The organism is Rhodococcus sp. UYP9 (genome assembly GCF_040547235.1).
Taxonomy (GTDB): domain Bacteria; phylum Actinomycetota; class Actinomycetes; order Mycobacteriales; family Mycobacteriaceae; genus Rhodococcoides.
In genome coordinates, this window is sequence record NZ_JBEPPH010000009.1 from 56,637 (window position 1) to 113,949 (window position 57,313).

The following is a 57,313-nucleotide window of genomic DNA, read 5'->3' on the forward strand; positions in this document are numbered from 1 at the left end:
CGTGTCGAGGACGGTGACGTGGCCATGGTGCGCGCAGGCGTGCGATCGCGCTTTCGGCTTGCCGACGAAGACGCGACTGTCTGGGTGTCCTCACCGGCCGGTACGTGGGCTGTCACATCCGTCGAAGAGACCAGTGTTCGTGGTGAAGACAGCCACTCCGGAGATGCCGACATGACCAGCCCGATGCCGGGAACCGTTATTGCCGTAGGAGTATCGAGCGGCGACGCCGTGGAAGCAGGCTCGACGATCGTCGTCGTCGAGGCAATGAAAATGGAACATGCAATGACAACCCCGATCGATGGAACGGTGGAACTTCTCGTCGTAGTGGGAGAGCAGGTTCGTGTCGACCAACTTCTCGCCCGCGTGACCCCGAGAACCGAAGTGGAAGAAGGAAAGTCATGACCGATCATCTCGCCACCGGAAATCTACCCGACGAGTACCAGCAGCTGATCGAGAGTGTCGCCGACTTCGCCACGTCGGTGGTGGCGCCGGTATCGGCAAAACACGATGCCGAGCACTCGTTTCCGTACGAGGTCGTTGCCGGCATGGCCGAGATGGGCTTGTTCGGCCTGCCGTTCCCGGAGGAATACGGCGGAATGGGCGGCGACTACTTTGCGCTCTGTCTTGCCCTCGAGGAGTTGGGGAAGGTGGATCAAAGTGTCGCCATCACGCTCGAGGCGGGAGTCTCCCTCGGCGCGATGCCGATCTACCGCTTCGGTAACGACGAGCAGAAGCAGGAGTGGTTGCCCACCTTGACGAGCGGACGCTCCCTTGCCGCCTTCGGGCTGACCGAGCCAGGGGCAGGCAGTGACGCAGGGGGAACCCGGACCACCGCCACCCTCGTCGGCGGTGAATGGATAATCAACGGCAGCAAGCAGTTCATCACGAACTCGGGCACCGACATCACCGAACTGGTCACCGTCACCGCAGTAACCGGGGTCGACGAACTGACCGGTAAGAAACAGATTTCCTCGATCCTGGTCCCGACGTCGACTCCGGGCTTCGTAGCGGAGAAGGCCTACGACAAGGTGGGCTGGAACGCGTCGGACACACATCCGTTGTCCTTCACCGACGTCCGGGTTCCGTACGAAAATCTGCTGGGCCAACAGGGCCGCGGATACGCCAACTTTCTGCACATTCTCGACGAGGGACGCATAGCCATCGCCGCACTCTCGGTAGGCGTTGCGCAAGGGTGTGTGGACGAAAGTGTCAAGTACTCCAAGGAACGAGAAGCCTTCGGTGGACCGATCGGACGAAATCAGGCCATTGCATTCAAGATTGCTCGAATGGAAGTGCGAGCACATACAGCCCGCACAGCGTATTACGACGCGGCCGCGCTGATGTTGTCGGGAAAGCCATTCAAGAAGCAGGCCTCGATCGCGAAATTGGTCGCCTCCGAAGCAGCAATGGACAATGCGCGCGACGCAACGCAGATTCACGGGGGATACGGGTTCATGAACGAATACACCGTTGCCCGGCATTATCGGGACAGTAAGATTCTCGAGATCGGCGAAGGGACCACCGAAGTGCAGTTGATGCTCATCGCGCGAGGGCTCGGGTTATGACTTCGGACAAGCGTGTCCGTCAGCGCGGACTGTGGTTCGAGGAGATGGAGCTCGGCACCGTCTACGAACACCGGCCCGGCCGAACGGTCACCGAGGCCGACAACACCTTCTTCACGGCGCAAACGATGAATACCCAGGCGTTGCATCTCGACGCAGCCTTCAGTGAGGGCACTGCGTTCGGCGCACGCCTGGTCAACTCGATGTTCACCCTGTCGACAGTCGTCGGCCTCTCGGTAGCGCAATTGACGCAGGGCACGATCGTGGCCAACCTCGGTTTTTCCGAGGTGACGTTTCCGAAGCCGATGTTTCACGGGGACACGCTGTATGCGGAGACGCTCATCGTCGACAAGCGCGAATCGAAATCTCGCCCTGGGGAGGGCATCGTCACCTTCGCTCACACCGGACGCAACCAACACGGCGACGTCGTTGCGACGGCGGTCCGTAAGACTCTCGTCCGGCTCCGGCCTGCAGAGGACGCGTCGTGACGTGGGTGCCGCCTGGGCCTGGATGGTTGTTTTGTCCGGCGGATCGACCGGAACGCTACGAGAAGGCTGCACAGCGGGCCGACGTCGTCATCCTCGACCTGGAGGACGCGGTCGCTGCCGGGGACAAGCCGAAAGCCAGGCAGTCGTTGCTGGCCGCCCCACTCGACCCAGCGTTCACCGTCGTCCGAGTCAACGCGCACGGCACTTCCGACTTCGACCTGGACATGGCGGCACTCGCCCGGACGTCGTATCGCAGAGTAATGCTGCCCAAGTGTGAAAGTTCGGCTCAGATCGAGGCGGCCGCGCCGTACGAGGTGATCGCCCTCGTCGAATCACCGTTCGGTGCAGTCGCTGTGTTCGACAGCCTCGGTGCAGCCAATTCGATCGGGGTGATGTGGGGTGCCGAGGACCTGATCGCAGCACTGGGTGGTAGGTCGAGTCGATTCCCTGATGGTATGTACCGCGATGTGGCACAACATGTTCGGTCGACGACATTGCTCGCAGCCAAAGCGCGCGGCGTGTTCGCCCTCGATTCGGTGGTGCTCGATATCGGAGACGTCGCCACCTTGACGGCCGAATCCGAGGATGCCGTGGCCGTCGGATTCGACGGAAAGGTTGCTATTCATCCGTCGCAGTTACCGATAATTCGAGAAGCCTTTGCGCCTACTCAGGCAGAGATCGATTGGGCTGACCGGGTGGTTGCGGCTGCTGCCGAAGAGCGCGGAGTGTTTCGCTTCGAGGGGCAGATGGTCGATGCACCCGTGTTGCGGCAGGCCGAGCAGATATTACGTACTGGACGGTTGGTTCGCTGACGCGGAACCGGAAAGTTGGTGGGAAACGAACGAGGCCCCGCGCTGGTGCGCGGGGCCTCGTCTACGTGCAAGGGCAATACCTGGGGATCAATACCAGGTTTTGCGGCCGCCGATAGCGCGCCCGGTTGCACCGAGGATGGTGAGGACGGCACCGACGACGATCAGGATGATGCCGATCGTGGTGAGGATGCTGATCGACGTGAAAAAGCCGATGAGTGCGAGGATGATTCCCAGGACGATCACTGTTATTCCTTCTTTCGAATTGGATTCTGCATGCGGCATCAGATGATTGCGTTGATCGCCAACCACCTGAGAACTTACCCTGATGTCTCTTGAATCTACAGTGGCGGTAGATCTTTCGAACTTCTCACAAAGTCGAATTCCAGCCGACACCGCTCGGGCCCACGACGACATAGCCTTCTGAGTGCCATTGTTATGACACATGAAAGATGCCCGCGCAAGCGGTTCGCCACTGGCTGGACGAAAGACACAACTCTCCTCAGTGAAGAGTCGGGCAACTGATGTTACCCCGAAATATTTGGTCTCAAACGTGATCGGTGTTTCGAAATGAATTCTTTCAGCTCGCGTCGGCGGCAGCTTGCTTTTCGCTCGATGCGCCGCTAGTGGAAAGCTGTCCACCGGAGTTCTCCAGGTGCGCGCGAACGAACCAGTGGAAGAGCTCGAGTTGCCCGCTCTGGCCGATCAGCAGGTCCTCGGTGACCGGATCGACCTTGCCGATCTCTTCGATTGCCTTACGCGTGTCGGTGATGACGCCGGTGTACACGAGGTCGAGTGCGCCGAGATGCTCGATAGCCGTGGCTCGCCCGATCGAGTAGTCGTCCCATGACCGCTGCTCGACGATGGTGCCCGGCGTACCTTTTGCCGAGGATCCCAATGTCGCAATGCGCTCGGCGACGTCGTCGGCGAATCCGCGTACGGTTTCGACCTGCGGGTCGAGCATCTCGTGGACGGAGATGAAGTTGGGGCCCACGACATTCCAGTGAATGTGCTTGAGGGTCAAATGAAGATCGTTGTATGCGTTCAGGCGATCCTGAAGCAATGCCGCGACGCGTGCTCCCTCGTCGGTGCTCATGCCGGGAACTGTGTATGAGTTCGATGTCGTCATGAGGAACTAGTACCCAGGACGAACCGGGGTGAAACACAATTCCGAGAAGGTGGATACGAAAAAGGGGTAGCCGACCGGACCGGTCGGCTACCCCTTTTGTCCTGCCCGTGTTACTTCTCTTCGGAAGCCACCTCGGCAGGTTCCTCCTTTGCCGGGCGTACGAAGCTGAGGACGATCGAACCTGCCAACACGCCGATGATGACGGCGAGGCTGATGAACGATGGAATCTCGGGGATCGAGGTGCTGATGACCTTGTGGCTGGCCTGCAAGATCAACTTGACCCCGATGAAGCCGAGGATGATCGCCAACCCCTTCGACAGATAGTGGAACTTGTCCAACAATCCGGAGAGCAGGAAGTACAACGCGCGTAGTCCGAGAATGGCGAACGCATTCGACGAGTAGATGATGAACGGATCGTCACTGACGGCAAGAACTGCAGGGACGCTGTCGACTGCGAAAACAAGGTCGGCAGCTTCGATGGCGACAACGACGGCCAACAGGGGAGTGGCGATGCGCTTGCCCGCCTCCTTGACGAAGAACTTCGTGCCGGAGTACTCGTCCCGAACTGGGATAACCTTGCGCAACAAGCGAACTGCAAGTGAAGTGCTGGGATCGTACGAGTCGTCCTCGTCCTTCATCAGCTTCCACGCGCTGTAGAGCAGGATGGCTGCGAAAACGAACAATACGACGGTGAACTTGCTGACGATCGCGACGCCTGCGGCGAGGAAGATGCCGCGGAAGACCAATGCGCCGATGACACCGAAGAACAGGACTCGGTGCTGATATTCCTTCGGAACCTTGAAATAGCCGAAGATCAATGCGAAGACGAAGAGGTTGTCCACGGACAAGCTTTTCTCGAGCAGCCAGGCCGTCGTGTATTCCACACCTGCCGTCGTACCGAGAGTCGCGAAGACGACTCCGCCGAAGACGAGTGCGACGCCGACCCACAAGGCACTCCACCATGCGGCTTCTTTGAAGCCGATGACGTGTGCGCCGCGATGCGCAAGCAAATCGATGGCGAGCAGGGTGAGCACGACCGCGGCAAACGCCGCCCATGCCCAGAGCGGGACGTTCATCGGCGGTAGTCCTTACTGGTGAATAGAGATAGCTTCTGGGTCAGGGACGCCATGGAATGGGCTCCTCGTCGCTTCGATGTTCTCTGCGGCAACTGTGTTTACCGCGACTACTCAAGTGTGCCTGTCATGAAAGCGGCATGCACCGTGCGATCGCGGACATGTTTGTCCAGTTTCTATTGCCGTAATCCGGCAACTGAGGCGGTGAGGCGGTGCTGGTGGGCCAGTCCAGTAACTTCGCTCCGAACACTGCTGTCTGCAGTGCGAATCTCTCGCTCGGGTGGTTCACGTCGTGGCCGGTCAGCTCGGCAATACGCGCTAGTCGGTAGGTGACCGCGCGGACCGAGAGGTGCATCGACCTCGCCGTCATCGCGGAGTTACCCCCGGATTCGAAGTAGGCGAACAACGTGCGCAGAAGAGGTACGGCGCCGCCGCGGGCCGCGAGGAGCGGCGTCAATACTGTCTCGACGAGATCGGTGATCGCGGGTCGGTCATCGAGCAACACTCGATATACCAGCAGGTCGCGCGCGTCCAACACCGGTGTGTCGAGTCCGAGTTTGCCGGCCAGGTCGAGCGCGTCGAGTGCCTCGCGGTACGAGGATGCCACCCCGGCCGCGCTCTGACCAGGACGTCCCACTCCCAAACGTTGCGTCCACCCATCGGTGCCGTGAACTTGACCGACGGTGCTTCGGACACGTTCGGTCACCAGTTTCACCGCCTGATGGTCGGGAGCCGCGAACACGACGACGAGACGGCCCTCCTTGCTGGCAACCAACGTCTCGGTATCACCTTTGCTCCCGGCGATCGCGCGCTCGACGTCGGTGATCATCGAAGCATCGTCGGTGAACGGGGACATCGCCTCCACGACCACGACAGCGTGTGGTCCGGTCAAGTCCAGTCCGAACGACTCTGCGCGACCCAGCACCCCTGCGATATCGGCGCTGCCCGAGAGCAGATCGTCGACGAACTCGCGTCGAGCCGACACCTCGGCACGGACCAACGCTCTACGGGCGAGCTGGTAAGCCTCCGCGAGTTCTGCGACAGCGTCGTCGACGGCGTGCAGCATCACTTCACCGGCCGTCACGACGGCGCTGGGGTTCCGGGCGGCGTCCACCACCGCGGGGAGCTCGCGCCACAGGCGCCAGGCCGAGGACAAGTACAGATCGAGCAACGCCCGTAATGCGACGCCTTCCTTGGCTGCAGTATCCCCATGAACCCGCAATGTGCGCAGCTGTCGACGTGTCAATGGACGTCCAACAGCGACGGCGTCGGTGAGTACCTCGAGGAAATCTCCGAGAAGCTCGGTAGACAAGCCACCCGCGTCGGCTGCTGCGAGGTCGGCAACCTGCTGGTACTTGCCGTCCGGGTCAGGTGTGTCCGATCGGGTGGGCATCGGTCTCATCGTATGCGCCTGGGGAGGCACTATCGATTCAGTGCCAGAACGGACAACAGTTCGTAGGCGACGTGTGCTGCTGCGATACCGGTGATCTCGGCGTGGTCGTAGGCAGGGGCGACCTCCACGATGTCTGCACCCACCACGTTCAGTCCTACGAGTCCACGCAACGTGTTCAACAGTTCTCGTGAGGTCATGCCCCCGGCCTCCGGGGTACCAGTTCCCGGTGCATGAGCCGGATCGAGCACATCGATGTCCACCGAGACGTACACCGGGCCGCCGTCGAGTCGCTGCCGCATCCGCTCGACGATGCTCGCGACCCCATCGACCTCGTAGTCATCCGACCGGATCACCTGGAATCCGAGAACACGGTCGTCCTCGAGGTCTTGCTCGGTGTAGAGCGGCCCACGGATACCGATGTGCTGGGAGCGTTCGAGGTCGATGAGCCCTTCCTCGCTCGCGCGGCGAAACGGAGTTCCGTGGGTGTACGGGGCGCCGAAGTAGGTGTCCCACGTATCGAGGTGAGCATCGAAATGGAGCACGGCGACAGGTCCGTGATCGCGGGCGAGCGAACGCAGGATCGGCAGAGCGATCGTATGATCACCTCCGAGGGTCAGCACCGAAGAACCGTCCGCGCGGAGATCGGTCACCGCCGCCTCCACCGAATTCAGCGCCTCGGCGATATCGAACGGGTTGATGCCGATATCCCCGAAATCGGCGACCTGTTGTTCGGCGAACGGTGAGACTTTCAACGCTGGGTTGTACGGCCGAAGCAATTTCGATGCAGCGCGAATGTGACCGGGGCCGAAGCGCGCCCCCGGTCGATAACTGACCCCCGAATCGAACGGAACCCCGAGGATCGTGACGTCCGCTCGAGAGACTTCGTCGAGCCTGGGTAGCCGCGCGAACGTCGTCGGCTCTGCGAACCGCGGGACCTTTCTCGCGTCGACCGGTCCGATCGGTGGCGTTTCGCTGCTCATAGGAAGCGCTTTCTGATAGTCCTTCAGGTACATCCAGCGTCGTTGGTCGGATAATTGTCGATAGCGCTATGTTGCCCGGCCGTGCCTCGTTGGCGCACGATTATCGAACAAGCGCGCCTGCCGGCCGTACGCGAAACCTGCGGAAAGGACCAGCCGATGACTACCGCGGTACGAGTGTCGCTGTTTCAAGGCCCCGAACTGGCAGGCGACGTCGAGGCCAACCTCGCTGCCGTATCGCGCGCGGCCACTGCCGCGGCGGACGCAGGAGCGTCGATGCTCGTCACTCCCGAGATGTCGGCGACAGGCTACGACGTCGGACGTCTCGTAGAAGAACGTGCCGAGGCGCCGGACGGGCCGATCTTCGATGCCGTCGCCGAGATCGCCCGACGCTCCGGTCTCGTTGTGGTGTACGGGTATCCGGAGCGGAGCGCGGCAGGAATCTACGATTCGGTACAGGTAGTGGGTAGCGACGGATCAACCATGGCTCGGTATCGCAAGACGCATCTGTTCGGAGAGCTCGATCGTGGGCACTTCGTTCCAGGCGGCGAACTGGTCGTGCAGTTTCACTTCGGCGGGTTGACCTGCGGACTTCTGACCTGCTACGACGTCGAATTTCCTGAAGCAGTTCGTGCACACGCTGATGCAGGAACCGAATGGTTGATCGTCCCGACTGGGCTGATGCACCCGTTCGACATGGTTGCCACACATGTCGTACCTACTCGGGCCTATGAAAGTCAGCTGTTCCTCACCTACGTGAATCGGTGTGGAATCGAGGGCGATCTGCAGTACTGCGGTCTCACCTGTGCCATAGCGCCCGACGGATCCGAACTCGGCCGTGCCGGCCGCGGGGAGGCGCTTGTCACGGTCGATATCGATCCCGGTGTACGTGCCACGTCGCGGGAGATCAATACCCACCTGGGCGATCGGAGACACGACCTCTACCAGGATGGGAAGAGTGGCAGGTGAGCACCCCCGTCAGCCCGGACAGCACCGCCGAAGACGACCACGAGTTGCCGCTGACCATGTTCGGTCCGGACTTTCCGTTTGCGTACGACGACTATCTGTCCCACCCGCACGGACTCGGCTCGGTGCCCGAATCGGCATACGGAACCGAGGTAGCAGTGATCGGTGGCGGTCTCGCGGGCATGGTCGCCGCGTACGAACTGATGAGAATCGGACTGAAACCGATTGTCTACGAGTCGGATCAGATCGGCGGTCGTATGCGGTCGGTGAAGTTCGAAGGCCACCACGGAGTGGTGGCCGAAATGGGCGCAATGCGATTTCCTCCTTCGTCGACTGCGCTGTTCCACTATCTGGATGCAATGGGTCTGCACACCGAGCCGTTCCCCAATCCGCTTGCCGAGGTCACCCCGAGCACCGTGATCGACCTCAAGGGTGTCAGTTACTACGCGCGCAGTCTCGACGATCTGCCCTCGGTGTTCGGCGAGGTTGCGCGAGCCTGGCAGCGCACTCTGGAGCAGTATGCCGAACTGGTTCCCCTCCAGCGGGCGATTCGGGCGCGGGACACCCACGAGATCAAGCGGCTGTGGAACGAGATCGTAGTGCGGTTGGACGATCAGACATTCTACGGTTTTCTGGCCGAGTCCGAGCACTTCGGATCCTTCCGTCTGCGAGAACTGTTCGGGCAGGTCGGTTTCGGCACCGGCGGGTGGGACACCGACTACCCCAACTCCATCCTGGAAATCCTTCGGGTCGTGGTGACCGCAGCGGACGACCACCATCGCGGCATCGTCGGTGGCGCTCAACAATTACCCCAACGACTGTGGACAAACGCAGCACACTCAGCACACTGGTCGGTGGGCACCACGGTCGCGTCGCTGAACGGAGAGACGCCGAGTCCGCGGGTGACCGAATTACGACGCGTCGCCGGTGCGGTGGTGGTGCACGACAGCGAAGGGGGAGTCCGGGCCTACGAGTCGACAGTGGTGACCGCTCAGTCGTGGATGTTGCTGAGCAACATCGAATGTGACGACGATCTGCTTCCCATCGACCATTGGACGGCCGTCGAGCGGACGCACTACATGGGTTCGACCAAGGTGTTCGTGCTCGTGGACCGCCCGTTCTGGAAGGACAAGGACCCGCTCACCGGCCGCGACATCGTCAGTATGACGCTGACGGATCGGATGAGTCGGGGGACGTATCTGCTCGATCAGGGGGAGGGCAAACCGGGCTTGATCTGCCTCTCGTACACGTGGTCGGATGATTCCCTGAAGTTGTTGGCGCTGGGCCCGGTCGAGCGGATGAACATCATGCTTCGTTCCCTGGAGGGCATCTACCCGGGCGTCGACTTCCGAAGTCACATCATCGGAGATCCCGTCACTTTGTCGTGGGAGACCGAGCGGGACTTCATGGGAGCCTTCAAGGCCAATCTGCCTGGCCACTATCGCTATCAGGAGCGATTGTTCTCGCATTTCGTTCAGGACGATTTCGATGAGCGGCATCGTGGAATCTTTTTGGCCGGAGACGACATTTCGTGGACCGCGGGGTGGGCGGAAGGTGCGATCCAGACGGCACTCAATGCGGTGTGGGGAGTGGTGCATCATCTCGGCGGTGGAACAGCGAAAACAAATCCGGGCCCGGGAGATGTGTTCGGTAGTATTGCGCCACTTCGATTGGGGGACTGAGAGATAGGGGGAAGTGCTCAGCTGCGCGGCGTGGTGGCGGCGCGATTCAGTAGAGGCCGGGTGCGATACGGAATCAGTTCGCTCATTGCGATGGACATGTTGGTGCGTTCCACTCCCGGAATCTTCAGTATCAGTCCGGCGACGCGGTACAGATCATCGGCATCGACCGCGGCTATTCGAATGTGCATGTCCGAGGCGCCCGACAGTCCGAAGACCTCGAGTACCTCCTCGATGGTGCGGAGATGATCGGTGACCTCGGCGAGTTTGTGCTGATCGACACGGGTGGTCACGAAAGCCTGCAATGCGTACCCGAGACTTCTCGGACGCACCCGATGATCGATGGAGGTGAGAGCGTCCTTCTCTTCCCAGCGAGTCAACCGAGCTTGCACAGTGTTCCGTGAGATTCCTAGATCTCCCGCAAGTTCTACGCCTGTGGCGCGTGGACGATCGCACAACGCGAGCAACAAACGGGCATCCGTTCTGTCCAGATCGGTCATGCAGTCCACGATATGCGGAGTCCACGGCGTAGGCGCCGAAAGGAGCGCTCAGGCATCGATTGGGGCAGCGAAGTCGCGACCAGGGGCGAGATCCGCTGCGGCCAGACCGCGATCGACGACGTCGGACGGCAGATCCGCCCCTCTGACCAGTGCAGCTCCGACACGCGAGAGGGCCGAACACGTCTGGATGCCGTAACCGCCCTGTCCCGCACACCAGAAGAAACCGTCGACCCGCGGGTCGAATCCGACTACCGGCGTCCGATCCGAGACGAAGGTCCGAAGGCCGGCCCAGGACGATCGCACGTGGCGGGTCGTCAGCGTCGTCGTCTCGTGTATGGCGTCGAGGGCACGAGCGATTTCGAGATCGTCGGGCCGTGCATCGCTGGGTTCCACCGGTGTCTCATCGGCGGGCGAGCAGAGCAGTTGATCACCCTCGGGCTTGATATAGAAGGACTCGTCGATGTCGCTGAGCGTGGGGAGCGCGTTCGTATCCAGCTCTTCCGGGGCGCCGATCATGAAGATCGTTCGACGTAGCGGCCGTAGTCCCGATCGCTGCGCTCCGGCAAGAATGGCGACCGAATCTGCCCAGGCTCCAGCAGCATTCACGACGACCTCGGCCCGACGTACTGTCCCGTCGCGCGAAGTCACGTGCCAGATCCCTTCCCGGCGTTGCAGGTTCACGACGCCGCTGTCGGTCTCGACATGGCCACCGCGCTTGCGCAGTCCGCGGAGAAAACCCTGGTGCAGGGCGTGCACGTCGATCTCCATCGAACCAGGCTCGTGGAGTGCGAGATCGATGTGATCGGACCGTAGCGGTGGGAACAGATCATGGGCGTCACGAGAAGAAACGAGTTGCGCGTTCGGTGTCAGCGATCGGACTTGTTCGAACATGGACTCGAGGACCGCACCGCGCCCGCGGGCAGCGAACTGCAGTAACGAACGAGGAGAAAGCAGTTCACTTTCGAAATGCACCGGTGGTTCGAGGAGGAAAGCTCTGCTCGCACTCGTCAACGCTCGAATCGTCTTGTTGCCGTAGGTTTCGAGGAACAATGCGGCCGAACGTCCAGTGGTATGGAAAGCAAGCGTCGACTCCTGCTCGAGAAGGCACACCGTACGGTCGGACGCGAGTTCATAGCCGATCGATACGCCTCCGATACCGCCCCCGATGATGATTACCTCGTAGGTCCGGACTTCGAAGTTCGATGCCATACCTGCTGACGCTACCGCCCGACCGAGTTCCACGTCCGGACTGCGAGAATGTGACCGGTCCGAGGCATTGGTTATGGTCGTGGAATGCGAGAAGCGAGCACAAACGATCAGTTTCAGCTGTCGGGCGCATGGAACTTTCGGGACGTCGGCGGGGCACGGACAGCAGACGGCCTCGAAGTGCGTCGCGGATTGCTCTACCGGTCGTCGGAACTGACTCGGCTCGATGCTCGAGGACACGAAGAGCTGACCCGGCTCGGGGTAAGGCAGGTCTTCGACCTGCGGGGTGAGACGGAGATCGAGAGAAGCGGAACCGACCGCGTTCCAGGCAACGTTCGTGTGTACAACGTTCCCTACGACAACCACAAGGGCGAAAAGGCCCCACATGAGTCGAGAATCACTGCGAGCGAGGACGCCCAACTCGACTACATGATGCGCGCCTATACCTCCTATGCGTCACTCGAGGGCGCTCGTATCGCCATACGGAGCGTCGTCACGGCGCTGGGGACCGGCGAAGGACCGGTGTTGGTGCATTGTGCGGCAGGCAAGGATCGGGCTGGTTGGACTATTGCGACGGTGCTTCGCGCTGCCGGAGTCGAAGACACGCACATCGTTGCCGACTACCTACGCAGCAATGCCGCCGTCGATTCCCTACGTGCTCACGTGCTGGCGAGTGTGGCAGCTCACGAAGGCAGTGCGCCGATCGAACTGTCCGATGCTCTTCTCGGGGTGACAGAGCGGTACTACCGGCACGGACTGGAGGCCGTCGAGCAAGTGCACGGATCTTTCGATGGATACCTCGACGCGATCGGAATCGACGGAGACGACCTCCTCAGGCTCCGATCGACGTTGCTCGTCGGAGCTTGAAGGCAGTTTCAACGCGCTCGAATTGAAATTTGTACTGCTTCTCGACCGATGTGCAGGGAGGTCACGTAGCCTCGTTGTCATGCGTACTGGCGATATCGCGCCGGATTTTCGACTCCCCGACCATCTGGGGAACGTCCGGAGCCTGAGTAAACTGCTGGTCGACGGCCCGGTGGTGCTTTTCTTCTACCCGGCTGCCACCAGCCCCGTATGCACCGCAGAGGCGTGTCATTTCAGAGATCTCAGGGGTGCATTCGAGTCGTTCGGCGCTCAGCGAGTCGGAATCAGCACCGACACCACCGGTAAACAGTCGCACTTTGCGCTGCAACGCTCGTTCGACTATCCAATGCTCGCCGATACCGACGGCGCGGTGGCCGAGCAATTCGGGGTGCGTCGCGGAGGGCCACTCGCAAGGCTGAGACGAAGGAAGGACATCGGTCGGGGTAGGTCACACTCGGCGCGATTTTCGATGATCCGTCAGTTGCTGTCGGTCAAGCGGACAACATTTGTTATCGACACGAATCAGGTGGTCAGGCTGGTGGTCAGGAGCGAACGCTCACATGTCCACGCTGACAAGTCCTTGGACTATCTACGCTATTTGTCCTGACGGGGTCTCGCCGCTGAACAGGGTGGTGTAGACAGCAGGCTTCTTGTTTTCGGCAGGTGCATCATCCGACGCGTCTTCCACGTGGCTGAACAGCGCTTCGATCTTTTTCGGTTGTTCCATTCGACGAGCATGCTCCCGATCCGCCGAAAATGCCATTCGGGCGCGCTGATGACGTGTCGAAATTATTGACGTTCAACGTGTTTGGATATGCATTCCAGGGGTGAAACACTGGTCGGATGCACGAATTGGAATCCGTCCTCGCCGGACTACGGCGATTTCCCGACACCGAAGCGCCCAACCTCTTTGCCGTAGACCCCACCGATCGTCTGTTGCTCGACTCGGTACCTGCTGCGCTGCCGGTGGGCCCTGGCGTGCAGATTGCGGTTGTCGGTGACCGCTACGGCGCCCTGACTCTCGGCGCCGCTGTGCAGTTCGGGGCCACCGGAATTCGAGTACATCAGGACTCGTCGACCAGTGAGGCAGCCTTGGCACGTAATGCCGCAGCGGTAGGACTGTCGGAGGTGTACGGCAACTTCTCGCTGGGTGAGGACCTCCTGCAGACTGCTGACGTCGTCCTGTTGCAACTGCCCCGCAGCGTCGCCGAGCTGACCGAGGTGATCGAAGTCATCGCCGCATACGCGCCGAACGAGGTGCTGGTCCTTGCCGGTGGTCGCGACAAACACATGTTCCCGGCGATGAACGACATTCTGCGGAAGAATTTCGAGACATTCAGCGCGGGACGGGGTAGGCAGAAGTCGCGGGTGTTGTCCGCGGCGACACCGATTCGTTCGACGTCGCGTACGTACCCGGTCACTCAGACATTGGAAGACGTCGGCTTGACGGTGGTTGCCCACGGTGCTGTGTTCGCCGGGTCAACACTCGACATCGGAACACGTTTCCTTCTCGAGCACGAGAGAAAAATGAAACGCGATGCGCAAGTTGTCGTCGATCTCGGTTGTGGCACAGGAATTGTCGCGTGCATGCTCGCGCGTGAGCGCGAGGGAGTTCGCGTGCTGGCCACCGATCGCTCGACGGCGGCCGTCGATTCCGCCCGCGCGACGGCCGAGGCGAACGGCCTTGCCGTGGAGGTCCTTCGGGACGACGCCATGGCTACGCTGGAAGACGATTCGGTAGACCTCATCGTATGCAACCCGCCCTTTCACGAGGGCGCGGCAGTGCACACCGGTGGGGCCGAGAAGCTCTTCGCCGCAGCCGGTCGGGTTCTGCGGCCCGGCGGTGAATTGTGGACCGTATACAACTGGCACTTGAACTATCGGGCTGCGCTCGCGAAGGCTGTCGGGCCGACCGAGGTGAAGGGAAAGAACAAAAAGTTCACCGTCACACGGTCGACCGTCGCCTGATCGGCTAGGTGACGGGGCCGCCGTCTTCGGGGGTCCCGTCGATCTGTCCGCGATTACGCCCGAGATCCTCGATCAAGGTTCCTTCGACGATCTCGGCCTGTCGCTGACCGTCCGCGTAGTCGATATCGGGATCCTCGTCCGATTCGAGGATCACATGGTCGACCAGTTCCTCGGTCAACTCTGCGTCGGGAGTTTCGGCAACCGAACGTGCCTCGGATTCCAGTGCGATGTCCGGTTCTTCTTCGGACAACTTCTCCTCCAAGCTTTCACCTTCGAGAGCTTCTTCGGCGGTGGTCCCGAACTTGTCTGCCTCGCTCCAGTGGTCCGGTGCGTCCACGACCGTATCGCCGTCGTCGTTGCGCAGTTCGTCAGAGTCCAAGCTTTCGCTCTGATCGAGGGTCTGTCCGGGTCCGTCTTCGATGCTCATGCACTCCATACTGCACGGCTGAATTTGCCGCTTGTGCGAGCGGCCCACCGTGCGGGCCGGTAAAGTCCGAATTGTCCGAACGTATCGGGTCCGACTGGGAACTTTTGTCCGGATGTGGAACGTTCTTCATATAAGTGCCCGGGGATTTCCTCGCGGTCTGCTCGATACGACGAAGGGAAAGAGACACGGTGCGCACCTCCAGCAACCCGGTGTTCCGCAACCTGCCCAAGCAGGAGGGCGGCGGATACGCCACTTTCGGCACTGCGACGGCTGGTGCCTCGCAGGCCACACAGCAGTTCGGGCAGCCGGGTACGCAGCCTGAGCCGTACCGGACGGGTCCCACCACGCGGGCGATGACGATCGACGATGTCGTCACCAAGACGGGCATCACACTCGGTGTGCTGTCGATCACCGCGATCATCTCGTACCTGCTCGTCGACAGCAACACCGACCTGGCCGCACCGTTCGTCATCGGTGGCGGACTCGTCGGCCTCGGTCTCGTGTTGTTCGCGACGTTCGGCCGCAAAATGGACAACAAGGCGATAGTGCTGGCCTACGCGGTAGCCGAGGGTTTCTTCCTGGGTGCGTTGTCCTTCATGTTCACGAGCATCGAATTCGGGGGTGTGGGCGGTAGCACTCTCATCGCCCAGGCGGTCCTCGGCACGTTCGGCGTCTTCTTCGGCATGTTGGTGGTCTACAAGACCGGCGCTATCCGGGTCACCCCGCGATTGACGCGGATGATCGTCGGCGCTCTCATCGGCGTCGTAGTGCTGGCGCTGGGCAACCTGGTGGCGAGCTTCTTCACCGCAGGCGGACTGGGTCTGCGCGACGGTGGCACTGTTGCCATCATCTTCAGCCTCGTCTGCATCGGTATTGCGGCGTTCAGCTTCCTGCTCGATTTCGATCAGGCCGATCAGTTGATCCGCGCACAGGCTCCCGAGAAGGCAGCGTGGGGTGTTGCTCTCGGATTGACCATCACCTTGGTCTGGCTCTACGTCGAAATCTTGCGTCTGTTGAGCTACTTCAACAACGACTAGTGCTCATGAGAAAGGCCCCGCACTCCACTGGAGTGCGGGGCCTTTCTCATGTAAGTGGAAACCGGGACGTCTCGATCAGCTGAGGCGTTCGAGAACCATCGCCATTCCCATGCCGCCGCCGACACACATGGTCTCGACGCCGAATGTCTTGTCCTGCGTCTTCAGGTTGTTCAGCAGCGTCGTGGTGATGCGAGCACCGGTCATCCCGAAGGGGTGTCCGATGGCGATAGCGCCACCGGAGATGTTGAGCTTGTCGTGATCGATGCCGAGATCGCGCGCGGATCCGAGAACCTGGACCGCGAACGCCTCGTTGATCTCGAAGAGGTCGATGTCGGAGATCGACATTCCGGCGATCGAGAGCGCCTTGCGGGTGGCTTCGATCGGGCCGAGACCCATGATCTCGGGCGAGGTACCGGTGACACCCGTGGAAACGATGCGTGCGAGCGGCGTCAGGCCGAGCGCCTTTGCCTTCGTATCACTCATGATCACCAGTGCGGCCGCACCATCGTTGAGCGGGCAAGCATTGCCTGCGGTGATGGTTCCGTTCGGACGGAATACCGGCTTGAGCTGACTGATCTTCTCGTAGGTCGTACCTGCACGCGGGCCGTCGTCCGTCGAGACGACGGTGCCGTCGGGCAGCGTGACGGGGGTGATTTCACGCTCGAAGAAGCCGCTGGCGATGGCTTCCTCGGCACGATTCTGGCTTCGCACGCCCCAGTGATCCTGATCCTCGCGGCTGATGCCGGTGACGAGCGCAACGTTCTCGGCGGTCTGGCCCATCGCGATGTACGCGTCGGGGAGGTCGCCGTTCTCGCGGGGATCGGTCCAGCTGTCCGCGCCCTCTTCCTGCGCCTTCTTGGTGCGTGCCTCGGCATCGGCGAAGAGCGGGTTGTGGCTCTGCGGAAGAGAATCGGAGTTGCCGTGAACGAAGCTCGAAACACTCTCGACGCCTGCAGAGATGAAGACATCTCCTTCGCCGGCCTTGATCGCGTGCATGGCCATGCGAGTGGTCTGCAGCGAAGAAGAACAGTAGCGGGTGATGGTCGTACCGGGCAGCGAGTCGTAACCGAGAAGAACAGCGACGATCCGCGCGAGGTTGTTGCCCTGCATTCCGCCGGGAAGGCCACAGCCGAGGAGCAGGTCATCGATGTCGGTCGGGTCGAGCTCGGGAACCTTGGCGAGTGCTGCGGCCACCATCTGCACGGTCAAGTCATCGGAACGAATGTCCTTGAGCGAGCCCTTCATCGCGCGGCCGATAGGTGAACGAGCGGTACTGACGATTACTGCCTCTGGCATGAAATCTCCTTTGTTGGCTGCTGACTGCGAGAACTGCGCAAGCAGGCATTGGATGCTTCGAACATATCGCTAGCCGTTCTGTGCCTCTATTTCGGCACCTCGACGGCGCAGAAACCTTTCGATCGACGCGGTTGCCCGAGGCCCGAACCTGCGAGACTCTACTGCCGCGGATACCTCGGGGAGCTGGGGTAGTGGTCCGCCGTGCCATTCGCCGAGCGCGGCCGCCAGGACAGGAAGCAACTGACGTGCCGCGAGTTCGTAACCCGCCGCCGACGGGTGGAAACGATCGGCCGAGAACATGGTCTCCGGCGCGGCAAGAAACTCCGGCGCGAGCAGATCTGCCAAAGCGACGGGATGACCGCCGGCAGAGAGGGTAGCCGCGCTCTGTGCGCGAGCGAGTCGAAGGCCCCAGTTCCGCACGACGGTGCGCAGCGGTTGCGGAATGGCTGTGACGACTCCCAGGTCTGGACACGTCCCCACCACCACCACAGTTCCCTGCGCGGTCAGGCGTCCCACGGCGTCGCCGAGTCGCGTCGCCGAGGCGCTGATCGAGAACTTCTTGGTGACATCGTTGGCGCCGATGAGAATGACAACGGCGTCGGGCGCAGGACCGGCGACGAACATCGCGTCGACCTGACCTTCGAGGCCTTTCGATGTTGCACCCGCAAGTGCTTTGGTACTCAGTCTTATTCGTTTGTCCGTCTCCTCGGCCAAACCGCGGGCCACGAGGACACCGGGCACCTCCTCCGCGACGGCGCACCCGACGCCTGCAGCAGTGGAGTCGCCGAAGACCATCAGGTGAATATCGGCCGAAATTCCGGGCCGCCAGCGCTGCGGGGTCGGTGATGCTGCGGTGTAGACGCCGTCGGCCTCGGGAGGTTTGGTCATGGTTCTCCCGATGACGCCTCGCGCGGAACTCGCCTGGGACATCAGAGCTTTGTACGCAGCCCAGGATGCGGTGCCGGCGGAGGAGCCTGCCAATACGGTCGCGGCCCCTGCTTTGGCGGCGGTTTGCCATCGATTCACAGGCACTCGAGGTCCTTTTCTTTCTGCGCCATGCCGTCCATCGTATGCAACGAACCACACGTGCCTCGGTGGTACCGAGAAGCCGCCCGTGGTGGCGTCTGGGAAGATAGAGATATGCGCATTGCTCAGCACGTCACCGAACTGATCGGCAACACTCCGTTGGTCAAGCTCTCCTCCGTTGTCGGCGGCAACGCGGGGACGGTTGCAGCCAAGATCGAATACCTCAACCCCGGTGGTTCGTCGAAGGACCGCATCGCAGTCAAGATGATCGACGCGGCAGAAGCGTCAGGCGAATTGAAGCCGGGCGGCACCATCATCGAGCCCACGTCCGGCAACACCGGCATCGGCCTCGCTCTCGTTGCTCAGCAACGTGGATACAAGTGCGTGTTCGTCTGCCCGGACAAGGTCGGCGAAGAAAAACGCAACGTCCTGCGCGCCTACGGCGCCGAGGTCGTGGTCTGCCCGACCGCCGTCGCACCCGAGGACCCGAACAGCTACTACAGCGTCTCCGACCGTCTCGTGCAGGAAATCGACGGCGGCTGGAAGCCGAATCAGTACGCAAACCCTGCCGGCCCGCAGTCTCACTACGAGACCACCGGACCCGAGATCTGGGCCGATACAGACGGCAAGATCACTCACTTCGTTGCGGGAGTAGGTACCGGCGGCACCATCTCCGGAACAGGCAAGTACCTCAAGGAGATGTCCGGCGGCAAGGTCAAGGTCGTCGGCGTCGACCCTGAAGGGTCGGTCTACTCCGGCGGTACCGGCCGTCCGTACCTCGTCGAGGGCGTGGGCGAGGACTTCTGGCCGACCGCGTACGACCCGTCGATCCCCGACGAAATCATCGCGGTATCCGATGCGGACTCGTTCGACATGACACGACGGTTGGCTCGGGAAGAGGGCCTGCTGGTCGGCGGATCCTGCGGCATGGCAGTGGTAGCTGCGATCAAGGTTGCCGAGCGTGAAGGCCCCGATGCGCTCGTCGTCGTGCTGTTGCCCGATGGTGGCCGCGGTTACCTGGCAAAGATCTTCAACGACGACTGGATGTCTTCCTACGGGTTCCTGCGCTCACGTCTCGACGGCAAGACCGATGAACCGTCGGTCGGCGATGTCCTGCGCGGCAAGTCCGGTGCGCTACCGGCCCTGGTACACACGCATCCGTCCGAGACCGTCCGCGACGCCATCGAAATTCTCCGTGAATACGGTGTCTCGCAGATGCCCGTCGTCGGCGCCGAGCCGCCCGTCATGGCCGGCGAGGTTGCAGGCAGCGTCACCGAACGCGATCTGCTCAGTGCAGTTTTCGAAGGACGCGCGACACTCGCCGACCCGGTGGCCAAGCATATGAGCGAGCCGTTCCCGCTCATCGGAGCAGGCGAGCACGTATCCGACGCGACGAAGGCGTTGGGGGAGACCGATGCCCTCATGGTGGTCGAAGAAGGCAAGCCGGTCGGCGTCATCACCCGCCACGATCTTCTCGGATTCCTCAGCAAGGGTGCCTAGCCCCACGTGAGTGGAATTTCCCGACTAGGGCAGATTCCACTCACGTGTGCCCGAGCGCCTATCGGACCGCGCTCGACCCGGTCAGCGCCTGGCCCACCACCAACTGATGAACCTCGGAAGTGCCCTCGTAGGTGAGGACGGACTCGAGGTTGTTGGCGTGCCGTAGCACCGGGTACTCCAGCGTGATTCCGTTGGCGCCCAAAATCGTTCGACATTCGCGGGCGATCTTGATCGCCTCTCGCACGTTGTTGAGTTTACCGACCGATACTTGCTCACCGCGCAGTTCGCCCTTGTCCTTCAGGCGCCCGAGGTGGAGTGCGAGGAGCTGACCCTTGCCGAGCTCCAGGGCCATGTTCGCAAGCTTGGCCTGGGTCAGCTGGTAGGCGGCCAGGGGCTTGTCGAACACCTCTCGGGTTTGGGCATACTCGATCGCCGATTCCATGCAATCGCGCGCCGCTCCCATCGCGCCGAAAATGATGCCGAAGCGTGCCTCGTTGAGGCACCCGAGCGGGCCGCTGAGCCCGCGGGCCTCGGGGAGCATCGCGTCGTTGGGAAGCCTGACGTCCTCGAGCACGAGTTCACCGGTGATGGACGCGCGAAGCGACAATTTGTTCTTCACGGTGTTCGCGGTGAAGCCGGGAGTGTCCGTCGGTACGACGAAACCGCGAATCTTGTCATCGGTCTGTGCCCAGACGACTGCGACATCGGCGATCGGGCCGTTGGTGATCCACATCTTGCTGCCGTTGAGGATCCAGTCGTTACCGTCTTTTTTCGCTCTGGTCCTCATGCCGCTGGGGTTCGAGCCGAAGTCCGCCTCGGTCAACCCGAAGCAACCGATGCTCGACCCCTCGGCCATCGACGGGAGCCACTGCTGCTTCTGCTCCTCGGAGCCGAACTTCCAGATCGCGAACATCGCCAGCGAACCTTGCACAGAGACAAGGCTGCGAATCCCGGAGTCCATCGCTTCGAGTTCCATACAGGCCAATCCGTATGCAGTCGCTGAGGTTCCAGCGCAGCCGTAGCCCTCCAGGTGCATCCCGAGCAAGCCGAGTGCGCCCAGTTCCTTGGCAAGCTCGCGAGCGGGGACAGTGCCCGCCTCGTACCATTCCGCCAAGTGCGGGCGGATGCGCTCGTTGCCCAACTTGCGGACCGTCTCGCGAATCTGACGTTCTTCGGAGTCCAGGAGAGAATCGAGCGCGAACAGTTCTTCGACGCTCTGCGAGCTGTGGGGTGTCGAGTCGGCCACGATGTGCCTCGTTTCTTCCGGCGGTGTTCTCCGCTGGCTTGGATGAGTGTTGCCGCCGAAAATTTCGTGCGGCTGAGTCTCCCGCAGGCTACCCATTTCCTGCACCTATTAGTCTGGAAGCCATGAGTGAGCAGCGCAGCAAGGCAGACAGCACGTCCGGGAGTGGAGCCAGCGGAACGACCCAGGGTGATACACAGGGGTTTTCCACCAAGGCGGTGCACGCGGGGTACGAGCCCGATCCGTTGACCGGCGCGGTCAACGTGCCGATCTATGCAAGTTCGACGTTCGCTCAGGACGGCGTCGGCGGCATGCGCAGTGGGTTCGAGTACGCCCGTACCGGAAACCCGACGCGTCGTCCGCTCGAAGCCAACCTTGCCGCGATCGAATCCGGCACCTACGGCAGAGCGTTCTCGTCGGGCATGGCGGCCACGGACTGCCTCCTTCGTGCGACCCTGCGACCAGGTGACCACCTCGTCATCCCCAACGACGCTTACGGCGGCACCTTCCGCCTGATCGACAAGGTCTTCACTCAGTGGGGTATCGAGTACTCTGTCGCCGCGGTGTCCGATGTCGACGCCGTTCGTCAGGCGATCCGGCCGAACACCAAGCTGGTGTGGGTCGAGACGCCGACCAACCCGCTGCTCAACATCGGTGACATCGAGGCACTCGCAGAGGTCGCTCACGGCTCGAACGCGAAGTTGGTCGTGGACAATACTTTCGCCTCGCCCTACTTGCAGCAGCCGCTTGCGCTCGGTGCAGACGTCGTGCTGCATTCGACGACGAAGTACATCGGCGGACACTCCGACGTCGTCGGCGGGGCACTTATCACCGATGACGAAGAGCTCGACGCGGCCTTCGCGTTTCTGCAGAACGGGGCCGGTGGAGTGCCGGGACCGTTCGACGCGTTTCTGACTCTGCGCGGCATCAAGACGCTGGCGTTGCGAATGGAGCGTCACAGCGACAATGCCGAAACGCTCGTCGAGATGCTGAACAGTCACCCGGCGATCTCACAGGTCATTTACCCGGGACTGGCGGAACACCCTTCGCATCATGTTGCGGCAAAGCAGATGCGACGCTTCGGCGGCATGATTTCGGTGCTGCTCGGTGGCGGTCGGCAGGCGGCGCTCGACTTCTGTGCTCGCACCGAGATCTTCACCCTCGCGGAGTCCCTCGGTGGTGTCGAATCACTCATCGAACACCCCGGAGCGATGACTCACGCATCGACGGCAGGGTCGCTGCTCGAGGTTCCCGATAATCTCGTTCGCTTGTCGGTAGGTATCGAAGACGCCGCTGATCTCCTCGGCGATCTCGAGCAGGCGCTGGGCTGACACACACAGTGATAGTCGGACTGATCGACTCGGGGCTCGGCTTGCTGCCGACGGCTGCACGCTTGAGGGAGCTGCGTCCCGAGCTAGATCTGATTCTGCTGATGGATCCCGACGGGGCCCCGTGGGGCCCGAAGCCGGATGCGTGGGTGATCGATCGCGTGGTGACCGCTGCCGATCGCGCCGTGTCATCGGGAGCCGAGGTGATCGTATTGCCGTGCAACACCGCGAGCGTGACGGCCTTGGCGCATGTGCGACGCCACCTCGGTGACGCGATTCCGGTGATCGGCACTGTCCCAGCGATCAAACCCGCTGCGGCAACCAGCGATCGGATCGCGGTCTGGGCAACGGCTGCAACGACTGCCAGTCCGTATCAAGCGCGCTTGATAGCGGAGTTCGCGACAGGCCGGTCCGTCACTTCGGTCGCGTGTCACGGTCTCGCGGATTCCATCGACCGGGGCGACACGGAGGCGATCTCGGCGGCGATTCGAATTGCGGTCGCTGCCACGCCGGCAGATGTCGATGCCGTCGTTCTCGGTTGTACGCACTATCCGTTGGTATCGAACGAGATCACTGCTCTGTTGCCGGACAACGTGCTCCTGTTCGACAGCGCAGAAGCCGTTGCGCGGCAGACACTTCGGCGGATCGACGCGGCGGGCGAGATTTCTGCCGGATCGAGTGAGCTGACAGTGTTCCTCAGCGGCCGGGCAGGGGAGCTTCCGGCCAGTGCGCTTGCGCACCGCGAGGGCCGGTTATTGAGCGAACAGTCGGTCCACCAGTGAGCGAGCGGGCCGCACTTTCGGCACCGGAGACCAAGCAGGTATACCGTTAGTTAAAGCAATGATCATAGCTTTAGCGGAAGTAGGGACCTACGTGGTCAACGTCGAGTCGGACATCGCCCTTCCCCCTCGAGGACGGACACCGCGTCGACTGCCCCACGGTGTCGCGTTCTGGGTCGTAGGTCTGACCTACCTCGTAACCATGGCGACGTCGGCAGCACCGTCCCCGCTCTACCCGATCTATCAGAGCAACTGGGGCTTCTCCTCGACGACATTGACCATCGTTTTCGCGGTCTACGCGTTGGCGCTGCTCGCAGCTTTGCTCACCGTCGGGGGTCTGTCCGATCATGTAGGGCGGAAGCCGATCCTGGTGGGTTCGGTCGCTCTCCTGGTGGTCAGCCTGCTGCTCTTCATCGTGGCCGACGGCGTTGCAGGCCTGATCGCCGCGCGCATCGTGCAAGGACTCGCCGCGGGTGCCGCAATCGGCGCGATGAATGCAGCAGTAGTCGATCTCCAGCCGTCGAACACCGCTGGTCCGCTCGTGAACAGCGTCGCACCCTCACTGGGTTTGGCCTCGGGCGCGCTCGGCGCCGGATTGCTGGTGCAACTCGCCCCGGCCCCGACGGTCCTCGTGTACGCCATGCTCATCGGAGCGCTGGTAGTTCTCACTGTCGCCCTTGCGTTCCTACCCGAAACGTCCGCGCTTCGAGGAGTCGACTCGAAGCGGCATCTTGCACGTTTGGTGCTCCCGCGGATGGCGGTACCAGCCGACATCAGGACACCATTCTTGCTGATAGTCCCCGCCCTCGTCGCAACGTGGTCCTTGGGCGGATTTCATCTTTCCCTCGGTTCGTCGATCATCCGGTCGGTCTTCGGAATCGACAATCACATCATCGGCGGACTCGAAAGCTTCGCGCTCTTCTTTTCCGGATCCCTGGCCGCCGCGTTCGTGCGACATCGCACACCGCGCACCGTCATGATCGCCGGTGCCCTCGTCCTGGCAACCGGCGTGGCAATTTCTCTTGTCGCAGTGAGCACGTCGATAGTCGGGCTCTACTTCATCGGCACCGCCGTCGCAGGTGCAGGGTGGGGCAGCGCGTTTCTCGGAGCCATGCGCACGCTCGGCGCAATCGTCCCCGCAGCCGATCGTGGAAGCATGTTCGCCACGACCTTCGCCATCAGCTACTTGGCATTCAGTCTGCCCGCCGTCGTAGGAGGATTTGCCGTACACCTCTTCGGATTGGAGCAGACCGCCCTCGCGTACGGCGGATTCGTGATCCTGCTGGCCATGATCTCGGCCGTCGGATTCGGCATCACATCACGGCGCGAAAGCGGGCCTCGGTAGTTTCCCCAGCACTGACATTTCTACCGGCGTCAGAACTCGATTTTCAGGTTGTCGCTGACCGGGTGAGCTTGGCAGCCGAGGATCAAGCCCTCGGCTATGTCGTCGTCGTCGAGGACTTCGCAATTGTCCATCGTCACTTCGCCGACGGAGAGGGTGCACGCGCAGGATCCGCATTCGCCCTCTCTGCAGGAGTACGGGACGTCGAGTCCGCCGGCCAGCATCACGTCCACGAGTGTCTGTTTCCGTGGCCACGAGAGAGTGTGGGTCTCGCCGTCGAGTTCGACCTCGACGGTGGCAGCCGAAGCAGTGTCGTCGTCGGTCAGTTCGATCTCGGGGGCGTCGGTGAACGGGTCCCCGGCAAGGGAGAGGAACACCTCGCTGTGCACGTTCTCGCGGGGGAACCCGCCCGAGGAGAGTGCCTTGTGCACCGCGTCCATGAAGGGCGCGGGTCCACACATGAACGCGCGGTACTCGCGGAACGGTGCTGCGAATGTTGCGAGTTGATCGACCGTCGGAATGCCCTGCAGTGATTCGAGCCAGTGCAAGACGACGAGTCGGCGGGGATATTCGGTTGCGAGAGCGCGAAGTTCTTCGGCAAAGATGACCGAGTCCCCATCGCGATTGGCGTAGAAGAGGAACACCTTGCCGGTGCCCTCTCCCAGCGCGGACTTCAGAATCGAAATCACCGGCGTGATGCCCGATCCTGCGCCGAACAGTAGGAAGTCATCGTCCAGATCGGCCGGGGTGAACCGTCCCGACGGCGGGAGCACCTCGATGGTGTCGCCGGCCTTCACGTTGTCGCATACCCAGTTGGATCCGTAGCCGTCGGACGTGCGCTTGATCGTCACCTTGGGGCGAGCGTCGCGGTGCGGCGAGCTCGCCAAGGAGTAGCACCGGGCGACAGAGCCGGTCCGGTCGCTCGGAATACGCAGCGTGAGGAACTGCCCGGGCTTGTAGGTGAATTTGTCTTTGGCGTCTTCGGGGATATCGAAGACGATCGACCGGGCGTCGGCTGATTCTTCGATTACATCCGCCACCGTGAGCAGTACGGATCTGGAGCCGTGGGGCACATCGACTGTCGTCATTCGGTGGTGTCCTCTCGATCAATTGTAACGTGTTCTAGTTTAGCCATCTCGCTCCCTTGTGTCGATTTTCCACTCTCGCCTGATCGGCCATGCAGCACCCCTACCTGCCCGATCGGATAGTTCACAATCGGCGAAGGCAGGGTTCGCATCGGTATCTGTTCACAGAGTGCCTCCGAGCGGACAGAGTTGTCATCAGTGAGACGCCGATCACAGTCGGTGTCCACGCAATCCATACACACCGAGGAGATACCGATGGCAATCGAGCTCAACCAGATCTGGGAGTTTCCGATCAAGGAATTCCACCCACTGCCCCGCGCCAAGCTGGGAGTCGGTGCCCACGACATGCTCGGTGTCGAGGCCAAGGAACTCGGATTCAAGCGCGCATTGCTCGTCACCACCGGACTTCGCGGATCCGGAATCATCGAGGAACTGATCGGCAAGATCGAGTACCAGGGCGTCGAGGTTGTTCTCTACGACAAGATCGAGAGTAACCCCAAGGACTACAACGTCATGGACGGTGCCGCTCTCTACCAGAAGGAAAAATGCGACAGCGTCATCTCAGTAGGTGGCGGCTCCAGCCACGACGCGGCCAAGGGCATCCGCGTCGTCGTCGCTCATGACGGCCGAAACATCAACGAATTCGAGGGATTCTCCAAGTCCACAAATAAGCAGAATCCGCCGCATATCGCCGTATCCACCACGGCCGGAACCGGTTCGGAGACTTCCTGGGCCTACGTGATCACCGATACCTCCAACATGGACAAGCCGCACAAGTGGCTTGCCTTCGACGAGGCGTCGACTCCGACTTTGGCACTCGATGATCCGCTCCTGTACTACACCTGCCCGCAACAGTGGACGGCATTCTGCGGATTCGACGTCCTCGCCCACGGAGCCGAGCCGTACGTGTCGCGTCTGGACTTCGCGCCCTCGCTGGGTAATGCCATTTACTCGATCGGCTTGGTGTCCAAGCATCTTCGCGAGGCTGTGTACGACCCGGGCAACCTGAAGGCTCGCGAGGGCATGATGAACGCCCAGTACATTGCGACTCAGGCGTTCAACTCTGGCGGCCTCGGCGTCATCCACTCCATCTCGCATGCCATCAGCGCCTTCTACGACAGCGCACATGGACTGAACAACGCCATCGCCCTGCCTCGGGTGTGGGAGTACAACCTGCCCTCTCGCTACAAGCGCTACGCCGAAATTGCCGTAGCCATGGGCGTCGACACCAAGAACATGACCACGGTTCAGGCCGCCGATGCCGCTGTCGAGGCCGCGATTCGACTCGCCAAGGATGTCGGTATCCCCGACAACTTCGGCTCCATCAGATCGGCAACCTACGGCAAGAACCGGATGAACACCGGCAAATACGCAGGCAAGGGCGACGTGATCAAGGGCGACGAGAAGTCGGTACTCAAGATCTCCGAGCACGTCCAGGACGATTGGTGCACACCGGGCAATCCGCGGGAAGTGACCGTCGAGTCCATGCTCCCGGTGATCTCACACGCCATCAACGAGTCCTACTAGTCGGCAGTCACCAACGTGCTGTCGGCGTGGTCGGGTGCACCCACGCGCACCCGACCATGCCGACAGGAACACGGTCGCTCGGGCCACATCTACGAGAAGGACACCAATGACAAGGTTGTCGACAGTGCATAACGACGACGACGAGGGGACCGTCCGATTCGTCGACGCGACGGATCTACAACGAGCATTGGGCGAGCAGAACTACATCGCCGATGACGATCTCGCCACCGTAGTTCATCTGGCGACTGTCTTGGATCGTCCATTGCTGCTGGAAGGCCCAGCGGGCGTGGGAAAGACGGAATTGGCGAAGTCGCTCGCGGCGGCCAGCGGCCGCAAGCTCGTACGGCTTCAATGCTACGAGGGCCTCGATGACAACCGAGCCCTGTACGAATGGGATTATGCCAAGCAACTCTTGCACGTGCAGATGCTGCGGGAGCATATCGGCGCGCTGACCGAACACATCACCGACATCGATGAAGCATCGAAGTTGCTGGCGGCCAAAGACTTCGGTCTGTATTCCGAGGCGTTCCTCGCGGTTCGGCCGTTGCTCGAATCCGTGCTGTCCGAGGAACCGGTGGTACTCCTGGTCGACGAGGTCGACCGCACCGAGGAATCCATGGAAGCGTTGCTGCTCGAAGTTCTGGCCGAAAAACAGGTCACCATTCCCGAAGTGGGCACATTCACCGCCCGCAGTGACCCGTGGGTCATATTGACCTCCAACGATACTCGCGAACTATCCTCTGCACTCAAGCGCCGCTGCTTGCACTTTCATCTCGACTACCCGACGCCGCAGCGAGAACGGGAGATCGTCACGGCCCGTGCTCCCGAAGTGCCGGTGAAGGTTGCCGCCGACGTCGTGGCCTTGGCCGCCGAGCTGCGCGAACTCCCGTTGCGGAAGAGCCCCTCCATCTCGGAGGTCATCGACGCCGCTCGGATAGCAGCCGTTCTCGGTCATACCGAAGAAACCAAGAAGTACCTGCTCGCCGCTCTCGTCAAATATTCCTCCGATATGAAACTGGCGCTCGCAGGGGCTGTGCCGGACAAGCTCACGGCTGCTGAGAGCTCACTCGGAGCACCGATGAATACCACCGCCTCCGCTTTCCGTGGCCATGGTGGCCGCGAAAAGGGCGGCATCGGGATACGAAAATGACTGATGCACCGACGTTTTCACCGTCGATCGTGTTGGATGTGCTGTCGGCGGTGTTCGGACGTACGTTGCGAGTCCACGGTGTCGCCTCCTCTCCGGCCGAAGTGATCGAAGTTCGACGCGTTCTCGGTCTGATCGGAGCCCGCGACCTTACGGTTCTACGTGCGGCTCTTCGGGCTACGTGTGCAAAGTATGCGCACGAGCAGGATGGTTTCGATCGGGCGTTCGATTCGCTGTTCCTCGTTGCCCTTCAGTCCGCGACGGAGTCCGCCCGGCAAGCGTTGGGTGCGCAGGTGGCCGGCGGCTTGCCCAGTGATCTCGACGTCGGCGCGGATCAGGAAGCGGCGAAGTACGCGGAGTACAACGAGCGAGCAGTGGAAATCGGTGACCTCCTCGACGCCCCGGAAGCCGACAAGGGCTTCAACCCGCACAAGGACGATGACGACATCAGCCTGTCCTCCGAGGATCACGACCTTTCGGTCGACACCGACGGTGACATGGGCAGAAGAGGAGTGACGTACACCGTCGATCTCGAGCGCTCTGGATCGACTGCCGCGGGGGAGTTGGCGTCGAGTACGAGCGGTGCCGTGGCAGGGACGCTCAGTTGGGACGATCCGGCGAGCATTCTGGCGTGGTTCGACGCCTACGACCCGCGCAGCGTGTACGGCGACGGTACCGATTCGGGCCCGTTGTCGGCGGCTCAACTCGACCGAATCACCGACGCTGTCGAAGCATTCGTAGCTGCGCTTGCCGAGCTGACCGGGACCCTCTCCACACCGGACCCGTTGGACGTCGCTGATCGTGCCACCGAGCGTCACGCCGAGATCGATCGGGCAAGCCACGAAGTGTTGCGCCGGATGCGAGGCAAGCCACGTCCGAGGCCGCGGGAACACTCGCGTGGGCCCCTCGACATGCGTCGGACGGTTCGAGCGAGTCTGGGGACCGATGGCATTCCGTTTCACTTGGTGACCAGAACGCCGGTGGCGGACAAGGTCCGGCTGTTGGTTCTGGCAGATGTGTCGCTATCTGTCCGGCCGATCACGGCCTTTACGCTGCGGCTCGCGCAAGCCATGCACAGGAGGGCCCATCGGTGCACAGTGATGGGTTTCGTCGACTCGCCGGTAGATGTGACCACCACACTTCTCGGTAGCACCGGCGACGGTGCATTGGCAGCAGTGTTGGCCGACGAGCGTCTCGATCTCGAGGCGAGCAGCGATTACGGTAAGACGTTTGCAAATCTGCTCGACGAGTACGGCGATGTTCTGAACAAGCGCACCGCTGTCATCATCGTCGGAGACGGCCGGTGCAACGGTCGACCACCGGGGATCGACCAACTCGAGAAGATCCGTTCGAAGGTGCACCGGTTGGCGTGGATCACTCCGGAATCACGACGCTACTGGGATCAAGCGTCCTGCTCGATGGGAGAGTACGAGCGGATTTGCGATCACGTGGTCGTCGCCCGTGACGGTCAGCAGCTGACTGCTCAGGCTGCAGAGTTGGGACATGCGCTCTCCTGACCGGTGAAAGCCCGTGACCTACCCGATCGGGCAGGTCACGACCCCTCCTCGCGCCCGTGGGGATGATGCTCTCCGACTCGTATGGTTGTAACGTGCATCACATACGATCCGAACACGGCTACGACAGGCATTGCAGAGGCGAGAACCGATGATCGAAGTGGCAGCGACAGGCCAGGCGCTGCACGATCTGCATTCACATCGCAGTGCGGTGGAAACACCGAGAGTCCTCAAGTTTCATGCCCCCGAGATCGTGTTCGGTCAGGGTTCATTGGGTGAAGTTGCACATTCGGCACTCCGCTTGGGCGCAAGGCGGCCGATGGTGGTCACCGACGCCGGGCTCATCGAGACAGGCTGGGTTGCCCAGCTGATCCAATCACTCGAAGACCAGGGCCTCGAACCGACTACCTGGAGCGCTCTGACGCCGAATCCCAAGGACGTCGAGATCGAAGCAGGACACGCCTCGTATCAGGAGTCCGAATGTGACGTCCTGGTGGCCATCGGGGGTGGTTCGGTCATGGATGCGGCCAAAGGAATCGCAGTTCTCGCAGGTAACGGTGGATCGATACTCGATTACGAAGGAGTGGATCGAGCCACCCGCCCGATCCCGCCGCTCGTGATGGTCCCCACGACGTCGGGTACCGGGGCCGACGTCTCGCAGTTCTGCATCGTCACCGATACTGCACGGTCGAGAAAGATCACCATCCTCGGCCGCGGGTTGGTTCCGGACATCACCGTCATCGATCCTCGTCTGTTGACCACGATGCCCGAATGGCTCAACGCAGCAACAGGTTTGGATGCGTTGACGCACGGCATCGAGGCTTTCGTCTCGCTCGGTCACAATCAACTCACCGATCATCACGCGCTGCGGGCGGTCACCATGGTCACCTCGCATCTCGCTCGTACGATGGACGTTCCGTCGGACATCGTTGCCCGGACGTCGATGGCACAGGCGAGTCTCGAAGCGGGACTGGCGTTCACCAATGCCATTCTCGGCGCGACACATGCGATGAGTCATCAAGTCGGTGGGCTACTGGACCTCCCGCACGGGGTCATCAATGGAGTCCTTCTCCCGCACGTCATCAGGTTCAACGCCGAGGCGGATCCGCTTCCATATGTGGCGATCGCAACAAGCCTCGGACTCGAAGAGGCACGCGGTCCTGCGGAAGAGGCCGCCTTGGCGGTCGCAGCGCGAGTGGAGCGATTGGCGCGGCAAGTCGGGGTTCCCAAAGGCCTCGGCGACATCGGGGTGAGCGAGCACGATATCGACGTGCTCGCAACCAACGCCCTACGCGATGCATGTATGTCGACCAACCCGCGCCCGGCCACCCACCATGAGATGGCTGAACTGTTCAGGGCAGCGCTGTGACGGCCTCGCAGCCCGATCTCTCGCTACTGACAGGCCTGAGGTCAGGCAAGAACACGTTCTACCCGCAGTATCGCGGTGCGGCAGAGCGACTGGAGCGGGTGGTCCACGCCTTGGAACTGATCTCGCGCGCGCTCGTGCGCACCGTCGACGGCCCGGAAACTCTCATCTGCGCCGTCGCCGAGGCAGCCAGGGCGCATCTGAGCGCGCAATGGGTTGTCTTCGCACTCGCCGACGGAGCATTGGGCGACGCCGGCCCGCGTCGACTCGTTCTCGGCCCTGACGCCACCCCATTTCTCGTCGACAACGTAGAAGGCCCACCGCTGCCCGAGGACGTCGTCGAGTGCCTGGAGTCGATCAGGCTCGCGACGATCGGCGACGGGCGCGACCCCGTCATCGCGGCCCATCACGCATTCGTTCCCATCGCGCTCGACGGTGGCGTCGTCGGCGCTTTTGCGGCATGGACACCCGACCACCGTGTACTCGACGCGACCGACTCGGCCGTTTTGAGCATTCTGGCGAGTCAAACTGCTGTTGCACTGCAGAACTCGGCGCTCTACCAGAGCCGAAGAGTCCTCCTCGAGCGCGCCGAGAGCGCCTACGCCGAGGCGCACCGGACAGCAGCCGATCTCGCGATCCGCAACGCTGAACTCGAAGCGACGCAACGCCAACTGGGCGCAGCTCATCGCCATCAGGTTCTCGACGACGAGCGTCATCGTATCGCCCGAGAACTACATGACAGTGTGACGCAGGCGGTGCTGTCGGCCGGTATGCAAATCGAATTGTGCCGCAACGATATTCCAGCCGACGAGCGTAGAGAGCGACTCGACCTGGCGAAGGAGTTGACCAGACGGGCCGTCGAACAACTGCGTTCGGCGATCTATGCGCTCAACCACGCGCAGGACGCCGACCGCACCTCGCTGCCGGAGATGCTCGAACAACTCTCGATCGTGCGCATGCCGGACGAATTGCGGGTGTCGTTGCGGATAGAAGGTACCCCCATCGAACTCAGTAGCGAGTGCGAGCACGGACTGCTGCGCATCGCGGGAGAGGCGTTGTTCAACACAGCCGTCCACGCTGGTGCGACGCGGGCGACGCTGCGTTTGGCCTACCGTGAAGATCACGTGCAACTGTCCGTCGCAGATGACGGCCACGGCGATCCCGCGCACCTCCGTCTGATGCTTCGGATGGCGGAGAACAACGACGTCGACGGCAGACACCGTGGCCTGGCAAACATGGCCGCGCGGGCGCGTGAGCACGGTGGCGCACTCGAAATCCGTAGGGCCCGAATCGGCGGTGTGCGCGTATCTGCGCGGATCCCGTACGAGAGAGTGAGCAACCCGTGACCGTCCATACCGACGTCGTTCGTATCGTGCTGGTCGACGATCACGCCATTCTGCGCGACGGCCTCAGATCCGTGTTGGAACGCGAACCGGATCTGACCATCGTCGGAGAAGCGTCGTCGAGGGGTGAAGGTCTGGCGGTGGTGGATCGGGTCGAACCGGACATCGTGCTGATGGACCTGAAATTGTCGGCGAGTTCGGACTACGAGGGCCTTGCGCTGTGTGCGCAACTGTCGGGCGCGCACCCCGGCATCGGTCTCCTGGTGCTGACCACATTTCTCGACGACCGACTGGTCGTGGAGGCAGTGCACGCGGGCGCGCGTGGATATGTTGTCAAAGACGTCGACACCACCGAGCTAGTTCGTGCCATCCGCGCGGTGTCACGAGGTGAGAGTGCGTTCGATTCCCGGAGTGCGTCTGCAGTTGTTCGATCTCTCAACGGGCAAGGCTCGAGCGTCGAGAGACTGACCGATCGTGAACTGGAGGTGCTGCGTCTACTTGCAACTGGACTGTCCAACAACAGTATCGGCACAAAGCTGTTCATCTCGGCGACAACGGTCAAATTTCACGTCAGCAACCTGATGCGCAAACTCGGTGTCAGCCGTCGCGCCGAGGCGGTCTATGCCGCGAGCAAGCAAGGGCTGATCTGAGGTTTCGGTGCGGTGCTTCGGCTCATACCGGAAGCAAAACGGATGCTTTGTTCAGAACCAGCCACCCGCCGTGGAATTCGGCAACTTCGAAGTCGGTATGGGTAGATCGTCCCAGTTCGATCAAGGCTGCCTCATCGAAGGTGCGTACGTGGCCATGGCAGGCGGTGGCCTCGTCTTCGAAAGGTACCGCGATGACCACCTTGGTCCGTGCGATGCGTAAGGCCTCGTCGATGATTCGCGCACCGGCATCTGCGTCCACGTGCTCGAGGAGGTGCAAGGCCGTCACCGTGTCGACGCTGTTGTCCGCGAGCGGAACATCGGCAGCGTCACAGGTCAGCGTCTCGATGGTGACGCCAAGGTGGGGCGCGACGGTATCGAGTAGCCGCATGGTGCCGGCCGACAGATCGGTGGCGGTCACGGCATGTCCGCTCAATGCAAGGCGGAGTGGAAAGAATCCGAAACACGAACCCAGATCCAGAACCGAACCGATCACCAAGGATTCTGCGCGCTCGTGAATGGACGCGAAATCGGCAGCTCCCGATAGCAATTCGTCGAGCGAGTTTCGGTAATACGTGGCCCATGCTTGCACCGGATCGGCGATTGTCGATCGAACGAGGCCGACCATCACCAGTTCGAACTCCCGCTGAGACAGGTCGGCTTCGACTGCGTGTGCGGTGATCTCCCGGACGAGTCTTTCGCCGATATGCTTCGAGCTCAGTCCGTGGCGCACATCCACCGCGTCGCCGTGGCGCGTCACGCCTATGTGGCCGGGGGCTGCCTGCGGGGTGAACGAGACTGTCGTATTTTCATGTGTCCACGAACCTGGAACGCTGGGCGCGAGGGCGTCTAGTTCGGTCATGTCGATTCTTTCGCGTAAGTACTCGAAGCCGTCGGAGTGCTGGGAATGCCGGAATACAGCGTTCTGGTGCCGTCGGACAGAAGCTCGGCGAGGTCGAGTGTTTCATCGGTGAGCCACTGCTCGTATGCAGACATTGCCACACCGAGAACCAGCCAGCCAACCGTTCGGGGAAAGTGATCGCTCGGGTTCGAATCCGTTCGCGCCGCCACGTATTCGGTGATGACGCCCCGCCAGCCCTCGTACATGAGCATCGAGTAACCCTGGAGCGCAGGATTTCGCAGAATCAACTCCATGCGTTGGCGATGGACCGCGCGTTCGTCCTCGGGGAAAGTGTTGAAATGCAGAAGCGCCGAGCGGATCCCGTCGGCCAGCAAGATGTCATGGGGAAGTGCCGCAAGAAGGCTGCGAAGTGCACCGAGTTGTTCGTCGAAGTCTCCCCACGGAACGGCGTTCTTGGATGGGAAATATCGAAAGAACGTGCGACGCGCGATGCCGGCGGCTTCGGCGATCTCGTCCACGCTGGTCTCGTCGAATCCGTTCCGAGCGAAGAGCTCGATGCCGAGATCGCTGATCTCACCCCTCGTTGTGGATGGGCGTCGACCTACCCGGCTGGACAGTTTCGTACGGCTTTCCACTTTTTCTCTCCGATTGGTGTCATTCTGCACTCGATGCCATTATTGTAGTGAACCAAGTCACGTCCAGTACCGGATGTGGCGGATCCACATATTTTCACCTGGAGGTAAGCGATGTCCCAGAATTCGAAGACCGACGTTGTCAACGCTGCAGTGATCGAGACCGACCTCGTCGAAGAATCCCTCGTCGAAGAGGTTTCCATCGACGGTATGTGCGGCGTCTACTGACATGTCCGCACCCGTGAAGTCGTCCCAGGAAGCTGCATTGGACCTGGATGCTCGATGGGCTCTTCACCCGCAGGTGGCGCTGCGTCCCGAGTCGTTCGGGGCGCTGCTCTACCACTTCGGGACACGAAAACTCTCGTTTCTCAAGAACCGGACGATCGTGACGATCATCGAATCGTTACCCGATCATTCTGACCTGCGGTCCGCGATCACGGCTGCAGGAATCGCAGAGTCGGCGGTGCCCCAGTACACGCGCGCCCTCGCGACACTGGTCGGTTCGCACATGATCGTCCGCATCGACGCCTGATTCACCACAGCTCACCAGAGAACTCGAGCACCACGGAAGCAGCCCCTTCCATCGTCTCGCCACACCCATACCGAAGAGGACAACCCGATGACCTCCATGCTTGAAAGGCCTGCGCCGCCCCCTGCGGTCGGCAAACTGGTCGATCAGTTCGAACTCGGACTCGACGCACCCATCTGTCTGACGTGGGAACTGACCTACGCCTGCAACCTGTCTTGCGTTCACTGCCTGTCCTCATCGGGCCGGCGTGACCCCAACGAGCTCTCGACCGAGCAGTGCAAGTCGATCATCGACGAGTTGCAGAAGATGCAGGTCTTCTACGTCAATATCGGTGGCGGTGAGCCGACGGTTCGAAGCGATTTCTGGGAACTCGTGGACTACGCGACGGCCCATCAGGTCGGCGTGAAGTTCTCCACCAACGGCGTCAAGATCGACAAGAAGGTCGCTGCCCGCCTGGCCGCATCCGACTACGTCGATGTGCAGATTTCCATCGACGGCGCTACTGCAGAGGTCAACGATGCAGTGCGCGGACCCGGATCCTTCGACATGGCGATCCGCGCCCTCGAGAACCTGCAGGAGGCGGGGTTCAAGGACGCGAAGATCTCTGTAGTCGTCACCCGCCACAACGTGTCACAGCTCGATACTTTCAAGGCGCTGGCGGACAAATACGGTGCGACACTGAGGATCACGCGCCTACGCCCGTCGGGTCGTGGCGCCGATGTGTGGGACGATTTGCATCCCACGGCCGGCCAACAGCGAGAGTTGTACGACTGGCTGGTCGCGAACGGCGAGGGCGTCTTGACCGGAGACTCGTTCTTTCACCTCTCTGCCTTCGGGGACGCGCTACCAGGCTTGAACCTGTGCGGCGCTGGGCGAGTGGTGTGCTTGATCGATCCGATCGGCGACGTCTATGCCTGCCCGTTCGCTATCCACGAGAACTTCCTCGCCGGAAACATCGTCCGCGATGCGCGTCCCGCGACAGCGACATCTGCGGCTGTGGGCGGCTTCCAAACCGTCTGGCAGACGTCCGAATTGTTCCAGGAGTTGCGGTCCCCGCAGACCTCCGGCGCGTGTACCAAGTGCGCACATTTCGATTCGTGCCGCGGTGGCTGCATGGCAGCAAAGTTCTTCACCGGCCTCCCCATGGACGGCCCTGACCCCGAATGCGTAATCGGCAACGGAGAGATGGCGTTGGCGGCGGCGGGAGAAATCCCCAAGTCCAGCGTCGACCACTCCCGTACCGGGCAGCGTAAAACACCGAGAGCGTCGGTTCCGCTCACATTGATGATGCGGCCACCGGCCAAGATCTGCGACGAGAATCCTCTCGCAGGAATGGAATAGGAACATATAGCTATGGCCAAGAGTGCGTGGTTCGAGACCGCTGCCGAGGCGCAACGGCGTGCCAAGAAACGACTTCCGAAATCCGTGTACGCCGCACTGGTGGCGGGCTCGGAGCGGGGCATCACCGTCGACGACAATACGGCGGCATTCGGTGAGCTCGGCTTCGCGCCGCATGTTGCGGGGTTGTCGGACAAACGGGATCTGTCGACAACAGTCATGGGACAACCACTCTCGTTTCCGGTCATGATCTCGCCGACGGGTGTGCAGGCCGTGCACCCGGAAGGCGAGGTCGCTGTGGCCCGTGCCGCGGCCGCTCGCGGAATCCCGGTCGGGTTGTCCTCCTTTGCGAGCAAATCCATCGAAGAGGTCGCGGCCGTGAACCCGCAGACGTTCTTCCAGATGTATTGGGTCGGCTCGCGCGAGGTTCTGCTTCAGCGCATGGAGCGGGCACGTGCGGCCGGCGCGGTCGGATTGATCATGACGCTGGACTGGTCGTTCTCCAACGGACGCGACTGGGGCAGCCCGTCGATCCCGGAAAAGATGGACCTCAAGGCGATGTGGCAGTTCGCCCCCGAAGGCATCACGCGTCCGAAATGGTTGTGGGAGTTCGCGAAAACCGGAAAAATTCCCGATCTGTCGACGCCCAACCTGACTCCACCCGGGGGTACTGCGCCGACATTCTTCGGTGCATACGGCGAGTGGATGGGTACCCCGTTGCCGACCTGGGAGGACGTTGCCTGGCTGCGTGAGCAGTGGGGCGGGCCGTTCATGCTCAAGGGAGTCATGCGTGTCGATGACGCCAAGAAGGCAGTCGACGCCGGAGTCACCGCCATCTCGGTGTCCAACCACGGTGGCAACAACCTCGACGGCACTCCAGCTCCGATCCGCGCGCTGCCGGCGATCGCCGAGGCAGTGGGCGACCAGATCGAGATCACCCTCGACGGCGGCATCCGTCGAGGAAGCGACGTCGTCAAAGCACTCGCACTCGGTGCTCGTGCTGTCATGATCGGCCGGGCGTACCTGTGGGGTCTTTCAGCGAACGGTCAGGCCGGTGTGGAGAACGTTCTCGATATTTTGCGGGGCGGCGTCGACTCCGCTGTTCTCGGACTCGGACACTCCTCTGTCCACGACCTGACTGCGTCGGACGTCGTCATGCCGTTGGGATTCGACCGGAAGCTTGGTGCAGAGTAGCGAGGTGACTCTGCTGACGGAGCCGATCGTCCTCGGTGGACGGTCGGCTGCCAGTCGCGTGATGTTCGGCCCGCACGAAACCAATCTTGCTGATGGCCGGGCTTTCTCGCCGGCACTGGTGGAGTACTACCGCCGTCGGGCGGGCGTCGGGATCATCGTCACCGAGAATGCGTCGGTGCATCGGTCGGACTGGCCGTACGAGCGTGCGCCTCTGGCATCGGAGTGCGGGCCCGGTTGGCAGGCTGTGGTCGACGCGTGCAGGCCGAACGGAACGCTCGTTCTGGCAGGCCTGACTCACACCGGATCCCAAGGTTCGCCTGCGTACTCGCGGGAGGCACTGTGGGGGCCGTCGCACGTCGCAGACGTGGCTTCGCGTGAACTGCCGATGGCGATGGAACCGGAACACATCCGTGCCGCGGTGGACGGGTTCGCTGCCGCTGCTCGCGTTGCTGCCGCTGCCGACGTCGACGGCGTCGAACTCGATGCAGGCTCATCGAGCCTGATACGGCAGTTCCTCTCCGGCCTGACCAATCTGCGAGAAGACGAATATGGCACCGACCGAATGCTGTTCGTACGGAACGTGGTTACCGCGGTGCGGGCCGAGCTCGGCCCGGATCGAATCCTTGCGCTGCGGCTGAGCTGTGACGAGGGAGCGCCGTGGGCGGGGATCACTCCCGCAATCGGTGCCGACATCGCCCGCGAGATGGCGCCGGAACTCGATCTGCTTACCGTCGTTCGAGGTGGGGCGATGGCCATGTCCACCTATCGCCCGGACTTCCACACCGAGCCTGGGTTCAACCTCGACCTGTGTCGATCGGTATCGGGCTCTGTCGACGGCATGGTTCCTGTTGTGCTGCAGGGCAGCATCGTCGACACAGCGATGGCCGAAGCCGCACTCTCCGAGGGTGTTGCGGACATCATCGAGATGACACGAGCATTGATCGCCGATCCCGATCTGGTATCGAAGTCGCGAGCCGGTGCGAGCCCGCGGCCGTGCATTCTGTGCAATCAGACCTGTCTGGTTCGGGATCCGCGTAATCCGACCGTGGCGTGCATCGGACGAGCAGGCGATGACCCGGAGCCGGACGGTGCAGGCACTGTGCTGGTGGTGGGTGGTGGCCCCGCTGGTCTCGAGGCAGCGCGGGTGTTGGCCTTGCGGGGTCGGACGGTCACCTTGTACGAGCGTAAGCCCGTGCTAGGGGGCTTGTTTTCGCTCACGAGCACTGGAGAGGCGTTGACCGCATGGCTCGCCGCCGAGTGCGTCCATCTCGGGGTCGATATTGTGACCGGGGTCGAGATCGGACCCAGCGATCTCGAGGCGGGAAAGGACGTCGTCCTCGCGACCGGCAGTGTGCCGAGCCCGCGATCGTTCGAGGTGGCTACAGGCGTGCACTACCTCGATTCCGGAGCCGTTCTGGACGGTGCCGTGCTCGGCGAGGGGCCCGTTGTCGTATGGGATCCGGTCGGTGGTCCCGTGGCTGTCGCGCTTGCTGAGCGCTTTGCAAAGGCAGGTAGGGACGTTTCTGTGGTGACTGTCGATCAGACCATCGGTCGACACCTTTCCTTGTCCGGTGACCTGGCTCCGGCCAACGTTCGGTTGCAGCGCGCAGGCATCCAGCGTCATCTACTGTCAAAAATTCTGCGGGTCGGCGACGGCGGCGCCGAGCTCGAGGACGTACACACCGGGCAACGCCGCATGATCGAATGCGCAGTGGTAGTGGACTGCTCGCATCGCTCTGCTGACGATTCCTTGAACGGTCCGAGGCGGATGACGATTGGGGACTGCGTCGCGCCTCGTTCTGCCGCCGAGGCCATTCGAGACGGGTACGACGCCGGAGTGTACAAAGCCACAGGGTCTGTCCGATGAAGTATCCGCGGCTGTTCGCCCCTCTCGACATCGGTCGGTCGACGGTGCGGAACCGAGTTGTCTTCTCTGCGCATCTGACCAACTTCGCCGAGAACGGCCTCCCGACGGATCGCCACGCCGCCTATTACGCAGCTCGCGCCGCAGGCGGGGCCGGCTTGATCATCGTCGAGGAGCAGTCCACCCACCCGTCGGATCAACCGTACGAGAAGATGATTCAAGGGTATCGCCCAGCGGTGATACCTCGATATCGAGCGATCACCGACGCCGTACACGCACACGGAGCGCTCGTTCTGGCACAGGTCAACCACAATGGTGGACAGTCGTCAGGAATGTATTCGGGGCGTTCGGTCCTCGCACCCAGCGCCGTCCCCGATCCGCTCTTTCGAGAGGTACCTCGTTGCCTCGACCGGGTCGAGATCGGCGAGTTGGTGGACGGATATGTGCGCGTCGCCGAGCATTGCAGGGACGGCGGATTCGACGGCGTGGAGCTACAGTGTTCACAGTCCTCGTTGATCCGAATGTTCCTGGCGCGCACTACGAACCATCGCACCGACGAATACGGGGGTGACCTCGCCGGGCGAGCTCGATTCTTGGTGGAGGTTCTCTCGGCAGTCCGCACCGCTCTGGGGCCCGAAATGATCGTTGGAGTGAGGCTGAGCGGGCAGGAAAACATCGAGGGGGGTATCCGTCTGGACGAAGCCGTGGACACCGCTGTCCTCGTCGAACGAACCGGTTCGGTCGATTACATCAATACCGCAATCGGCGTGGCGACCTCGACGCTCCACCTGATCGAGGCATCGATGGCAACGCCCCATGGTTACGCGAACTTCGTTCCCAGTGCTATCCGAGAGCGGGTGTCGTTGCCGGTGATCGGGGTCGGACGCTTCACCACACCGGAGATGGCCGAGCAGGCTCTCGCCGACGGGGTGTGCGATCTGGTCGGCGTCGTTCGAGGCCAGATTGCAGACCCGGAGTTCGCGAACAAGGCCCGTGAAGGCCGTGCGCGAGAAGTCCACACCTGCCTGTCCTGCAATCAGGACTGCATCGGACGCGTCGGGATGAACGCCGCACTGGGATGTGTCGTAAACCCCAGCGCCGGAAAAGAATTCGTCGCCCTGCCGCAGTTGCCCGCTTCAAGACTGCGAGTCCTGATCGTTGGAGGCGGACCGGCAGGACTGCAAGCTGCATCGACTGCTGCACACGCAGGGCACGACGTCACGTTGTACGAACACGAGCCACAGACCGGGGGACAGGTCCGGACCGCTGGACGGGCACCGCATCGCGCCGAATTCGCTGGAATCGTCGATGTTCTCGAAGCGGAATGCCGCGCACGCGGTGTAAGAATCCGCACAGGCGTCGAGGTCGACAGAATGCTCGTCCTGACGCAAAAGCCCAACGTGGTGGTGATCGCGACCGGGGCAAACCCGGTGCGTCCGGAGTGGGCAAGTTCCCACGATCACGTCGTCGACGTCCGTGAGGTCCTCGACGGCACGGCGTCACTGTCAGGTCGCGTCCTGATCGTCGACGAACTGAGTTTCCACCACGCGACGTCGACGGCAGAGTTTCTGGCCGAACGCGGCTGTCAGGTGACGGTATGCACGCCGGGGATGGTCGTCGGGCAGGATCTCGGGCTCACCCTGGACATGGAAGGGTGGCGGCGGCGAGCGCACGGACAGTCGATCACCTGCCTGACCGATGTCGTCCCGGTCCAGCTACGCGACGGCCTCGATATTTCGCTGCTCCATCACCCCACAGGCGTGACGGCGAACCATCGGTTCGATTGGATCGTCTGCTCGCTCCACCAGAAGCCGGATGACGCATTGTGGAACGAGTTGAAGGACGAAGGGTTTTCGGTCGTACGTATCGGCGACGCCGTCACACCTCGCCGACTGGATTCGGCAATACGCGAGGGGGAGCAGGCGGCGAGGAGCATTGCAGGGACGTGACTGTAGAGCCCAGACGGTTTTGCAGAGGAGCAGGGTCATCGGGCAGTACCAATTTCACGAGCCGAGACCGTGAGCAGTTCGATCAATCCCGCATCGTCTGTATGCAGCCGTCCCGTCCTCCCGATAACAGCCAGAGCGCCGCGGACTCCATCGGCGTCGTCTCGGATGGGGACGGCGATAGCCGATCTGCCTACCTTGATCTCGTCGACCTCAATGGCGATGCCGCAACTTCGGATTCGGCTCAACTCGACAGCAAGATCAGCAAGATCGGTGATGGTGCGACTGGTGAACTTGCGCAGGTCCTTCAAGCTGACCCCGTCAGGCCTGTTGGCCAACAGCAGTTTCCCTATGGCCGATGCGTGTGGGTGCGTCGCAAGAGCGGATTCGCCGGGCAGTTCGTGGTCGGGGTCGCGATCGATAAGAGCGATCCGGTCGTGCTGATACGAAACGAGATAGACCCCGAATCTAGTGTGACTGCGGATTTCGTCGACGATTTGCCGATGGTCTACGACAGCAGTCTGCGGGGCAGCACCTGCCAGTTCCCGCGTTCGACGGCCGAGCGCGAAGCCGGACAGATCCTCGATCCGAACCAGATATCCGTCGGCGACCAGAAGGTTCAGCAGACGGTATGCGGTTGCCGGTGCAATGCCAGTGAAGTTGGCGACGTCCTTGGCGCGTGCTCCAGAGCCGATTTGCGCTACGGCTTCCAGTAGGGCAAGTGCCTTTTGGACCGCTCGTGGTTCGTGACCTCCAGTTTCTGGCACTCTCGTCGTCCGCGTCACCATCAGCGGGCGTCGTGTCGGGACAGTTTGACGAGTGCTACTGCGCCGCGGGAGTTCTTGCCGTAGGACGCGGCACCGGGGAGTACGTCGTTGGACTCGGCGCTGTCGAAGACTCCGATCGAATCGAGAACCTTCGGAGTGCGATGGCGTAGGTATCTGTGCCAAGCGAGCCCAGACCCCGCGAAAATTGTGAATACGGTCAGAGAGGTGAGGTTTTGTTCCCGGCAGACTGAGACCACCAGGCTGGTCAGAGTCGCGCAGCCCACTGCGCAACCGAGCACACCGGACACGATCACTGCTGGGGTGAGTTCACCGATCCGCTGGAGGAATCGAACAGCAGCGACTGCCACCACCGTATAGCCGAGGACGATGGAGGCTCGGGCGAGCAACTTGACGTCCTCGAACACCACTGAGCCGTCGATGAAAGCGAATATAGAACTGGCGGTGGCCAATCCGGCGATCACGACGGTCAGCGCGACGTGGGGTGTACGGAACGAACGATGGACTTGGCTGAAAACGCGGGGAAGTACCCTCTCGATCCCCATTGTGTAGACAAGACGAGAAGCCGCATTGGACGAAGCCATGGACGATGCGAGCCACGAACAACTCAACCCTACGTTCAGCGCAACGACGAGCCACGCGTCGATGCCGGTGGAGGTGCCATGAAGGTACGCGTTGATCAATACCCCGCCGCGACCGGACCACACCGCCCATGCCGCGAACGTAAAGAGGGCTCCGCAGATGACAGGCGTCAAGAGAACGGTTCGAGTGATCGCCACCAACGGACGCTTGGCCTCGGGTGCGAAAAACGTTGCGCTTTCGAATCCGGCGAGTGCGAACATCGCACCGAGCGCGACCAGGAGCAGTCCGTTCGATGCGCCGGATGGCTCGATTTGCACCACCTGGGGGGCCGGAAACATCATCAAACTCACGATGAACAGCAGCGAGCACAGTTCGACGACGAGAATGGCAGTGGCGGCGAATCGAACACCACGCAGCAGGCACGCGAGCATCAGTAGGCCGATAGTTGCGTAGATCAGCAGGGTCCACAGGACACCAGCAGCATTCAGGCCGGTCTCCCGCAGGACAGTACGCACGGCATGGCCACCGAAATACATCGTCATGGCTCCGCTCGCGCAGTACTTGCACAGCATCGCCGCACCGACTGTCAATGCGCCGCGGCTACCGACACCTTGAAACGCGAAGGTGTACAGACCACCCGATGCTGCGAAGCGGCGAGTGAACTGAGATCCGCAGAACGCGATCATCGACACGATGACAGTCGCGGCGACGACAGTGAGCAGCCCGCTGAGCATCGTCTCGTTGGTGAGCATCGTGATTGGAAGGATGACCATCGACGCTGCGGGTGCCGTCGTTGCAATTGCCTGCGCGAGAACCTCGATGCCGGACATCTGGCGACGGCCGAGCGCGCGGAGCGGCGAGAGCGCTGGCCGATCGGGTTCGCGCGCAGCGAAGGACGCAGTGATTGCGTGTTCGAGTGCAGACATGATTTCCGAAAATAGTTGCGACATGTTGCCCGCGGATTGCGGCGATGCTTCGGTCGGGTTCCTACGAATGAGAACGCCTGGACAACCGCCGCATGTTTTCTCACACGGAGTTCGGAGAAGGTATTGCCGCATTTCCATCTCCGACTCTTTCGAGTTCCACGATTGACCGGAATCGAAACCAGCTGGTCTGGCAGTAAGCGTGAAGAGGATCCGGCAGAAGGAGTGTAAGAACACATGGCAGTAACAAGGAGATCGTTCATGCGGGGACTCGGCGTCACCGGCGGTGCGGGCTTGGCCTACGGTGCGATGTCCACGCTCGGCCTTGCTCCTACCGCCGCAGCTGCGCCGTCGCGATTCCAGGCACCGGCGATGGCAGATCTGCTGGGTAGGGTCGAGGGGAGCCCGTCCGTGGTCGTGCTGGGTGGCGGGCCCGCCGGATTGTGCGCGGCGTACGAGTTACAGAAGGCCGGTTACTCGGTCACCATCGTCGAGGCGCGGGCGAGGCCAGGGGGTCGCGTGTGGTCGGCGCGCTCAGGCACCGAGGAAACGGATCTGAACGGGGAGACTCAGAAGTGCACGTTCTCAGAAGGGCATTTCTACAACGTAGGCGCGACCCGAATCCCGCAGAGTCACATCACTATGGACTACTGCAAGGAACTGGGCGTCGAACTGCAAACTTTCGGCAACCAGAATGCAAATACGCTGGTGAACTACAAGAGCGATACTGCGCTGTCGCGGCAGTCGGTGTCCTATCGCGCGGCCAAGGCCGACACCTACGGCTACATGTCGGAGTTGTTGCAGAAGGCCGCAAGTCGTGGAGCGCTCGACGACGTTCTGACCCCCGATGACAAGGACGCGCTGTCGGAGTTTCTGAGCAGCTTCGGTGACCTCTCGGACGACGGCCGTTATCTCGGTTCGACCCGTCGGGGGTACGACTCCGAGCCGGGTGGCGGTTTGAACTTCGGTGCCGAAACCAAGCCTCAGGGTATGTCGGACGTCATCCGAAGCGGCATCGGACGAAACTTCAGCTTCGAGTTCGGATACGACCAGGCCATGCTGATGTTCTCACCGGTAGGTGGCATGGATCAGATCTATTACGCGTTCGAAGACAGAATCGGGCTGGACAACATCGTCTACGGCGCGGAGGTGACCGCGATGAACAATACCTCCGACGGTGCCACGGTCGAGTACACGAAAGATGGAGTGAAAGAATCGATCTCGGCCGAGTACGTGATCTGCACAATCCCACCGGCTCTGGTTAAGCGTCTGGACAACAATCTCCCATCCGACGTACTCCTTGCGTTGAATGCGGCGAAGGCCACGCCGTCGGGCAAGCTCGGAATCGAGTACTCGAGGCGCTGGTGGGAGACCGACGAGCGCATCTATGGCGGCGCCAGCAATACGGACATGGACATCTCGCAGATCATGTTCCCGTACGACCATTACAACTCCGATCGCGGAGTTGTCGTCGGCTACTACAACACCGGCAGAAGACACCAAGCATTCGAGTCACTGACGCACAAGCAACGACTGGCCAAGGCCTTGGCAGAGGGCTCGATGATCCACGGTGACAAGTACACCAAGGACATAGCGTCGTCCTTCTCTGGTAGTTGGCGTCGAACAAAATTCTCGGAATCGGCCTGGGTTTCATGGGCCGGAGCGGGCGACTCGCATGGCGGGATGGCCACCCCTGAATACGAGAAGTTGCTCGAACCTGTCGACCGGATCTATTTCGCGGGCGACCACCTTTCCAATGCAATCGCTTGGCAGCATGGTGCATTCACCTCTGCTCGTGACGTCGTCACTGCCATTCATGCCCGCGTCACCGCGTCTTGACCCCGAATCTTTCTCGAAAGGAACAACACTCAATGTCCAATGCCACACGTTCGTTCACCGCAGCCCTTGCCGCCGGGGCAGTCCTCTTCGCTGCGGCGTGCTCGTCGGAAACCGATCCAGCAGTCGAGCCATCAGCGGCATCCGGCGCACGCTCGGTCATCGAACCCGGCGAAGCGACCCCGATGATTGCGCAGGGAGTCGAGATCGGCAGCGATGCAACGGTGTACAAAACCAGCGGGATCGGACCATCAGCGATGAACAAGGCAGCTCCGGAGGGTAGCGCAGAGTCCTATATCGACACTGATCAGTTTTCCGGCGGCACAATGCCTGCAGGCGTCAGCGTGACCGAGGCCCAAGGGATCGGTGTCCTGAAAAAGATCAGAAGCAATCTCGAAGCCGAGGGATACGCGCTCGAAGACGTCGTAACCATGCGGGTGTTCCTGGACAATGCTCCAGGTACCGAGCGGGCTGACTATTCTGGTTGGAATCGGGCGTATCGGCAATTCTTCGCCAACACCGATCTCGACAGCAACGAGACCGAACTCGTGCCGATGGGCACCGCTGAGCCTGCGGCGCCGATGGAACGAAATGCCGCACGACCGTCGCGCTTCGCGCTCGAGGTCGCATCACTCCCAGTTCCGGGATGGCTCGTCGAGGTCGAGGTCGACGCGGTGAAATAGGAGTCTGTGGACCAACGGCGCCGTTACGAATCCACGGTGTCGTTGGTTCCCCCATTCGGCTTGTCCGCGGTGAGAATCCACGAGATGCCGTATCCCCCCCGATGTCCGACCTTCGCGACCGAGTGGTAGCGGTTGTGGACCTTCCGCAGGAACGGAAGACGTTGACGCTCAGTGGTTGTGGCGCAGTCGTGGCGACACTTCGGTTCCGAAGATCGCCAACAGTCCGGCGTAGGGTTTGGGTGGCGGTGGTGCGAACTCGCCACTCTTGCTTGGCCTCAACCCCATGGCAACGAGTGATTGTACGAACAGCGTTGCGGCAGTGACACCATCAACGACGGGTACGCCGATCGCGTTCTGAATGTCTTCGCACAGGTCGGCCATACCGGCGCAGCCGAGGACGATGGCATCACTGCCGTCGCGTAGCAGTGCTTCGCGGCAAGTTTCGGTGATGACCTTGCGTGCATTTGCGTCGGTCTCCAGCTCCAGTACTGGTATTCGACAGGCATGGACACCTCTGCACCGACTCGACATCCCGTAGTGGGCGGCTAGGTCCAACGCTCGTCCAGTGGTTCGCTCCAGTGTGGTCACGACGGAGAATCCGCGACCGAGGAAGCTTGCTGTATGCATTGCCGCCTCGGCGATCCCGACGACAGGTCCCGATGCCACCTCACGGGCGGCATCCATCCCTGGATCACCGAAGCACGCGATGACATATCCGTCGACGCCCTGCGTCTCACCGAGGACTACCTGCTCGAGTATGCCTGGGATGCTGAGAGCCTCGTCGACGTGAGATTCGATGGAGGTAGGCCCCATCGATGGGCTGACTGCCTCGACGAATGTGTCCGGGCCTGCGACGGCCCGGGCACATTCTTCGATCTTGGCGGTCATCGAAGCGGTGGTGTTCGGGTTGATGACCTTGATGTACACGCGGCAGTTCCTATGCTTTGGTCGGCGCGTCGACGTTCATCACAGCGAGCTTCGTCTTGGTGGCGAGGAAGTAGTAGAGCACGAATCCGACTGCACAGCCGATGAACCAGCTGTACTTCGACGCGGTAGACATGCCACCGATCTCCATACCGTCGATGGCGCCGTTGAACAGCACGGTGAACATGGCCAGTAGAGCTCCCACGATGGTGGCGCACACAGCCGCGGGGTTGTATCCCTTCGAGTACCAGTACCGTCCTGCCGGTGACATCGTGAACAACTCGTCGACGACGACCTTCTGCTTGCGGACCAGATAGTAGTCGGCGATCAGGACGCCGAACAACGGTCCGATGAAAGCGCCGAGGGTCTCGAGGGTCAAGTGGATGACGTCCGGGTTGTTGTACAGGTTCCACGGTGTGATCAAGATCGAGCCCACGGCAGCGATCATTCCACCGGCACGCCAACTGATCCGCTGCGGGCTGACGTTGGAGAAGTCGAACGCGGGGGAGATGAAGTTTGCGACGATGTTGATGCCGATGGTGGCGATCGTGAACGTCAGTGCGCCCAGGACGATAGCGAAAGTGCTGTCGATACGGGCGACGGTTTGGACTGGGTCGGTGATCAATTCACCGAAGACCGGCAATGTCAGTGACGCTGTGACGACGACGAGGATCGAGAAGACCAGGAAGTTGACCGGTAGACCCAGGAAGTTTCCTTTCTTCACTGCCGCGTAGGATTTGGCGTAACGCGAGAAGTCACCGAAGTTGAGCATCGGACCCGAAAAATAGGAGACTACGAGCGCGACGGCTCCGAGCATGATCGGCATCGAACTCCACCCCGTGTGCTGAACCCCACCCAGATTGAGATCGATTGCGCGCCAGCCCGCTTTCCAGATGAGGTAGCCGCACAGCACGAACATGACGACGTAGACGGCGGGGCCGCAGAAATCGATGAACTTGCGGATGGACTCCATTCCTCGCCAGAAGACAGCGGCCTGGACGATCCACAGGAAAAGGAAGCTGATCCATCCGAGAGCGGATAGCCCCGCGAATCCGTAGTCGGTGGTGACTGCGTACGGCGCGAGTCCGGGAAAGAGCTTGATGAGCACGATATCGAGGGCAGCGGAGGCCAGGAATGTCTGAATCCCATACCAGGCGACGGCGATGAGGCCGCGGATGATCGCTGGAATGTTGGCACCGAGCACACCGAACGACGCTCGACAGATCACTGGGTATGGGACGCCTGTAGCTTGGCTCGGCTTGGCGACAAGATTGCAGAAGAAGTACACGAGCGTGATGCCGACCAGGAGGGAGATGAGCACCTGCCAGCTGGCCAGGCCCAACGCGAAGAGGCTACCAGCTGTAACGTATCCACCCACCGAGTGCACGTCCGACATCCAGAAAGCAAAAAGATTGTAGGAAGACCAAGACTGATTCTTCAGTGGCGCGAGGTCTTCGTTGGTGAGTCGAGGGTCGTAACCGTCCTTGATCATGCCGCCGCCGACCGAGTGGCCTGCGGCTTCGACCAGGTCGCCTGACGACGCGCCGGGTTGGTGGGATATATCGGTCATCGATGCTCCTGATGTGCGCGAGGTGCGAGTTTCTTCGACCGACACCGCATACGGGTTCGGTCGGTGAAACAAAAGGTAGCGACGAAGTGTTGCACCTGCGTGACGGCAGTGATATATCATTTCGCGCGTTCAGTCCCGAGGTGAGTGCGGCGATTCTGCAAGAAGTCCGGAATCGCTGGAAATCGATGAGATGACCGTATTGAGACGAATGTGGTGGAATTGTGCGATCTCAATCAGGGCCACCGAATCGCGATCGAGAAATGCTTCGAGCATTCTTCGATGGTCGGTGTGTAATTCTTCGCGAACGGATCCGGCTACGTGCACCATTGGCTGTATCGGCTCGGTGATATTCCATGCTGACTCGAGCATGTGGAGAAGTCGCATCATTCTCGACGGCCGGGTGAGAGACATGTGGAATTCGCGACTTTGACGGTGATACTCGCGTGAGTTGTTTACCGTTATACTCTGTTCCAGAAGATGATTGGCTTTGATGGCGCGAACTCGGTCGTCATCGTTCGCAAGTTCGACTGCTGTTACGAGTGCTGCTGATTCGAGCACTTCGCGGACAATGTACATTTCACGAAATTCGGAGGACGTCAATTGGGCGACGGTGTAACCGAGATTGGGGCGGTGGTCTACGAGACCCTCACCTATGAGCGTTTTCAGGGACTCTCGAACAGGGATTCTGCTCACCCCGAACGATTCGGCAACTTCATTCAACGGTATCGGTGTGTTCGGCGGTGCATCGCCGGACAATATTACTCTGCGTAGTTCTTCGAGTATCTTAGGTTGTCGCTCACCGAGGGTCGCAATACTCAGTTGCGCAAGAAGTACTGATCTCCGTCGTGGTGGCATGTAAGTTCCTTCCGGTATCACACCAGCGGCACATTAGTTCGACATTGTTTCGTATGTGTGAAGATTCGGTGGAGAGCGTGGGTCAAGCGTCCGATAGCATTATCGGAATGCTGCCGCCACCCGTCTCCGAGCCGTCGCGATTAGGCATCGGTGGGTGGCCGCGAGTGCAAGGCGCTCAGACCGTCGTTGTGCCCGTCGGATCGTTCGAGCAGCATGGACCGCACCTGCCGCTGGACACCGATACCCGCATCGCCGAGGCGCTCGCGATGCGGCTGCCCGGCACCGTTCTTGCTCCCGCTATCGCCTATGGAGCAAGCGGGGAGCATGAGGGCTTTCCCGGGACCGTATCCATCGGTTCGGACGCGTTGCACGCGGTTCTGGTCGAGTACGGACGCTCGGCGTGCCGTTGGGCCGAACGTGTCGTGTTCGTCAACGGTCACGGTGGAAACGTCTCGACGCTGATATCCGCCGTCGGACTGCTGCGTTACGAGGGCCGCGATGTCGCGTGGCTACCCTGTGCCGTTCCCGGCGCGGACGCGCACGCCGGCCGGACCGAAACTTCACTGCTGCTCTACCTTTCACCCGACGTCGTCGACATGTCCCGTGTGGAGGTAGGAAATACCGACACTATCGATTCTTTGCTTCCGCGCCTGCGTGCGGGGGGTACGAAGGCAGTATCGCCCAACGGGATTCTCGGTGACCCGCGACTGTCCAGCGGAGATGAGGGTGAGGTAGTGCTGCAGGACATGTGTGCACGGGGCAGCGCTGCAGTGAGTCGGTGGGCACCATCCGATACTGGAATGTTGACGTGATTCAGGTCCTCGATCCGTCCCGGCAAAACCGGCTTCGAGTATGTTCCTCGAAATTTAGGGCAGTGGATGACACATCGGCGCAATGTCCGCTTACGATCACCTGATGGGTCAAGGTCGGTTGCCTGATGGATTCGGGGTACGAGTCGATCCTCGTGTTCGCAAATACTCCGACGGTCGAGTGTTGATCGGTGGCTCACCCACCAGAATGTTGAAGCTTGCACCTACCGCTGCCGCCATGATCGGCGACGGGTTTCTCGAGGTCACCGACTCGCAGTCGGCGCTCGTTGCTCGCAAACTTCTGGACTCGGGGGTAGCCAATCCGCGGCCGATGTCCATCCCGTCTCCGCAGGATGTGACTGTCGTCGTTCCTATGAAGAACAATGCCTCCGGTCTCGGCAGGCTGCTTCCTGCGCTCCACGGTTTGAACGTCATCATCGTCGACGACGGATCCGACGAGCCGGTGACCGCGCCGCCGATGGCCTGGAGCGTCGGTGGGGTGACGGTCCTACGTCACGAGACCTCCAGAGGGCCGGCGGCCGCTCGAAACACGGGACTTCGTAGTGCAACAACGGATTTCGTCGCCTTTCTCGACTCGGATGTCGTTCCCCGCAAGGGATGGCTCGAGGTGATGCTGGGGCACTTCTCGGATCCGGCGGTGGCGCTCGTCGCTCCTCGTATCGTTGCCCTCGAACCCGAGGGCAACGCCTTGGCCAGGTATGAGCATGCTCGCTCCTCTCTCGATCTCGGTCGCAGGGAAGCGGCTGTTCGGGCGGGTAGTTCGGTCTCCTACGTCCCCAGCGCAGCCATGTTGATACGCAGGCACGTAGCCGAGGAATGCAATGGGTTCGACGAATCCATGCACGTCGCCGAGGACGTCGATCTGTGCTGGAGGTTGCAGGAAGCCGGCTGGCGATTGCGATACGAGCCCGTTGCACACGTTGCTCACGATCATCGAGTGACGTTCGGACGGTGGTTCGGCCGCAAACTGTTCTACGGCACCGGCGCCAGCCCTCTTGCCGAGCGTCACCCCGGAATGGTCCCGCCGATTTCGATGTCACCGTGGACCCTGATCGCTACCTTGTTGGCTATCAGTTTCACCAAGCTCGGGCTGCTGGGCGCACTGGCGACTCTCGCAGTGACCATCGGTCGACTACGTAAGATGTTCGTCGGTCTCGATCAGCCCACGCGCATCGCCGCGATACTCGCCGCCGAAGGATTCATTGCAGGGGTTTGGCAACTGGCATCAGCGATGTGTCGGCACTATTGGCCGATAACCCTGCTCGCAGTGTTGCTTTCGAGTCGAATCAGGAAGATTGCACTCGGACTTGCCGTTGCCGAAGCACTGGCCGACTGGTACAACCACCGCGAACTCGGCGGCTTGGATCCGATACGGTATGCCTTCTTCAAGCGGGTCGACGACATCGCGTACGGCACAGGCCTATGGCGAGGTGCCGCCGAGTCTCGTAGCTTGAAGGCGTTGACTCCGCGCATGGACACGTGAGCCCGCTCGAGACTTCGTACGCCGATGTGATCGTCGTAGGTGGCGGCTCTTGTGGCTCCATTGTGGCATCGCGAGCGAGCGCGAATCCGGAGTGTCGGGTAGTGCTCCTCGAAAGTGGGCCCGGGCTCTCGAGCGATGGGACGTATCCGCCGGAGATCCTGGACGCACATGTCCTACCGGTCGGGCCCTCGAGCCCTTGGATGTCGTCGTACCGTGCGGAACTGACGCCAGAGGTCACCCGCTGGATCTCACGGGGGCGAGTCCTCGGCGGCTCCGGAGCAGTCAACGGTGGGTATTTCGTGCGGGGTAGGCCGCAAGACTTCGATGCCTGGCCCGCTTCCTGGTCTTATGACGAGGTGTTGCCCTACTTCCTGAAGTCGGAAACCGATCTGGACTTCTCTGGCGAGTGGCATGGCCGAGGTGGTCCCATGCCGGTAGCTCGGACTCCTCGCGCGGCGCAGAACGAGATCACGAAACTGTTTCACGACGCGGCGATGGCGCTCGGTTATCCGGGAGATCCGGACATGAACGATCCGAGAACGTCCGGCGGAATCGGGTCGGTTCCACTCAATGTCGTCGATGGTCGCAGAGTTAATGCTGCTGCAGCATATCTGCTACCGGTTCTTCGCCGATCCAATCTGGATGTCCTCGCCGAATCCACAGTCGTAGCAGTGCTTTTCGATGGCACCCGTGCGACTGGTGTGGAAGTAGTTCGTAACGGAAGTGTTTCGCGGGTCATCGCTCCATCGGTGGTCCTCTGCGCAGGGGCGGTTCGCACCCCGCAGCTGCTCATGCTTTCCGGTGTAGGTCCGGCGGATCATATTGCAGAGCTTGGTGTTCCGGTTGTTCTGGATCACCCGTTCGTGGGTCGGGAGTTCAGCGATCACCCGGAAGTCGGCGTCTACTATCGAACACCGCTACCCTTCGAACCCGCATCGCCCCTCCAAGAGGTGCTGCATGTCGACGATCTGGAAATACGTCCTTACACAGCGGCATTCGATCGACTGATCCCCGGACTTCCGATCGGTGACCCGATGATCGGTGTCGGCCTGATGAGGTCCGACAGTCGCGGCGACATCACGTTGGCGTCAGCGGACCCCGCGGTTGCCCCACTCGTGAGATATCGATACTTGGAATCAGCGGGCGATCGACGCGCAGTCCAGGCGGGGCTCGATCGTGTTGCCGAATTGCTCGGACGGCTATCGAAGCGGCATCCGATCGAGGTGCTCGATGTCCTGGGCGACCCCCTGCTGAGTCGACTGGGTACTTCGCTTCACCTTTCGGGGAGTTGCGCGATGGGCAACGACAACGGCGTTCTCGACGATAGGTTGCAGGTGCAGGGGCTCGAGGGTCTGATGGTGGCCGACACGTCTGCCTTTCCTGTTGTTCCTACGCGTGGACCGCATGCGACTGCAGTCATGCTCGCCGAGCGTGCCGCGGACTTCCTTTCGGCGTCCGCCACGTAAGTCCTTTCTTCTCGAGGTTCGAGCTGTAAGACCCCACACTCCGAGGCTCTGCCCGGCAAAGGCTTAGCTGTACCCTGAACTATGTGAGCTGCGTTACAGTGACGTGAACATGCAGGAAGGCGTGCATCGGAATGACAGCCAGATTTCCAGGGCAGGGCAACCCCTGGATTGCCGTTCGCCCAGGTGAAGACGTCGATGTTCTCGCCCGGGAGATGTCCACCGCGCACCGACTCTTCGTCGACGACGAGCCGCCCTCGTCCGATTCCGTCAGATCGGTAGTCCTGGACTCCTGGCTGCGCAGCCGAACCAAGGGTGTGAATCCGGACGGTGGAAACGATTCGCTCGCCCTTTCCGGCGCCGAACTCGAGCGATATCGCGACGGTCATCCGATGTCGATCATCAGGCCGGTCATCCGAAAACTGCTCGTCGAGGACGCAGCCGACACCGGTCTGCTGGTCGCGATTTCCGATGCCGAGGGAAGGTTGTTGTGGGTGGAGGGGGATGCGACCGCCAAGGATCGCGCTCTCACCATGAACTTCGCCGAGGGCGCCGATTGGAGTGAAGAGTCCAAGGGAACGAATGCGCCGGGGACGGCGCTCGCCGTCGATCATTGCGTCCAGATCTTCGCGGCCGAGCATTTTTCTCGTTCGGTGCACGAGTGGAGCTGCTCGGCGGCTCCTGTGCATCATCCGACGAGTGGACATATTCTCGGCGCAATCGACATCACCGGTGGTCCGAGAGTTGCTGTGCCCGAGGTGCTCTCGCTGATCCGTGCCACCGTGGCTGCTGCCGAGTCCGAGCTTCGGGTGCATCTGATGAATTCACCGAAGTCACTGGGGGACACAGCACCTCGCCTCGAAGTGCTCGGGAGCGGGCGGCCAGGGTTGGTGCGCGGCAGCGGTCGGTTGGCGCTGTCGCAACGGCATGCGGAAATACTGTTGCTGCTGGGTGATCATCCCGAAGGTCTGAGTTCGGATCATCTCGCTGTGCTGCTCGATGAACACGAACTCGACTCCGTAACGATCCGAGCCGAGATGTCGCGTCTACGGAAGACCTTCGGCGCGTCCGGGCTCGCATCCCGACCGTACCGGTTGGTCGGTGAACTGGCCTCGGATGTAGGTGATATTCGCCGTGCGCTCGACCGTGGTGACGTCGAGGCCGCGATGCGGATCTATTCGGGGCCGGTGCTTCCGGGTTCGTCTGCACCCGGTATCGAGGAAATTCGCGAAGAACTGCGATCCAGGATGCAAGCAGCTCTGCTTCGTGTCGGCGACCCTGTCCTGCTCGCCCAGTGGACCTCCTCGATCCACGGTCGTACCGACGTCATTGCCTGGGAGGCGTATCGCGCCACCCTGAACGCAGATTCTGCGCTTTACGGCCAGGTCAACGCACGTATCGATCTACTCGACCGTCAGTTGGGTGTCTGATTCGATCCATGCGCGCGCAGCAACGTAGTTGCTGCGCTGCACAGCAACGTAGTTGCAACGTTGCAAACTCTAGTGTTCTGAATCACATCAGTTCGGTTGATCAGAAGGAGTCACTAGATGTCCGTCTATGCCCGCCCCGGTACGGCCGAAGCAGTCATGTCGTTCCAGCCACGCTACGAAAACTGGATCGGTGGAGAATGGGTGCCGCCGGTCAAGGGGCAGTACTTCGAGAACCCGACCCCCGTCACCGGTGAGAACTTTTGCGAGGTTGCTCGCTCGACCTCCGAGGACATCGAGCTGGCTCTCGATGCCGCGCATGCCGCCGCTCCCGCATGGGGTAAGACATCCGCTGCCGAGCGCGCCGTGATCCTCAACAAGATCGCTGACCGAATCGCCGAAAACCTCGAGTCCATTGCGCTCGCCGAGTCCTGGGACAACGGCAAGCCGATCCGTGAAACTCTCAACGCCGATATTCCTCTGGCAGTGGACCACTTTCGCTACTTCGCGGGTTGCATTCGTGCACAGGAAGGTTCGCTTTCCGAGATCGACAACGACACTGTCGCTTACCACTTTCACGAGCCACTCGGCGTGGTCGGCCAGATCATTCCGTGGAACTTCCCGATCCTCATGGCAGTCTGGAAGCTCGCGCCCGCACTTGCCGCCGGTAATGCCGTCGTGCTCAAGCCTGCCGAGCAGACGCCGGCCTCGATCCTCCATTTGATTTCGATCATCGGTGACCTCCTGCCGCCGGGAGTGCTCAACATCGTCAACGGTTTCGGTGTCGAAGCAGGCAAGCCTCTTGCCTCCAGCCCCCGGATCGCCAAGATCGCCTTCACCGGTGAGACCACCACTGGCCGCCTGATCATGCAGTACGCGTCGCAGAACCTGATTCCGGTCACCCTCGAGCTCGGTGGCAAGAGTCCCAACGTCTTCTTTTCCGACGTCCTTGCCCACAACGACGACTACCAGGACAAGGCACTCGAAGGCTTCACGATGTTCGCGCTCAATCAGGGTGAGGTGTGCACGTGCCCGTCGCGTTCGCTCATCCAGGCCGACATCTTCGACGAGTTCCTGGCCCTCGCTGCGATCCGCACGAAGGCTGTGCGTCAGGGTGATCCGCTGGACACCGAGACGATGATAGGTGCACAGGCCAGTAACGATCAGCTCGAAAAGATCCTGTCCTACATCGAAATCGGCAAGAGTGAAGGTGCACAGATCGTCACCGGCGGCGAGCGCGCCCAACTCGGTGGAGATCTCAACGGTGGCTACTACATGCAACCGACCATCTTCACCGGCAAGAACAACATGCGGATCTTCCAGGAGGAGATCTTCGGGCCAGTTGTTTCGGTGACGTCGTTCAAGGATTACGACGAGGCCATCGATATCGCGAACGACACGCTCTACGGACTCGGGGCCGGCGTCTGGTCGCGAGATGGAGGAGTCGCCTACCGAGCGGGCCGCGACATCAAGGCTGGTCGTGTGTGGACCAACACCTACCACCAGTACCCGGCACACTCCGCGTTCGGTGGGTACAAGCAGTCGGGCATCGGACGTGAGAATCACAAGATGATGCTCGATCACTACCAGCAGACGAAGAACCTTCTGGTGAGCTACGCCCAAAAGGCTCAGGGCTTCTTCTGATGGCCGGCAGGCCTGCGGCTCCGGCCCCGCCTGCGCGTCTGCGAGCAACCGCCGGGGCGATGGAGCTTCTCTGTCGCCTCGGCGGTATCCACGGAGAGCTGATGATGCATCAGTCCGGCGGGTGCTGTGACGGGTCGTCGCCGATGTGTTATCCCGCAGGGGAATTCATCGTCGGTGACCGGGATGTGTTGTTGGGTCTTCTGGACCTACGTCTCGGCGTGGGCGATATCCCGGACGACCTTCCCGAAGGCGGTGACGCCGTTCCGGTGTGGATATCCGGTTCTCAGTTCCAAGCGTGGAAGCACACTCAACTGGTACTGGACGTCGTGCCGGGACGCGGTGGAGGCTTTTCCTTGGAATCACCGGAGGGCGTACGTTTCCTCAGTCGAGGACGTGCGTACACGGCAGTGGAGAACGAACTTCTCGAGCACCATCCGCCGCTTATCGGCCTCGACTGGGAAGAGGGGCGCAGGCCCGAAGTTCCGGGCGAGCACCTGGTGGTCGCCGAAGCTGCGGACGCGTGCCCGGTGCCCGGGATGCTCCAGGGCTGACGCCGTGCCGAGGTCGGACCGATGAAGAGTTCTACGACCGCTCCAGTCACCGGTGGCGACAGCTTCCACACCGTCGTCATCGCCTTCGTGGCGAATTTCGGCGTCGCTGTCGCCACGACTGCAGCCGCAGTCATCGCCGGTTCCGCTTCGCTGGTTGCCGAGGCCGCGCAC

General features: G+C 61.6%; 54 protein-coding genes and 1 pseudogene (2 of these 55 only partly in view). 35 read left to right on the forward strand and 20 right to left on the reverse strand.

Translation table 11 applies throughout. The features are described from left to right. The 4 genes in view from ABIB36_RS20505 to ABIB36_RS20520 are tightly spaced (each overlapping or abutting the next) and all read left to right on the forward strand, a layout consistent with a single transcriptional unit that may run on beyond the window. Positions 1–402: the 3' end of an acetyl/propionyl/methylcrotonyl-CoA carboxylase subunit alpha gene (locus ABIB36_RS20505; protein WP_354562926.1), read on the forward strand. Its footprint begins 1,611 nt before the window's first position; only the last 402 of its 2,013 coding nucleotides appear in the window; the start codon falls outside the window, past its left edge; the stop codon is at positions 400–402. Further along, positions 399–1,565, forward strand: coding sequence for an acyl-CoA dehydrogenase family protein (locus tag ABIB36_RS20510; protein WP_084347992.1), 1,167 nt, complete (start codon positions 399–401; stop codon positions 1,563–1,565). Before ABIB36_RS20505 ends, ABIB36_RS20510 begins: the two co-directional genes overlap by 4 nt. After that, positions 1,562–2,050, forward strand: coding sequence for a MaoC family dehydratase (locus tag ABIB36_RS20515; protein ID WP_354562923.1), 489 nt, complete (start codon positions 1,562–1,564; stop codon positions 2,048–2,050). Before ABIB36_RS20510 ends, ABIB36_RS20515 begins: the two co-directional genes overlap by 4 nt. After that, a complete protein-coding gene (locus ABIB36_RS20520) occupies positions 2,047–2,862 on the forward strand; it encodes an HpcH/HpaI aldolase/citrate lyase family protein (protein WP_354562920.1) in 816 nt (271 codons plus the stop codon). Before ABIB36_RS20515 ends, ABIB36_RS20520 begins: the two co-directional genes overlap by 4 nt. A gap of 87 nt (positions 2,863–2,949) precedes the next feature. On the opposite strand, the gene ABIB36_RS20525 is transcribed toward ABIB36_RS20520, so the two are convergent. The 5 genes from ABIB36_RS20525 to speB form a co-directional block, all read right to left on the reverse strand. Further along, entirely contained in the window at positions 2,950–3,105 is a 156-nt protein-coding gene (locus ABIB36_RS20525) for a DUF6131 family protein (protein ID WP_168708278.1), read from the reverse strand. 334 nt (positions 3,106–3,439) lie between these two features. Continuing rightward, positions 3,440–3,988 carry a Dps family protein gene (locus tag ABIB36_RS20530; protein WP_354562917.1) on the reverse strand — a complete coding sequence of 183 codons (549 nt, stop codon included), beginning with the start codon at positions 3,986–3,988 and terminating at the stop codon, positions 3,440–3,442. A gap of 110 nt (positions 3,989–4,098) precedes the next feature. Continuing rightward, positions 4,099–5,064: a TerC family protein gene (locus ABIB36_RS20535; RefSeq protein ID WP_354562915.1), complete on the reverse strand. Its 966-nt coding sequence runs from the start codon at positions 5,062–5,064 to the stop codon at positions 4,099–4,101. Between the two features lie 124 nt (positions 5,065–5,188). Further along, positions 5,189–6,454, reverse strand: coding sequence for a PucR family transcriptional regulator (locus ABIB36_RS20540; protein WP_354562913.1), 1,266 nt, complete (start codon positions 6,452–6,454; stop codon positions 5,189–5,191). Positions 6,455–6,483: 29 nt separating this feature from the next. Beyond that, positions 6,484–7,434 carry an agmatinase gene (speB, locus tag ABIB36_RS20545; RefSeq protein WP_354562911.1) on the reverse strand — a complete coding sequence of 317 codons (951 nt, stop codon included), beginning with the start codon at positions 7,432–7,434 and terminating at the stop codon, positions 6,484–6,486. A 156-nt stretch (positions 7,435–7,590) separates the two neighbouring features. Between speB and ABIB36_RS20550 the strand changes: the two genes are divergently transcribed. Next, positions 7,591–8,400, forward strand: coding sequence for a carbon-nitrogen hydrolase family protein (locus ABIB36_RS20550; RefSeq protein WP_354562909.1), 810 nt, complete (start codon positions 7,591–7,593; stop codon positions 8,398–8,400). Continuing rightward, positions 8,397–10,079, forward strand: a complete 1,683-nt coding sequence (locus ABIB36_RS20555; protein ID WP_354562908.1) for a flavin monoamine oxidase family protein — start codon at positions 8,397–8,399, stop codon at positions 10,077–10,079. Before ABIB36_RS20550 ends, ABIB36_RS20555 begins: the two co-directional genes overlap by 4 nt. Before the next feature lie 17 nt (positions 10,080–10,096). On the opposite strand, the gene ABIB36_RS20560 is transcribed toward ABIB36_RS20555, so the two are convergent. Further along, complete coding sequence (locus ABIB36_RS20560; RefSeq protein WP_084347999.1) at positions 10,097–10,576, reverse strand: Lrp/AsnC family transcriptional regulator; 480 nt, start codon at positions 10,574–10,576, stop codon at positions 10,097–10,099. Positions 10,577–10,624: 48 nt separating this feature from the next. Next, complete coding sequence (locus ABIB36_RS20565) at positions 10,625–11,785, reverse strand: NAD(P)/FAD-dependent oxidoreductase (protein ID WP_354562905.1); 1,161 nt, start codon at positions 11,783–11,785, stop codon at positions 10,625–10,627. Positions 11,786–11,869: 84 nt separating this feature from the next. Here ABIB36_RS20565 and ABIB36_RS20570 point away from each other — a divergent pair, with 84 nt between their 5' ends. Both ABIB36_RS20570 and ABIB36_RS20575 read left to right on the forward strand, forming a co-directional pair. Next, positions 11,870–12,649, forward strand: a complete 780-nt coding sequence (locus ABIB36_RS20570) for a tyrosine-protein phosphatase (RefSeq protein ID WP_084348000.1) — start codon at positions 11,870–11,872, stop codon at positions 12,647–12,649. 79 nt (positions 12,650–12,728) lie between these two features. After that, entirely contained in the window at positions 12,729–13,253 is a 525-nt protein-coding gene (locus tag ABIB36_RS20575; RefSeq protein WP_354562903.1) for a peroxiredoxin, read from the forward strand. Here the strand turns inward: ABIB36_RS20575 and ABIB36_RS20580 are convergent. Further along, positions 13,236–13,373: a hypothetical protein gene (locus tag ABIB36_RS20580; protein ID WP_168708277.1), complete on the reverse strand. Its 138-nt coding sequence runs from the start codon at positions 13,371–13,373 to the stop codon at positions 13,236–13,238. The genes ABIB36_RS20575 and ABIB36_RS20580 overlap by 18 nt on opposite strands. 116 nt (positions 13,374–13,489) lie before the next feature. On the opposite strand from ABIB36_RS20580, the gene ABIB36_RS20585 reads away from it, so the two are divergent. After that, positions 13,490–14,614, forward strand: a complete 1,125-nt coding sequence (locus tag ABIB36_RS20585) for a class I SAM-dependent methyltransferase (RefSeq protein WP_354562900.1) — start codon at positions 13,490–13,492, stop codon at positions 14,612–14,614. A gap of 4 nt (positions 14,615–14,618) precedes the next feature. On the opposite strand, the gene ABIB36_RS20590 is transcribed toward ABIB36_RS20585, so the two are convergent. Next, positions 14,619–15,041: a hypothetical protein gene (locus ABIB36_RS20590; protein ID WP_354562898.1), complete on the reverse strand. Its 423-nt coding sequence runs from the start codon at positions 15,039–15,041 to the stop codon at positions 14,619–14,621. 188 nt (positions 15,042–15,229) lie between these two features. Here ABIB36_RS20590 and ABIB36_RS20595 point away from each other — a divergent pair, with 188 nt between their 5' ends. Further along, a complete protein-coding gene (locus tag ABIB36_RS20595; protein ID WP_084348004.1) occupies positions 15,230–16,078 on the forward strand; it encodes a Bax inhibitor-1/YccA family protein in 849 nt (282 codons plus the stop codon). A 75-nt stretch (positions 16,079–16,153) separates the two neighbouring features. Here the strand turns inward: ABIB36_RS20595 and ABIB36_RS20600 are convergent, their stop codons facing one another. Continuing rightward, positions 16,154–17,374: an acetyl-CoA C-acetyltransferase gene (locus tag ABIB36_RS20600; protein ID WP_269300906.1), complete on the reverse strand. Its 1,221-nt coding sequence runs from the start codon at positions 17,372–17,374 to the stop codon at positions 16,154–16,156. 69 nt (positions 17,375–17,443) lie between these two features. Beyond that, complete coding sequence (locus ABIB36_RS20605; protein ID WP_084348006.1) at positions 17,444–18,406, reverse strand: SGNH/GDSL hydrolase family protein; 963 nt, start codon at positions 18,404–18,406, stop codon at positions 17,444–17,446. 108 nt (positions 18,407–18,514) lie between these two features. Between ABIB36_RS20605 and ABIB36_RS20610 the strand changes: the two genes are divergently transcribed. Continuing rightward, the gene (locus tag ABIB36_RS20610) at positions 18,515–19,900 is read left to right on the forward strand and encodes a cystathionine beta-synthase (RefSeq protein WP_084348104.1); all 1,386 of its coding nucleotides are present in this window, start codon (positions 18,515–18,517) and stop codon (positions 19,898–19,900) included. 58 nt (positions 19,901–19,958) lie between these two features. Here ABIB36_RS20610 and ABIB36_RS20615 read toward each other — a convergent pair whose 3' ends face one another. After that, positions 19,959–21,146 carry an acyl-CoA dehydrogenase family protein gene (locus ABIB36_RS20615; RefSeq protein ID WP_354562893.1) on the reverse strand — a complete coding sequence of 396 codons (1,188 nt, stop codon included), beginning with the start codon at positions 21,144–21,146 and terminating at the stop codon, positions 19,959–19,961. 122 nt (positions 21,147–21,268) lie between these two features. On the opposite strand from ABIB36_RS20615, the gene ABIB36_RS20620 reads away from it, so the two are divergent. Genes ABIB36_RS20620 through ABIB36_RS20630 form a run of 3 tightly spaced genes read left to right on the forward strand, consistent with a single transcriptional unit; the run spans position 21,269 to position 24,595 of the window. Further along, complete coding sequence (locus ABIB36_RS20620; protein ID WP_354562891.1) at positions 21,269–22,474, forward strand: cystathionine gamma-synthase; 1,206 nt, start codon at positions 21,269–21,271, stop codon at positions 22,472–22,474. A gap of 8 nt (positions 22,475–22,482) precedes the next feature. After that, the gene (locus ABIB36_RS20625) at positions 22,483–23,253 is read left to right on the forward strand and encodes a glutamate racemase (RefSeq protein WP_084348009.1); all 771 of its coding nucleotides are present in this window, start codon (positions 22,483–22,485) and stop codon (positions 23,251–23,253) included. A 58-nt stretch (positions 23,254–23,311) separates the two neighbouring features. Then, entirely contained in the window at positions 23,312–24,595 is a 1,284-nt protein-coding gene (locus ABIB36_RS20630) for an MFS transporter (RefSeq protein ID WP_143542183.1), read from the forward strand. 29 nt (positions 24,596–24,624) lie between these two features. Here the strand turns inward: ABIB36_RS20630 and ABIB36_RS20635 are convergent, their stop codons facing one another. Then, positions 24,625–25,680, reverse strand: a complete 1,056-nt coding sequence (locus ABIB36_RS20635; protein WP_084348010.1) for a ferredoxin--NADP reductase — start codon at positions 25,678–25,680, stop codon at positions 24,625–24,627. Between the two features lie 252 nt (positions 25,681–25,932). On the opposite strand from ABIB36_RS20635, the gene mdo reads away from it, so the two are divergent. The 6 genes from mdo (at position 25,933) to ABIB36_RS20665 (ending at position 33,224) form a co-directional block, all read left to right on the forward strand. Continuing rightward, the gene (gene mdo / locus ABIB36_RS20640; protein ID WP_084348011.1) at positions 25,933–27,204 is read left to right on the forward strand and encodes an NDMA-dependent methanol dehydrogenase; all 1,272 of its coding nucleotides are present in this window, start codon (positions 25,933–25,935) and stop codon (positions 27,202–27,204) included. Positions 27,205–27,310: 106 nt separating this feature from the next. After that, positions 27,311–28,354: a MadB family AAA-type ATPase gene (locus ABIB36_RS20645; protein WP_354562886.1), complete on the forward strand. Its 1,044-nt coding sequence runs from the start codon at positions 27,311–27,313 to the stop codon at positions 28,352–28,354. After that, a complete protein-coding gene (gene madC / locus ABIB36_RS20650; protein ID WP_084348013.1) occupies positions 28,351–29,868 on the forward strand; it encodes a MadC family VWA domain-containing protein in 1,518 nt (505 codons plus the stop codon). Before ABIB36_RS20645 ends, madC begins: the two co-directional genes overlap by 4 nt. Before the next feature lie 148 nt (positions 29,869–30,016). Next, a complete protein-coding gene (locus tag ABIB36_RS20655) occupies positions 30,017–31,234 on the forward strand; it encodes an iron-containing alcohol dehydrogenase (protein WP_084348014.1) in 1,218 nt (405 codons plus the stop codon). After that, positions 31,231–32,577 (forward strand): MadS family sensor histidine kinase, encoded by a 1,347-nt coding sequence (locus ABIB36_RS20660; protein ID WP_354562883.1) that lies wholly within the window; start codon positions 31,231–31,233, stop codon positions 32,575–32,577. Before ABIB36_RS20655 ends, ABIB36_RS20660 begins: the two co-directional genes overlap by 4 nt. Further along, entirely contained in the window at positions 32,574–33,224 is a 651-nt protein-coding gene (locus ABIB36_RS20665; protein WP_084348016.1) for a MadR family response regulator transcription factor, read from the forward strand. Before ABIB36_RS20660 ends, ABIB36_RS20665 begins: the two co-directional genes overlap by 4 nt. A gap of 22 nt (positions 33,225–33,246) precedes the next feature. On the opposite strand, the gene mftM is transcribed toward ABIB36_RS20665, so the two are convergent. After that, a complete protein-coding gene (gene mftM / locus ABIB36_RS20670) occupies positions 33,247–34,083 on the reverse strand; it encodes a mycofactocin oligosaccharide methyltransferase MftM (RefSeq protein ID WP_084348017.1) in 837 nt (278 codons plus the stop codon). Beyond that, the gene (gene mftR / locus ABIB36_RS20675) at positions 34,080–34,718 is read right to left on the reverse strand and encodes a mycofactocin system transcriptional regulator MftR (protein ID WP_084348018.1); all 639 of its coding nucleotides are present in this window, start codon (positions 34,716–34,718) and stop codon (positions 34,080–34,082) included. Before mftR ends, mftM begins: the two co-directional genes overlap by 4 nt. Positions 34,719–34,829: 111 nt before the next feature. Here mftR and mftA point away from each other — a divergent pair, with 111 nt between their 5' ends. The 6 genes from mftA (at position 34,830) to ABIB36_RS20705 (ending at position 41,589) form a co-directional block, all read left to right on the forward strand. Next, positions 34,830–34,943 carry a mycofactocin precursor MftA gene (mftA, locus tag ABIB36_RS20680; protein WP_084348019.1) on the forward strand — a complete coding sequence of 38 codons (114 nt, stop codon included), beginning with the start codon at positions 34,830–34,832 and terminating at the stop codon, positions 34,941–34,943. A 1-nt stretch (position 34,944) separates the two neighbouring features. Further along, entirely contained in the window at positions 34,945–35,247 is a 303-nt protein-coding gene (mftB, locus tag ABIB36_RS20685; protein ID WP_084348020.1) for a mycofactocin biosynthesis chaperone MftB, read from the forward strand. Positions 35,248–35,334: 87 nt separating this feature from the next. Beyond that, the gene (gene mftC, locus ABIB36_RS20690) at positions 35,335–36,585 is read left to right on the forward strand and encodes a mycofactocin radical SAM maturase (protein WP_084348021.1); all 1,251 of its coding nucleotides are present in this window, start codon (positions 35,335–35,337) and stop codon (positions 36,583–36,585) included. A gap of 12 nt (positions 36,586–36,597) precedes the next feature. Continuing rightward, on the forward strand, positions 36,598–37,776 hold the full coding sequence (mftD, locus tag ABIB36_RS20695) for a pre-mycofactocin synthase MftD (RefSeq protein WP_354562876.1): 1,179 nt from the start codon (positions 36,598–36,600) through the stop codon (positions 37,774–37,776). 4 nt (positions 37,777–37,780) lie between these two features. Beyond that, positions 37,781–39,643, forward strand: coding sequence for a mycofactocin system FadH/OYE family oxidoreductase 1 (locus tag ABIB36_RS20700; RefSeq protein ID WP_354562874.1), 1,863 nt, complete (start codon positions 37,781–37,783; stop codon positions 39,641–39,643). Next, complete coding sequence (locus ABIB36_RS20705) at positions 39,640–41,589, forward strand: mycofactocin system FadH/OYE family oxidoreductase 2 (RefSeq protein WP_354562871.1); 1,950 nt, start codon at positions 39,640–39,642, stop codon at positions 41,587–41,589. Before ABIB36_RS20700 ends, ABIB36_RS20705 begins: the two co-directional genes overlap by 4 nt. Positions 41,590–41,624: 35 nt before the next feature. Here the strand turns inward: ABIB36_RS20705 and ABIB36_RS20710 are convergent, their stop codons facing one another. Both ABIB36_RS20710 and ABIB36_RS20715 read right to left on the reverse strand, forming a co-directional pair. Beyond that, complete coding sequence (locus ABIB36_RS20710) at positions 41,625–42,374, reverse strand: IclR family transcriptional regulator (RefSeq protein ID WP_354562869.1); 750 nt, start codon at positions 42,372–42,374, stop codon at positions 41,625–41,627. Then, the gene (locus ABIB36_RS20715; protein WP_354562867.1) at positions 42,374–43,879 is read right to left on the reverse strand and encodes an APC family permease; all 1,506 of its coding nucleotides are present in this window, start codon (positions 43,877–43,879) and stop codon (positions 42,374–42,376) included. Before ABIB36_RS20715 ends, ABIB36_RS20710 begins: the two co-directional genes overlap by 1 nt. Before the next feature lie 258 nt (positions 43,880–44,137). Here ABIB36_RS20715 and ABIB36_RS20720 point away from each other — a divergent pair, with 258 nt between their 5' ends. Together ABIB36_RS20720 and ABIB36_RS20725 are read left to right on the forward strand one after the other, a co-directional pair. Further along, positions 44,138–45,715: a flavin monoamine oxidase family protein gene (locus tag ABIB36_RS20720; RefSeq protein ID WP_084348025.1), complete on the forward strand. Its 1,578-nt coding sequence runs from the start codon at positions 44,138–44,140 to the stop codon at positions 45,713–45,715. Positions 45,716–45,747: 32 nt separating this feature from the next. Next, the gene (locus tag ABIB36_RS20725; RefSeq protein WP_354562864.1) at positions 45,748–46,395 is read left to right on the forward strand and encodes a Rid family hydrolase; all 648 of its coding nucleotides are present in this window, start codon (positions 45,748–45,750) and stop codon (positions 46,393–46,395) included. A gap of 168 nt (positions 46,396–46,563) precedes the next feature. Here ABIB36_RS20725 and ABIB36_RS20730 read toward each other — a convergent pair whose 3' ends face one another. The 3 genes from ABIB36_RS20730 to ABIB36_RS20740 form a co-directional block, all read right to left on the reverse strand. Then, positions 46,564–47,322, reverse strand: coding sequence for an aspartate/glutamate racemase family protein (locus ABIB36_RS20730; protein ID WP_084348027.1), 759 nt, complete (start codon positions 47,320–47,322; stop codon positions 46,564–46,566). A 10-nt stretch (positions 47,323–47,332) separates the two neighbouring features. Further along, positions 47,333–48,889, reverse strand: coding sequence for an NCS1 family nucleobase:cation symporter-1 (locus tag ABIB36_RS20735; RefSeq protein ID WP_354562862.1), 1,557 nt, complete (start codon positions 48,887–48,889; stop codon positions 47,333–47,335). A gap of 129 nt (positions 48,890–49,018) precedes the next feature. Beyond that, entirely contained in the window at positions 49,019–49,744 is a 726-nt protein-coding gene (locus ABIB36_RS20740) for a GntR family transcriptional regulator (protein WP_354562860.1), read from the reverse strand. Between the two features lie 107 nt (positions 49,745–49,851). On the opposite strand from ABIB36_RS20740, the gene mftE reads away from it, so the two are divergent. From mftE to ABIB36_RS20775, 7 genes and pseudogenes are all read left to right on the forward strand, one after another. Further along, complete coding sequence (gene mftE, locus ABIB36_RS20745; RefSeq protein WP_084348110.1) at positions 49,852–50,556, forward strand: mycofactocin biosynthesis peptidyl-dipeptidase MftE; 705 nt, start codon at positions 49,852–49,854, stop codon at positions 50,554–50,556. A 103-nt stretch (positions 50,557–50,659) separates the two neighbouring features. Continuing rightward, complete coding sequence (gene mftF / locus ABIB36_RS20750; RefSeq protein WP_179142364.1) at positions 50,660–52,057, forward strand: mycofactocin biosynthesis glycosyltransferase MftF; 1,398 nt, start codon at positions 50,660–50,662, stop codon at positions 52,055–52,057. Then, positions 52,054–53,523 (forward strand): mycofactocin dehydrogenase MftG, encoded by a 1,470-nt coding sequence (gene mftG, locus ABIB36_RS20755; RefSeq protein WP_354562857.1) that lies wholly within the window; start codon positions 52,054–52,056, stop codon positions 53,521–53,523. The genes mftF and mftG overlap by 4 nt, the downstream gene beginning before the upstream one ends. Positions 53,524–53,654: 131 nt before the next feature. After that, positions 53,655–54,950 (forward strand): sigma-54-dependent transcriptional regulator family protein, encoded by a 1,296-nt coding sequence (locus ABIB36_RS20760; RefSeq protein ID WP_354562855.1) that lies wholly within the window; start codon positions 53,655–53,657, stop codon positions 54,948–54,950. Between the two features lie 117 nt (positions 54,951–55,067). Then, the gene (gene exaC / locus ABIB36_RS20765; protein WP_084348031.1) at positions 55,068–56,591 is read left to right on the forward strand and encodes an acetaldehyde dehydrogenase ExaC; all 1,524 of its coding nucleotides are present in this window, start codon (positions 55,068–55,070) and stop codon (positions 56,589–56,591) included. Continuing rightward, complete coding sequence (locus ABIB36_RS20770) at positions 56,591–57,142, forward strand: DUF779 domain-containing protein (protein WP_256895778.1); 552 nt, start codon at positions 56,591–56,593, stop codon at positions 57,140–57,142. Before exaC ends, ABIB36_RS20770 begins: the two co-directional genes overlap by 1 nt. 21 nt (positions 57,143–57,163) lie before the next feature. Then, a pseudogene (locus ABIB36_RS20775) lies at positions 57,164–57,313 on the forward strand (cation diffusion facilitator family transporter) (it continues 607 nt past the right edge of the window).

Bases quoted from the DNA above. Each gene is read 5' to 3' on its own strand.
- ABIB36_RS20510 (WP_084347992.1), top strand. From the start codon at position 399: ATGACCGATCATCTCGCCACCGGAAATCTACCCGACGAGTACCAGCAG.
- ABIB36_RS20515 (WP_354562923.1), top strand. From the start codon at position 1,562: ATGACTTCGGACAAGCGTGTCCGTCAGCGCGGACTGTGGTTCGAGGAG.
- ABIB36_RS20530 (WP_354562917.1), bottom strand. From the start codon at position 3,988: ATGACGACATCGAACTCATACACAGTTCCCGGCATGAGCACCGACGAG.
- ABIB36_RS20535 (WP_354562915.1), bottom strand. From the start codon at position 5,064: ATGAACGTCCCGCTCTGGGCATGGGCGGCGTTTGCCGCGGTCGTGCTC.
- ABIB36_RS20540 (WP_354562913.1), bottom strand. From the start codon at position 6,454: ATGCCCACCCGATCGGACACACCTGACCCGGACGGCAAGTACCAGCAG.
- speB (WP_354562911.1), bottom strand. From the start codon at position 7,434: ATGAGCAGCGAAACGCCACCGATCGGACCGGTCGACGCGAGAAAGGTC.
- ABIB36_RS20550 (WP_354562909.1), top strand. From the start codon at position 7,591: ATGACTACCGCGGTACGAGTGTCGCTGTTTCAAGGCCCCGAACTGGCA.
- ABIB36_RS20560 (WP_084347999.1), bottom strand. From the start codon at position 10,576: ATGACCGATCTGGACAGAACGGATGCCCGTTTGTTGCTCGCGTTGTGC.
- ABIB36_RS20565 (WP_354562905.1), bottom strand. From the start codon at position 11,785: ATGGCATCGAACTTCGAAGTCCGGACCTACGAGGTAATCATCATCGGG.
- ABIB36_RS20570 (WP_084348000.1), top strand. From the start codon at position 11,870: ATGCGAGAAGCGAGCACAAACGATCAGTTTCAGCTGTCGGGCGCATGG.
- ABIB36_RS20575 (WP_354562903.1), top strand. From the start codon at position 12,729: ATGCGTACTGGCGATATCGCGCCGGATTTTCGACTCCCCGACCATCTG.
- ABIB36_RS20580 (WP_168708277.1), bottom strand. From the start codon at position 13,373: ATGGAACAACCGAAAAAGATCGAAGCGCTGTTCAGCCACGTGGAAGAC.
- ABIB36_RS20585 (WP_354562900.1), top strand. From the start codon at position 13,490: ATGCACGAATTGGAATCCGTCCTCGCCGGACTACGGCGATTTCCCGAC.
- ABIB36_RS20590 (WP_354562898.1), bottom strand. From the start codon at position 15,041: ATGAGCATCGAAGACGGACCCGGACAGACCCTCGATCAGAGCGAAAGC.
- ABIB36_RS20600 (WP_269300906.1), bottom strand. From the start codon at position 17,374: ATGCCAGAGGCAGTAATCGTCAGTACCGCTCGTTCACCTATCGGCCGC.
- ABIB36_RS20610 (WP_084348104.1), top strand. From the start codon at position 18,515: ATGCGCATTGCTCAGCACGTCACCGAACTGATCGGCAACACTCCGTTG.
- ABIB36_RS20620 (WP_354562891.1), top strand. From the start codon at position 21,269: ATGAGTGAGCAGCGCAGCAAGGCAGACAGCACGTCCGGGAGTGGAGCC.
- ABIB36_RS20630 (WP_143542183.1), top strand. From the start codon at position 23,312: ATGATCATAGCTTTAGCGGAAGTAGGGACCTACGTGGTCAACGTCGAG.
- ABIB36_RS20635 (WP_084348010.1), bottom strand. From the start codon at position 25,680: ATGACGACAGTCGATGTGCCCCACGGCTCCAGATCCGTACTGCTCACG.
- mdo (WP_084348011.1), top strand. From the start codon at position 25,933: ATGGCAATCGAGCTCAACCAGATCTGGGAGTTTCCGATCAAGGAATTC.
- ABIB36_RS20645 (WP_354562886.1), top strand. From the start codon at position 27,311: ATGACAAGGTTGTCGACAGTGCATAACGACGACGACGAGGGGACCGTC.
- madC (WP_084348013.1), top strand. From the start codon at position 28,351: ATGACTGATGCACCGACGTTTTCACCGTCGATCGTGTTGGATGTGCTG.
- ABIB36_RS20655 (WP_084348014.1), top strand. From the start codon at position 30,017: ATGATCGAAGTGGCAGCGACAGGCCAGGCGCTGCACGATCTGCATTCA.
- mftM (WP_084348017.1), bottom strand. From the start codon at position 34,083: ATGACCGAACTAGACGCCCTCGCGCCCAGCGTTCCAGGTTCGTGGACA.
- mftA (WP_084348019.1), top strand. From the start codon at position 34,830: ATGTCCCAGAATTCGAAGACCGACGTTGTCAACGCTGCAGTGATCGAG.
- mftB (WP_084348020.1), top strand. From the start codon at position 34,945: ATGTCCGCACCCGTGAAGTCGTCCCAGGAAGCTGCATTGGACCTGGAT.
- mftC (WP_084348021.1), top strand. From the start codon at position 35,335: ATGACCTCCATGCTTGAAAGGCCTGCGCCGCCCCCTGCGGTCGGCAAA.
- mftD (WP_354562876.1), top strand. From the start codon at position 36,598: ATGGCCAAGAGTGCGTGGTTCGAGACCGCTGCCGAGGCGCAACGGCGT.
- ABIB36_RS20705 (WP_354562871.1), top strand. From the start codon at position 39,640: ATGAAGTATCCGCGGCTGTTCGCCCCTCTCGACATCGGTCGGTCGACG.
- ABIB36_RS20710 (WP_354562869.1), bottom strand. From the start codon at position 42,374: ATGGTGACGCGGACGACGAGAGTGCCAGAAACTGGAGGTCACGAACCA.
- ABIB36_RS20715 (WP_354562867.1), bottom strand. From the start codon at position 43,879: ATGTCTGCACTCGAACACGCAATCACTGCGTCCTTCGCTGCGCGCGAA.
- ABIB36_RS20720 (WP_084348025.1), top strand. From the start codon at position 44,138: ATGCGGGGACTCGGCGTCACCGGCGGTGCGGGCTTGGCCTACGGTGCG.
- ABIB36_RS20725 (WP_354562864.1), top strand. From the start codon at position 45,748: ATGTCCAATGCCACACGTTCGTTCACCGCAGCCCTTGCCGCCGGGGCA.
- ABIB36_RS20735 (WP_354562862.1), bottom strand. From the start codon at position 48,889: ATGACCGATATATCCCACCAACCCGGCGCGTCGTCAGGCGACCTGGTC.
- ABIB36_RS20740 (WP_354562860.1), bottom strand. From the start codon at position 49,744: ATGCCACCACGACGGAGATCAGTACTTCTTGCGCAACTGAGTATTGCG.
- mftE (WP_084348110.1), top strand. From the start codon at position 49,852: ATGCTGCCGCCACCCGTCTCCGAGCCGTCGCGATTAGGCATCGGTGGG.
- mftF (WP_179142364.1), top strand. From the start codon at position 50,660: ATGGGTCAAGGTCGGTTGCCTGATGGATTCGGGGTACGAGTCGATCCT.
- ABIB36_RS20760 (WP_354562855.1), top strand. From the start codon at position 53,655: ATGACAGCCAGATTTCCAGGGCAGGGCAACCCCTGGATTGCCGTTCGC.
- exaC (WP_084348031.1), top strand. From the start codon at position 55,068: ATGTCCGTCTATGCCCGCCCCGGTACGGCCGAAGCAGTCATGTCGTTC.
- ABIB36_RS20770 (WP_256895778.1), top strand. From the start codon at position 56,591: ATGGCCGGCAGGCCTGCGGCTCCGGCCCCGCCTGCGCGTCTGCGAGCA.